Raw genomic sequence first — 55,033 nt, forward strand, 5'->3', positions numbered from 1 at the left:
GTGAGCTGAGTAAAAAGGGCGGTTAACAGGGCTGTAAACTATCTACCCTGGTTGGCAATACCCTGCCAACCGCCAAGACTACACACAGCATTCGTAAAACTTCGCCTGCTTTTAAGCACATCAGGCGAGATGCATCCTGCTATTCCCCAACAGCAAGGAATCGTAATGCCTATCTCACTACTTTTGGCCTAACAAGAGTGGATAGACTTGAATATACTTACAGGTAAATTCAAAGTAAATACTTACAAGTAAATAAAATAGTGTTTTCGCGTAACGATATGAATTGATGGGTTATTTAGGTATGAATTATGCAGTGGTATCAGGCGCTATATGAGGGCATTAAGAGAAACAGAGGGGAGAGTTTGGTTGTATAAAATTTACTTAACACCAAAAAATCTAATGATAATGAATGTAATTCCAACCGAAAGGGCCAAGACCGCCACCCTGTTCCATGCGATTTTAGTACCGTCACCATGGGTTTCAGCTTTTGATGGCAGGGGCACAACTTCGCTACCGCAATGTTTGCACTTAGAAGCCTGCAATTTGATTGGTTCGGCACAGTAAGGGCAGTCGCGTAGTTCATGGGATTTTGAGGTTGCCGTTCTTAAGGAAGGAACTAACAGAACATGAACAATGGCAACGATAAATAATAGAAAACCATACAGCCACCATGCTCCAAATGACCTGCCTTTGCTTTGAGCAATCAAGGCAGTAATCAGGCCCAAGAAAGCAGCCAGTATTAAAAGCGTCATTTGGGTTTTCTCCTTTATTTTATTATAATCAATGACTTATTAAGGTAGGTTGGCAATCTTTGCATCAACAACAACGCCAATTATTCGGCAATTTCCATTAATTTCGGTCATTGGCCATTGAGGATTTAAGGCTTTCAAGAACTTCCTGCCTGCATCCACAACATATTTTTTGAAAGTAGCTTCATTATCAGAATCAATCTTGGCTACAACCAATTTACCATTCGTCGCCTCAACTTCGGGGTCAACTAAAATCACCATTCCTTCAGGAATACTGAGACCAGCCGGGGCTGTCATTGAGTCCCCTTTTACGTCTAACCAAAAGGAATTCTCAGAGCACTCAACAGTGGTCTCTAACCAGCGATCTATGCTTTTTCGGTGGTATGGCTCGACAGCTTCAGACCATGCCCCTGCGCTAACCCAGCTGACAACAGGATAGCTGCCAGCAGGCTCGTTAAAACCAGCAAAAGCGATATTGCTCTTTTCATTGGATATGCCATCCATCCAGCCCCGACCGAGCTTGAGCGCATCTTCTATCTGCCTGGCTGATTGCTCACCGATGTTGCGCTTCCCTGCCTTACCTTCCGGATAGAGCATTCTGGACACCACTGTCACATCAATGCCAGTAGCCTCAGAGAAGGCTCTCTGAGTTTCATAGCGCTCAACCAACTCTTTTAGCTTAAGTCGGCGGCACTCAAATACTTGGGATTTATCGTCTGCTTTCATGCCTGCATCTTACTAAAAATTACTCACAGGTAAATGACCTGTGAGTATTGATTAAAGTTTACTTGCAAGTATACTCGGCTAACAAACACAGGAGGAAACATGGACACACTACGAATCTATCTAAATGCCTTAACGATCGGCGATCAAAGAGACTTTGCCGCCAAATGCAGTACCTCTGTTGAATACCTGCGGAAAGCTATTAGCAAAAAGCAAAAGTTGGGTCCTGCTTTATCCGTGCTAATTGAAACCAATTCCAATGGTTCTGTTAGCCGTAAGGATCTTCACCCAGATGACTGGGCAAAGATTTGGCCTGAGCTGAATTCTATGACGCCTGCTGCCTAAGCGTAACTACCTAAAGGAAATAGAAATGGTGGATATCAAAGCGACAGTAAAAGCGATGTGCAAGGAACTGGCTGGTGGCCGTTCTGCGATGGCAGCTGCTCTTGGCATGAACATCGATCAATTCAATAACAGTCTGTACGAGAAAAAAGGGTGCCGGTTCTTTTCCCATTCCGACCTTGAGCTGATGGAGGACCTTTCTGGTTCTGTCCTGCTTGCTGAATACCAGGCGGCACGTAAGGGGTTACTGGCTATCAAAATTCCCTCACCTGAAGAAATGGACAACGTCGAGCTGTTCAACATTCAGATGCGTGCGGATGCTGCCCGCGGGCTTGTCGCCCAGGCAAAACTTGATGCTGAAGAAGATGGGATTGTTGATCGTGCTGAGCTGAAGCACGTAGGCAAGCAGGTGCTTAATTACATGAAGTATACGGCTAAAGGACTTTTGGCGTGGGCTGCTCTGCATGGTGCTCAGGCTGATGCGATTGAGTTACTGACAGCCAGAAAAGTTGAGGGCTACCAGTTTGCAGCTAGTAGCCCTCGGTGCGAATGATCTTGGGAGAACATCACATGAACAGTTTACTCATAAACGCTGGCATTCCGCAATTACGTTGTGTCGTAGTGGCTGATGGCCCTTTCGTCTATGAAGAGAAGTTACCTTGTGCTTCAACGGCTGACAACTACCAGGCCGAGTGGAAACAGGTGGATGTAGAAAGTCACTGGAAGAATTTCAATGCGATAGGGGGGGGTACGCCGTGAACCCTGTCGACTTCATTCAAAAGCACATCATTGAGAAGCTGATTTCAGAGGGCTTTCCTGAAGATGTGGCCATAGCCAGCTCACGCGCTGGTGTCGATCACTATCACCGCTGCAGCCAGGCATCGAAGAAGGGCGCGATGTTTGACGACTGCCTGTATCACGCCCGGCAGGCAGCGACATACACCACACCGAAGAGTGAACGTCCTAAGCGTGGTCGCGGCTCAAAGAGCGCATCTGGTGGCCTGCTATGACAGAACTCAACCGAATCTATCGCGACCCACGCGGCGTTCTCGTACGCGTCGTGCGCTGGGATGCAGAAAAGCAGCAGGTTATTTATCTGCGGGAAGGCTATGAGCATGAGTGCATGCAGCCGCTGGAACTGTTCCGCAAGAAATTCACGAGGGTCTTATGAGTAAGATTTTCGAAGCTGTGCAGGCAATGTCAGGGCAGGGTAACTGCATAACCATTCCTGCCCCATATCTTGACTACTTTGCTGGTGATCCTCAGGTGCATCTCCTTGGGGCGATCCTGAACCAGCTGGTGTTCTGGTCAGGAAAGGAGTCTGCACAGGGTGGCGGATGGTTTTACAAGGAACACAAGGAAATGGCTGCAGAGATTCGCGGCGTGAATGGCGAGCAGGTCAGGAAAGCCGTGAAGAAGATGATCACAGTCTATCTGGATGGCGTGATTTTTACTGACACTCGTAAAGTGAATGGCACGCCGAAAATGCATTACCGCGTAGATGGCGATGCGTTAATTGCCCGGATTTTCCCGGATTCTCTGGAAACGTCAATATCGACGAATGGAAACGGCAGTATCGACGAATCCAAACGGCAATATCGCCGAATGGAAACGTCAATATCGCCGAATCTGAGCGGCAATATCGACGAATCTTATCTCTATACAGATCACTACACAGAAGATCACTTACAGATAAAAAACACTTCTGGCCAACCGCCTTCAGCGGCTGACCGGAGTGGTGATTTTTCTGAAGAAATTCACATCACCGATCAGGCCATTCTGGTCCTGAAGCACCTGAACCTGATGACCGGGGCAAAGTACACCACAGCAAAAACCACGCTGGAGAACATCCGTGCTCGTCTGGTTGACGGTAACACCCAGGAAGAGTTGGAAACCGTGGTCGAGTACATGGCGGACCGCTGGCTGGGAACTGAGTGGGCCAAATACCTGACGCCCGCAACGATTTTCCATCCTGGCAAATTCTCCGCGAATCTGCTCGGCGCTCAGGCATGGGCGAAAGCTGGGCGTAAATCCCACCAGGACAATCAGCCTGATGATTCCACGGAGCGCGACGCTGCTTACCGCCGGTTCATTGGGAGTGCTAAGCCGCTTCGAAACCCAAGCCAGTTGGAGCTGACCGTCAAGGCTGAGGCCAGCAAAGCCGGTGTTCGTGGGATGCGTGCAGATTTTGCGGTAAGCCGCTGGAACAGCATCTGGAAAGACTGCGCAGGGCGTGTGTCGGGAGGAAAAGCAGCATGAATATTCGTGATAAGGCCGTTGAGTTCGTACGCAGTCACCCTGACAGCTCCGCAAAACAGATCGCCGATGGTGCCGGGATACCTCGCCGGGTGATTCAGACGTTGCTGGCCGAACTGTTGGTGTGTGAAGTGCTTCAGCGCCACACGGTGAACAACAACCCGTATTCATACCGTCTGGTTCAGGAAGACGAATTTACTGAATCAAACCAGAAGTACCGCGCGCTGCGTGAAAAGGCGCTCTCTCGCGAGAAAGCAGGTTTGTGGCGTCGTGCTGCTCACTTCTGGTTGCTCGCGATGGACGCTGCTAAAGACGAGGAAACACGGGGCCGTGCAGCTGCCCGCCGTGAGCATTGCATTAGCTGCGGCGGCGCACTTCGGACACATCCTGAGGGCAGCAGCGTTAGCTCGGTATCAGTTCCACATCTGGACCTCTGGAGAGACTTTTGAAAAGCAAAATTAAGGCTCACTTCAGCCGCAACGAGATTTTTTATCACAGCATCCAGACGGCATGCGTTCTGATTCTCACCCTGATTTTGGCACTGGTTATGGAGATGGTAAGCAAATGAGTTCACTTTCAATCGTACATAAAAACCGCGAAGAATCAGAAACCGATATCGTGCCGCGCAAAACGTATTTTGTGGGCCTGAAAGAGCTTTACATCGAACCTGGCTACAACATTCGCCCGATCGACCCAGCTCACGTTGAATATCTCCGCGATCTGATGATGGATGGCGAAGAACTGCCGCCGCTGGCTGTAAAAGTGACAGACAAAGGCCTGAAGATTGTCGACGGCCACCACCGTTATCTGGCTGCGCTGGCTGCAAATGAGGCTGGTCATGAGATAGCTCGTTTGGAGTGTAAAGACGCAAAAGGTACAGAGGCAGACCTGACTGCACTACAAATTACAAGCACGCAAAACAAGGCGCTGTCCCCGATAGATAGGGCTAATGGTTATCTGCGTATGTACAACCAGGGGAAAACTGAAGCCGAAATTGCAAAAAAAGTTAAACGGTCCGTTGAGGATGTTCGGCATCACCTGCAGCTGTTGGAGTGTGGTGACGAGCTGATCGGGATGGTACAGGCCGGTGAAGTGGCGGCTACTACAGCGGTTTCAATGACTCGCGAATTCGGCACTAAAGCTGGCGCGGTTGCCACCGAGAAACTGGCCGAGGCCAGGGCATCAGGCAAAAAGAAACTGACCAAAGCAGCCGCCATCCCGCAATTCAACGCAGGTAAAGCCCGTCGGCTGGTGGAGTTGATGGCAGCTTTTGATTTCACTGATGACGGTTACACCGCACCGGATGATGTGTATCTCGAAGCGATGGGAATCCTGGCTGAGTACCGTGAAAAGCATGGGAAGTCAGAATTAGCCGGCAGCGGAGAATCAGCATGAAATACAGCCTGATTTACGCTGACCCACCGTGGCAGTACGGGAACACCATCAGCCGCGGTGCGGCTGATAACCATTACAGCACGATGTCACTCACTGAACTGAAGAGGCTCCCCGTGTGGGAGCTGTCAGCTGATAACGCTGTTCTGGCAATGTGGTACACCGGCACCCATGACGAAGAGGCTAAAGCGCTTGCAGCGGCGTGGGGCTTCGATGTTCGTCAGATGTTCCTGTTTACTTGGGTGAAGTTCAACGCGCTGGCAGAGCAGCGTTTCAACCGCGCACTTGAAGAGCAGACTATTCACGACTTCAACGACCTGCTGCTGATGCTTAATGCCGAAACCCGCATGAATCCCGGCAACTACACCCGTGGCAATCAGGAATCGGTGCTGGTGGCAGTTCGCGGAAAAGGCCTTGAGCGTGCCAGTGCTTCGGTGAAACAGGTTATCTACTCCTGCATGAGTGAGCACAGCACAAAGCCAGCGGAGGCCCGTTACCGGCTTGAGCTGCTCTACGGTGATGTTCCACGTATTGAGCTGTTTGCCCGCCGCCCCGCAGAGGGCTGGCATATCTGGGGTAACGAGTGCGAGAGCAGTGTGCAGCTGCTGCCGGGGAGAGTTGAATGACGCATATCTTGATCAAAGCTGGCGCCTCAAAGCACTCTCAGAGATGTGAGCAAGTCTGCTCGCATCAAAATCTGGTTATTAAGATCGATGTTTCAGCAGTTCAAGCTGACGAGATTGATGGTGGGGGTGTATCCAAATTTGGGCACACCCCAGAAAGTGATGGACGAAAGACAAACTCTGACCTTAAAGAAACGCTAACCATAGATGGGGTTCAGATTGAGAGATACGAAGAAAAGTTATTTCGTATAAATGATCTGCATAAAGCGTCTGGAGGACTGCAAAAAGACAGGCCTCCATACTTTCTGAGATTGAAGTCCACAGAAAAAATTATTGAGGCACTACCCGGTGAAAGGTGGGAAAAGGTGCATGTCATTCATGGTGGATTGGATCAGGGTTCATATTTCTGCAGGGCGCTGGCATATGCCTATGCAATGTGGGTCAGTCCAGTCTTCTTCGTCAAAGTCATTGAAGCGCTCTCTCGTGAAGGTAAACCGGGAGGCGATTTATGAAATTAACTCTGCCTTTCCCTCCCAGCGTAAATGGCTATTGGCGCTCAACTGGTAAGGGCGCACTTATCAGCGAACGTGGTCGAAAATATCGGGTCAGTGCGATTGCTGCAGTGTACGAACAGTTGCGCCGTCGCCCTCAGGCGATAAATCACGATATTGAGGTCCACGTTGTTCTGTACCCACCAACCAGGGCTAAACGCGATTTGGACAACTTCCAGAAAGCTCTATTCGACGGGCTTACACATGCTGGCGTTTGGGCTGATGACAGCCAGATAAAACGGATGGTAGTGGAGTGGGGAAGTGTGACATGTCACGGCAAAGCGGAGGTGATGATCAATGAATTTATTAAGGAAATATGAAAATGCAGTGTTGTGTTTTCAGGCGAAGCTTGTACATTTGATCAGTGCCGCCGGTTGTTTGCAGACGCTGGTGGCTTACAACTAACTTGGGAGATCACATGAATCAATTACTCGTAATTGATGGCGTTTCTGTACGCCAGGACAAAGACGGGCGTTACTGCCTGAATGATTTACACAGGACTGCTGGTGGAGAAGACCGGCACAGCCCAAACCGCTGGACCCGAACAGAGTCTTACACTGGGTTAATAAATGAGCTAACGCCATATTTGGCGTTTGCCCCTGCAGAAGTTCAGCGCGGTGGTTTACAGCCTGGCACTTACGTTTGCAAAGAGCTGGTCTATGCGTATGCCATGTGGATCAGCCCAGCATTTCATCTCAAAGTTATTCGCACGTTCGATGCTGTCGTGACCGGTCACACTAATCATTCAGCACACGACATGACACAGGCAGGCATCACGCTTATCGGGTTCATGCGGAAAGAGCTGAATCTCTCTAATTCTTCGGTGCTCGGCGCATGTCAGAAATTACAGAATGCTGTCGGCCTGCCAAATCTGGCACCGCAATACGCGATAGATGCGCCCTCTGATGCAGTTGATGGCTCCAGCCGCCCTACAACATCCCTGACAACACTCCTTCGCGATAACCAACTGTCCGTTACCACAGCAGAGGCATATAAGCGCCTGCAGCACCTGGGTATCGTTGAGCGCCTCTCACGCCCCAGCAATTCCGCAACTGCCAGAAATGGCCGCAAAGAGTTTTGGTCGGTAACGGCCAGGGGGATGCGATTCGGTAAGAACATGACCAGCCCCGGCAATCCAAGAGAGACACAGCCGCATTTCTATACGTCAACGAAAGCGGAGCTTATCCGGTTGATGCTCACCTCAAACAAGGGGGAGTGATGCGAGCGATCCTTATGCCGTTCCGTGTTGAACAGCTTGGCACCGTGCTGTTAAAGCCGGGTAGTGAGGCTATGCCCCTGTTCCAGTCTGGCCGCGTTCTGATAAGTACACTGCCGGAGTTTATGCAGAGCCTGCCCTCCGGTCGCCTCGTTGATGTTGCACAGCCGCTGATGGATGATCCTGATGTAGTGATGTTCCTGTCTTCCGACGAGGTCATCAGTGCAGCTGGTGGCCGTGACGCACTGGCCAACTGGTTAACCTCACCGCAGCAACGCCACATCGGCACCGGATGCCAGAATAACGGACTGGACCACAGCCACGGTCAAACCATTCTTAACATCGGCAAATCAGCAGTGCGGCTCTGCTATCAGTGCGACAACCGCCTGAGAGAGCAGGAGTCATCACCGGCACTGGAAACAATGGCGCGGAAGAATGCAGCCGAGTGGTTGTTGTACCGCGTACAGACAGGCTTTCAGATGCCGGAGGGGCATCACGTCACGCTGCCCGAAGTGGCGCTGTGGGCTGCAATGAAGAACGTCGCAGACAAGATGCCTGACTCTCTGGCGCGGCGTGTTCTCAAATTACCGGCATTACCTGCACCACATGGAACGATGAGAGAATCCGATATCCGGCATGAGCCAGCTGCCGCTGTTGAACTGGCAGAGAAAGTTGCTCAGGTGGTAGAGCTGGCAATCGATCCGGAAACGCCCGAATCCTTCATGAAGCGGCCAAAGCGCCGTCGCTGGACGAACGAGAAGTACACCCGATGGGTGAAACAGCAACCATGCCTGTGCTGTGGAAGGCAGGCAGACGACCCACACCATCTGATCGGCTACGGCCTGGGTGGCATGGCAACAAAGACGCATGACTTATTCGTGATACCGCTTTGCAGGGCGCATCACGATGAACTTCATGCTGATGTAGGCGCGTTCGAAGAGAAGTACGGCACACAGCCTGAACTGCTTCTGCGCGTTCTGGACAGAGTCCTGGCGATCGGTGTGATTGCCACGGGTAAAAAAATCTTGGGAGAAAAGAACTGATGACGCCTCGTCAACGCAGATTACATGCCGCAGGGTTAGCGACTATTGCTGCAGCGCCACGCAAAAGCTGGCTCGGAAGATTTACCCCACTAACAACCATCCAATCAGGCTGGATTAAATCGCTTATCTCAACATGGGGTGATTGTGTTGGCGGTAAAACGCGCGACCAGTACCGACTGGAGAACATAGGTAAATTCTGTGCCGGTGTTAAAGCAACTGACTGGAATGATGATCAGCTACTCCGAATCACAGAAGCGTTGAACCAGGCACGTAATGAAGGTTTCAAAGGCGCTGCCGCCTTTGGTCGGGCTAAGGCCATATTGTGGCCGGTGACGCTGCGAGAAATGATCGAAAGGTCGTCACTGGATGATGATGCTGATTTCATCGAACAAGTGGTACTGAATACGTTCAAATCAGATGACCCGGTTTACCTTGTCGGCATGAAGTTTTACACCAGCCGGGACAAGATTTCCGACATTACCCGCGAGGTGCAGGTACTGGCTCCGTGGTTGTCTGACAACGAAGCGAGAAAGCGTGTGCGCTGGTGTCTTGAGATATTCCGGGCAAAGGTTTACCTGGCGGTGAAGCGTAAAATTCAGGGAGAGAACCCTGATTGAAAATAAGTGTTGAAAACGGGCCAAAAATATGAATAATTAATTCATGCTTGGCAGAGCTGCGCCACGATGGCAGCGTCAAAAAGCAATCGAATAAAAAACTCAAAACCTCGCTTCGGCGGGGTTTTTTGTTTTCTGCGCCACGTCCTGTTGGCCGCACATCAATAAAATCATTTGAATCAGTTAGTGAGGCGAATAGCTCTGGCAATCGCTTCACCTTGCATCTGATTTGCCTATTCCCTTTCATCCAACACACAGCGCCACGGCAATGCCGGGGGTGAGAGTATGTATCGCATGGACAAACTAACAACAGGCATGGCCTACGGTTCATCAGCCGGTAGTGCCGGGTTCTGGGTGCTACAGCTACTCGATCAGGTATCCCCGTCGCAGTGGGCAGCAATTGGTGTGCTGGGTAGCCTGGCATTTGGCTTTTTGACTTATCTGACGAATCTTTATTTCAAAATTAAAGAAGACCGCCGCAAAGCAGCGCGGGGTCTTTAATGGCAAATCTGAAAACGAAACTCAGCGCCGCTGTGCTGGGCCTTGTTCTGGCTGGCGCTCCTGCATCAGTCATTCTGGATCAGTTCCTGAACGAGAAAGAAGGTAACCGGCAGGTGGCCTATCTGGACAGTTCGGGCATCTGGACAATTTGCCGTGGTGTGATCCACGTTGACGGCAAAGCGGTTGTGAAGGGTTTGCGATTAACCGCTGAGAAATGCGCCGAAGTGAACGCTATCGAGGAACGTAAGGCGCTGGCCTGGGTGGCGACAAATATCAAGGTGCCACTGACTGAGCCACAGAAAGCCGGAATCGCTTCGTTCTGCCCGTACAACATCGGCCCCGGGAACTGCCTGCCTTCAACGTTCTATAAGCGCCTGAATGCTGGCGATCGCAAAGGCGCTTGTGAGGCTATGCGCTGGTGGGTGCATGACAAAGGTCGTGACTGCCGCTTAACGAAGGGGCAGGCAACTGGCTGCTACGGTCAGGTTGAGCGGCGGGATCAGGAATCTGCTCTGGCATGCTGGGGGCTGGACCAATGAAAGACACTAAAATAACTCTGGTTCTGGTCGCAGTGTTCCTGCTCCTGCTGATATTGCTTGGCGGCGCTGCGGTCTATTACCACGGCCAGTACCAGGCTGCTGATAAGCGCGCGGATGAAGCCACCACGCTCGCCAAACAACGGCAGGAAACAATCAATGATATGCAGGTGCGCCAGCGCGATGTCGCTGCGCTGGACGCCAAATACACCGGAGAACTGGCCGATGCTAAAGCTACTATCGATCAGCTTGAGCGTGATGTTGCTACTGGCAAGCGTCGGCTGCAGCTCAACGCTAGGTGCCCCTCGAACGGAGCGACCACAACCAGCGGCTTGGGCGATGCTACCGCCCCCAGACTTACTGACTCCGCTGAACGGGATTATTTCACCCTCAGAGAAGGGATCATCACCATTACCGGACAAGTGAACTACCTGCAGCAGTACATCAGGGAGCAGTGTTTGAAATAAGGATTTTTTCGAGTACATTTTCCTTTTGAGGAGAGAAAATGTATACAGTTGAAGAGTTGCTACCTTTAATAGAAACCGCATTAGAAGGGCGTAAAGAGTATTATCTTGATATCGGCGCCATGACAGCTGATGACTATAAAGACATCGAGATTTCAGCGCGTAAAGCAAATTTAATTCAAGAGATTGGCAAGAAAATAGCGATATATTATCCATTTAAAGAATATTATACGGATGATGACGTAGAGCAAATTATTGCCAAGCTAATAATCCTATAACCGCCCCCGGGCGGTTTTTTTATTGCTATCACAATGCCTGGCGTGCCGGTCACTAACAGAGAGGGTGGTTATGGCTGGTTTAAAAGAACTTTCCACCCAACTAAAAGCAGTACGAAAGCAACTTCCGTTCGCAACAGCGCAAGCCCTGACGAGTGTTGCACGAAAAATTGAAGCAGCAGAAAAGACAGCATTCAATCGTCATTTGGATAGCCCAACACCATTCACAGTTAATTCAGTTCGATCGTCCGGTGCGAGAAAGGGTAGCCTGACCGCAAAGATATTCGTGATGGATACTGCTGCAAACTATTTGGAGCCATTCGAGTTTGGTGGCCAGCATAAACTGAACAGCCAGGCGTTGCTTAATCCCAAGAACATCAAGCTGAACAAGTACGGCAACCTTACCCGCAACAAGATGACTCAGTTAAAAGCAAAGCCTAACGTGTTCATCGGTGATGTAGGTGGGGCTAATGGCGTATGGCAGAGACGAAAGGCAAAAAAGGTTAAAAAGGGAAAAAAGAGGCGCAAACGCTCAGCTAATGGTGTACGACAGCCTCGTGTGAAAACTCGCGCGCCTAAACTGTTGATACAGTTCGGCGACGCGTTGCCAGTGAATCCAACGCTTGGCTACTTCAGTCGGGCCCAGGCAATGGCAAGCGCCTTGATGCCGACCGAGTTGAGCAGGGCGGTAGCAGAAGCCATGAAGACGGCCAAGTGAATGCGCACGTCACCCTATGAAAAAATGGGTCCCTCCTGGCGACTTTGTAAAGCACGGGCATTGCGCGCCGCGTTCTGCGTCTAGCTATGAGTTTTTGAAATTTGGGTAACAGGTAACAAGGTGGGTAACAAATGAACCAGTCAGATTTTGCCAAACTTCATGGTGTAAGCCGAAAGACGGTAACGACGTGGAAGGCCCGTGGTTGGCTGGTTCTGGATGGTGATGACATAGATGTTGAAGCATCGAATGCTAACATTGAGCGCTTCCGAAAAACTGTTACCCGGACAGAAAAAAATAAAGCAGGTAACACGCAAGGTAACAAACAGGGTAACAAATCAGGTAACAGATCGTCGGGTAACAAAACAGGTAACAAAAACGATCCTGACCGCCCTGAATCTGCCGCTAAAACCGTCGAGCGTATGATAGCTGAGCGTGGCGTTACTATGACGCTGGACGAAGCACGGCAGATGAAAGAAAACTTTCTGGCATTGCTTACTCAGCTCGAGTACGACATCAAGTCTGGCCAGGTTCTCCCTTACAAAGACATGATCGAGGCTGTCGGAAATGAATACGCGCGCATGCGTACCCGGCTGATATCGATTGCTCCTGAACACGGCCCCCGTTTAAGGGTGCTGGCTTCTACCACCAACGACGCGGAATTTGTTCAGGCACTGCAGGAGGTGGTTTACGAGGCTATGGAGGAATTAAGCCTTGATGCAGAAAACAACCGGGGAGAAAACTAACGCTTCAGCCTGGAATAACTTCACCGGGGAGCTGCGTCAGCGGCGGTCCGATATTAGACCACCCGAGCCTCTTTCATTAAGCGAGTGGGCCAATAAGTACGCCATCCTGTCAAAAGAAACCAGCGCCCAAACCGGGCGTTTCCGCTCTTTTGCCTATCAGGACGGCATCATGGATGCTATTACCGACCCGTCCGTAACTCAGATATCTGTTATGAAGTCGGCACGAGTCGGCTATACCAAAATTCTTGACCATGTCGTTGGGTATTATCTGGCGCATGATCCATCGCCGATCCTGATTGTTCAGCCGCGCGTTGAAGATGCTGAGGACTACAGCAAAACCGAAATTGCCCCAATGCTACGCGATACGCCTGTTCTGGCGGAAATCTGTGGTGATCCCAAGGCGAAGGACAGTAATCAGACAATCCTCAAGAAGACGTTTGCCAACGGAGCGAACTTAACGCTGGTGGGTGCTAACAGCCCAGGCGGTTTTCGTCGAATTACTTGCCGCATCATTCTGTTTGATGAAGTTGATGGTTATCCGGCAGGTGGGGCTGGCGTGGAGGGCGACCAGATAGCCTTGGGCATTAAGCGCTCAGAAACATTCTGGAATCGTAAAATAGCGCTGGGCTCAACGCCAACAGTTAAAGGCACGAGTCGTATCGAAAAAGCCTACGAAGAAAGCGACCAGCGGCGCTACTTTGTGCCGTGCCCTCATTGTGGAGAGCATCAGGTACTTGAGTGGGGAGGACCGGATACACCCTACGGTATCAAGTGGGATAAGGATGAAGCAGGGGAAGGTATTCCTGAATCCGCGTATTACGTTTGTCGCCACAATGGTTGTGTGATTCATCACAACGAGAAATCAGCGATGGTGAAGCATGGAGAGTGGCGCGCAAGTAAACCGTTTAAAGGGCATGCCGGATTTCATATCTGGGCGGGATACAGTCTTTTCCCAAATGCAGCGTGGAAGTACCTGGTTGCTGAATGGCTGCGTGTTAAAAACGACCCTCTGATGCGCCAGACGTTCATCAACCTTGTGCTGGGTGAACCCTATGAGGATCGTGGCGAAAAGGCACTTAGCGAAAAAAGGTTGCTGGAGCGTTGCGAAGTTTACGCTGCTGAAGTTCCTGATGGTGTGGCGGTGTTAAGTGCCGGGATTGATACGCAGGATGGGCGATTCGAGATTGAAGTCACCGGATGGGGACGCAATGAAGAAAGTTGGTCGGTTTCATACGATGTCATAGAAGGCGATCTGGAAACCAATGAGCCATGGCTGCGTCTTGATGCTTATCTTAAACAGATTTGGCGTCGTGCAGACGGCCGTGGATTTACGATTATGGCGGCCTGCATGGACTCCGGTGGTCATCATACTCAAAAAGTTTACGAGTTTGCTAAAGAGCGTCTTGGTCGCCGGATATGGGCAATTAAGGGTGAATCCGCTCGTGGGGGTAAGCGTTCTCCGGTATGGCCTACGAAGAAACCAACATCTCGTTCGAAGTCCAGTTTTAAGCCAATCATTATCGGCGTAAATGCGGCTAAAGATACCATTCGCGGTCGCCTGCACATTGAGGCTCCTGCGCCGGGTGAATCAGCAGCCAGTTATATGCACTTCCCTGTTGATCGTGATCTGAACTACTTCAGCCAGTTATTGGCTGAGCGCTCTGTTCTTAAGGTATCTGGCGGTCAGCGTTATCGTGTCTGGGAGCAAATCCCCGGAAGGGCGAATGAAGCGCTGGACTGCAGGGTGTACAGCTATGCAGCGTTGTGCGGGTTGTTTTATCTCGGACTGAAGTTGAACCAACTTGCGGACAATATTGTGGTTAATCCTGACCGCCTGTTGCCAGCGCCACAGGAGCAGGAAGAAAAGACGAATTTCCGTCTGCCAGGTGCAATTGTCACTGAACCGGAAAAACCGAAGCGTAAGCGCCTTTCACAACTCCTACCCTCGTAAGGAATTTTTATGTTTAACCGTAACTCCAGCCTGTTGACTGGTGCGATGACGTCTGAGCAGTTGCGGGAGGCGTTAACGAAAGCTCAGCAGGCTTACATTGATCTTGCTGCCGGAGCGCGCGGAGTGTCGTTTTCTTACACGCAGGGTGATGGCACTCGCTCGGTATCCTATCAACAGTCGACGCTTGCTGACCTTGCATCTCTAATTCAGTTGCTTCAGGCACAGCTGGGTATCGTTCCTCGTCCCCGCAGGCCAATGAGGTTCAGATTCTGATGAGCGACATCAAAATTTTAGGGTTGAATGGGCAGCCATTGTCATCGACCCAACCAAGAAAGTCGATGCTGGTGGGTGGGAGTCGTGCTCCTTACGACGCTGCCGATTCATTCAGCGATCAGCTGGCAAACTGGCAGCCCTCTCTCTGGTCACCTGACAATGAAATCAATATTTATCGCGATCGTATTGTCTCGCGGGTGCGGGACCTCGCGCGGAATGATGGCTGGGCCAGTGGGAGTATTACTCGTGTTCTGGATAATGCTGTTGGGGCGAATTTTCGCCCCATCCTGAAACCAGATTATCGAATGCTGGCACTGATGACCGGTAACAGCGCGTTCGACTCAACATGGGCTGATGAGTACGGGAAAGTCGTTGAGGCTCATTGGCGCTCATGGGCAAATGATCCGGGACGGTTCTGCGATGTGGAACGCAAGCAAACTATTTCACAGATGTTGCGCCTCGGGTTTCGACACAAGCTTCTGGATGGTGATGCGTTGGCCATTCTCCAGTATCGGCCGGACAGGCTTGGCCATGGTCGTGGGCGGTACGCAACTACTCTGCAGATCGTGGACCCTGACCGGTTAAGCAATCCGCAACAGAACTTCGATATGCCGAACGTTCGGGGTGGTGTCGAAATAGATGCTGACGGTGCGCCGGTGGCCTATCACATTCGTGAAGCGCACATAGGCGACTGGTGGAGCGGCGCAAAAACAATGACGTGGCAAAGGATTGAGCGTGAAACGTCATGGGGTAGGCCTCATGTTGTCCATGACTACGATCATGATCGAGCCTCTCAGCACCGGGGTAATGGAATTCTGACTCCGGTTGTACAGCGCTTAAAAATGCTGATTAAGTACGATCAGTCAGAGTTGGAGGCTGCAATCCTGAACGCTGTCTTTGGTGCTTACATAACATCACCATACGACCCGCAAATGGTTGAGTCTGCGATGGGTGAGAATTTCGACGATACCAGCATCGGCGCATACCAGGATGGTCGCGTGGATTTCCATAATGATCGCCGTATATCGCTACAAAATGGTTCGAGGCTGCCCATTCTGTATCCAGGGGAAAGTATTGAAGCAGTCAATGCTGCCCGACCACACAGTAACTTTGAAGTTTTTGAAAGTGCTGCTTTGCGGAACATCGCAGCAGCAACGGGGCTTTCCACACAGCAGGTCACGCAGGACTGGTCTGATGTGAATTACAGCTCTGCGCGTTCAGCGATGCTTGAAGCCTGGAAGACCCTCACCCGGCGAAGGGATGACTTCTCTGCCGGCTTCGCTCAGCCCATTCTGTCAGCATTTATTGAAGAAATTCATGACACAGAAGATTTGCCGCTTCCTGCAGGCGCTCCGCACTTTCTTGATGCACGCGCAGCATATTGCCGCGCACGCTGGATGGGGCCGGGTCGTGGCTGGGTAGACCCCGTTGCCGAGAAAAAGGGGGCCATTCTTGGTATGGATGCCGGTCTTTCAACGCTGGAAACTGAAGCCGCTGAAAATGCGGGTGAAGACTGGGAGGAGATGCTGGATCAGAGGGAGCGAGAAATTGCCGCGTTTAAAGAGCGTGGGCTTCCATTACCAAGTTGGGCACAGGCTGAAATCCTGGCCCCTGAAACTATTAAAGACCCGGAGGCTAAGTGAATTTACCGCATCTTGCGCAGCGACTTTTTAATACGCCACTGGCGCTGCACCCGCAAAAAGCAGAAGTGGTCATGGCTGCCATGATGGACCGCTTCGGTATAACCCGCATGAATACCCTGGCATCCGACTGGCTGGGAGATGATGACACATTTACACGTAAAGCCAGAAAGAAGGACTCCGGTTATGACGTGGTGGATGGTGTAGCGATTATTTCCATACAGGGCACTCTTGTTCAAAAACTGGGTTCTCTGCGTCCCTACAGCGGCATGACAGGGTATGACGGTATTCGGCAGTCGTTTCTGACCGCAATAAATGATCCCGAAGTGACCGGAATCTGTCTGGATATTGACTCATCTGGCGGCGAGGTGGCGGGATGCTTTGATCTGGTGGATGAAATTTATCTCGCCAGAGGAAAAAAGCCGATACACGCAATCCTGACAGAAAATGCTTATTCGGCGGCGTACGCCCTTGCCAGTGCAGCAGATCGTATTCATGTGCCACGCACCGGAGGTGTGGGGTCAGTTGGGGTGATTGTTATCCACTGTGACTGGTCACAGAGAATTAAAGAAGATGGGCTTGCGGTAAGCATTATTACCTATGGCGATCGCAAGGCTGAAAGCAATCCTTACGTGAAGCTGTCCGATCAGGCCCGAACTGCAATTCAGGATGATGTGGATACGATGGGTGCGCTTTTCGTCAGCACCGTAGCCCGCAACAGGGGGATTGCTGAGAAAACTGTCCGCAATACTCAGGCTGCCTGTTTTATGGCGGCTGAAGGCGTCAATCTTGGGCTGGCTGATGGGGTAATGACACCTGATGCTGCCTTTCGAAAATTACTCACTGAAGCAGGGGTTTAACGTATGTCCAATTTTAAGTTCGCTCACCTTCTGGGCCTGAAGAAAAAGTCCTCGGAAGACGAGAGTGACAATGAAGATAAAAGCAAAAATGCAAAATCTCGCCGCGCTGAAGAAGAGCGCGATGATGAAGATGCCGAAGACGATGATGATCGCGAAGATATGGAAGACGACGATGACACCGATCCGGATGCCGAGGGTGACGATGAAGATAATGGCAAAAATGCAAAATCCCGTCGCGCTGAAGAAGAAGATGATGATGAAAAAGACGATGAAAGTCGTGACGTAAAAAAAGGTCGGCGTGCTGAACGCAGGCGCTGCGCAGCGATTTTCGGTAGCAAGCATGCAGCAGGTCGTCCAGATATGGCTGCACACCTGGCGTTCAACACTCGCATGAGCGTAAGCGAAGCTGTGGGGACACTGGCGACTATGGGTGCTTCATCACCGCCAGTGTCTGGCCGTAAGTCACTGGATTCGCGTATGCAAAATGAACGCGTCAGGCTGGGTCCGGACGGCGATAAGCCCGCAACCGGTAAAAATGCACTGGTCAGTAAAATGACCAGCCTCTATGACAAATCACGGGGTGATAAATAATGGAACAATTTGGGCAAAACCAGTTTGGACCCGGCGCTAAAAGTGCGGTCTTTGTACCTGACCAGTTAGTTTCCGGACCGCTACAGCTTGTCACGGACTCGGTGACAATTGGTGTTTCAGGGGTTCTAAAACGTGGCACTGTGCTGGGCGCAATAACTGCAACAGGATTGTTTGTTCAATCTAAAAAGAGCGCAACTGACGGTAGCGAAAGCCCTGTAGCTATCTTAGTGGATGACGTTGATACTACGACAGTCGTACAAACAGGCGGCGTCTACCTGATGGGTGAGTTTAATCAAAATCGCCTTATTTTTGATGCCTCCTGGACTGCTGCTGAACTGAAAGCTGCACTACGACCGCTGGCTATTTTCCTGCGCGACAGCATCCAGGCTCCCGTATCCTGATTTAACTTCACGACCGAAATAGCATCTATGCCAGTCAACTCCCGGCAGGGTTGCTCACATCCTGAATTCTGGCCGGTGTTGGCATCGGCATAATTAAGAGACTGAAAATGGAAAATATTTTTGATACCAGCGTGCTGGTGCAGGTTGTCCCTAACCTGAAGACCAGTCAAAACTGGCTTCTGGATCGCTTCTTCCCTAACGTTGTAACTTACGAAACGGAAGAAGTGGCCATTGATGTGGATGTTGGTCTTCGCCGTATGGCCCCATTCGTGTCTCCTCTGGTAGAGGGTAAATTGGTAGAGAGTCGTAAATACCAGACTAATACCTTCAAACCAGCCTATATCAAAGACAAGCGCGCTCCTGATCTGCGCAAACCTATCCGCCGTCAGATTGGTGAGCGTATTGGTGGTGAATACACTGCAGCTGAACGCGAAATGTTAAACCTCCAGTTTGAGATGGCTGATCAGATTGACATGATCAACCGCCGCCTTGAGTGGATGGCGAGTAGCGCCATGGTTTCAGGTAAAGTCACGGTCGCCGGAGAAGGTTACGAAACGAAAGTAGTGGATTTTGGGCGTTCTTCGGATTTGACCATAACTCTGAGTGGTGCGGATAAATGGCCACTAACAGTCGCAGTGGGCGCGACTAACACTCAGCCATCGGATGATATTGAAGAGTGGCAAACGCTAATCCTCAAAAATTCCGGCGCTGTTCCGACTGACCTGGTGTTCACCAGCAAATCCTGGAAAGCGTTCCGGCTTGATACCACGATCAAGGATAACGCCATTACGTTCCCTGCACTTAGCCCTTTTGGTAATCAGATTAATGCTGGTCCGCAGGCCCAGAAAGGTGCTGTCTATAAGGGGCGTTGGGGTAACTTCGATCTATGGCTGTATAACGACTGGTTCATCGACCCACTGGATAATATCGAGAAGCCTATGATTCCAGACGGCGCAGTGATTATGTCTGGCGCAGATTTAATGGGAACGCGAGCTTTTGGAGTGATTCTTGATCCTGCGTTTAATTACGGCGCTTTGGCGTATGCGCCTAAAACTTGGGTGAAAGAAGACCCCGCGCAACGTCTGCTGATGATTCAGTCTGCGCCTCTGGTTATTCCAAGTCGTGTTAACGCTGCGCTCTGCGCTACGGTGGTTTGATATGGCCAGGAAAACCCAGGATAGCGATCTGGGCGGCTTACCGCCCGAGTTGTTGGTGGGAGGTCAGGAAATATTGGGTGCAGATATTCAAAACCCCGATAATCCTGACGACACCGACACCGACACCGACACCGACACCGACACCGACACCGACACCGACACTGACGATAGTGATAGTGATGTGCCGGATGATGGGACCGTATCTGTAGTTGTCACTAAGGGTAATACGGTGCGGCATGACGGCCAGAATTACCCTGAGAACCGAATGCTGATGCTTTCACCTGAAGATGCACGTCGGCTGATCGGTTTGGGTGTAGTTGCAGATGTTGAACACCTTCGCAGGCTTGCTTTAATTCCTGCGGCAGCAGCTGTCTCTGTGCAGCCGGGGGATTAATGGGTATCAACTGGGATCGACATTTGCTGTCACCACTTCATGGCGTCTTTGGCGATCCGGTTGATTACCGGCCAGTTGGAGGTAATCCCTACACCCTCAGCGGTATTTTCGATCGCGCGTACACACAGGACGTTGAGCCACTGGACGATGGCAGCACAATCAATACTACTTCTCCGGTATTGGGTGTGCGTGATATTGAGTTCAGGGCGCGGCCGAGACAGGGCGACCGCGTGTTTGTAGGGGTGGTGGGCGGAGTTCCAGTCAATACTCTGTTTTCCGTTGCTGACGTTCAGCCGGACAGCCATGGCGGGACGAAGCTTATTCTTAACAGGGTCAAAGTATGAATGCTAAAGAAGTCAGGCTTCTGGTTATTGATGCCCTGAAGAATAAAACAGATGCGGGTGACAGGATTTATTCACCCCGAGACTGGCCTACCACCTCGGAACAATACCCGGCAATTCTGGTGCAAACACCGATCGACGTGAAAAATTCACTGGGCCGTAATGTGCCTCAATTCACGACAGTGACAACAGTGCGCATTACCGGCCGCCTGCAGGAGTTTGATGACGAGCAGGAGGATAACGGAGCGGAAAAAGCTGAAGAAGCCCTTGAGCAGCTGCGTGAGCAGGTTGAGCGTGCGGTGATCAATGGTTACGAGCTCACTCGCAAAATTCAGCAGTTCCGGCAGGTTCGTTCGACCATCGATGTTGATGCGGGTGGAGAGGGGCATACTGCCCAGCTATTGATGGAGCTGGATATCGAATATTACCAGGGTCCGGAGGAATTCTTTGAGATTGAATCCGAACCGCTCGAAGGCTTTGATGCCCGCATTTCCATGCCTGATGGCACCCCGGAACCACTCGTAAAAATCAATCTGGAGTAATCCTATGTTTGTAAAACCCACGCCGGGTCGTGCAGTGCGCGATCCGGTTAAGGGCACCTTTTTGCCTGAATCCGGCGAACAGGTGCCTGATAACATTTTTTGGGGTCGTCGTCTGAAAGATGGCGACGTTGAAACGTTCGATCCGAACGCCACGGTGAAGGTGGCTGCAGGTAAGAAGGATCAGGAGAATAACCAATGACTGTTCCATTTGCTCGCATTCCCGCCAGTCAGCGCGCCCCGTTCTTCTATGCGGAGTTTGATAACTCCATGGCGAATACGGCTACTGCGGTGCAGCGCACGTTACTGATTGGGCAGATGCTGCCTACAGCAACCGCATCGCCTGACATACCTCAGAAAGTTTCTTCTGACTCAGCTGTTGCTGGTATCTGTGGTAGCGGGTCAATGCTGCACAATATGATGATTGCTTATCTCGCCAATGACATCTCAGCTGAAATATGGGTGCTTCCACTGGCTGATGGCGCCACCGGAACCGTGGCTGCAACAGGTAAGATTCAGGTGGTAGCGGCCGCCGCCTCAACCGGCGTACTTTCTCTTTATATTGCTGGCATGCGCATTCAACTAACTGTGGTGAGTACCGATAATAAGGCTGCGGTGGCTACGTCTCTGGCAGCGGTTATAAACGGTCAAAGCAAGTTACCGGTCTCTGCTGCAGTTGACGCTGTAGCAACAGATACAGTTAACCTGACAGCAAAAAATAAAGGGGCGCATGGTAACGGAATTGATCTCCGCCTTAACTATCAGGGTGCTGCCGGGGGGGAAGAAACCCCTTCTGGAATGAGCCTGACAATTACGCCGATGGCTGGTGGTGCTGGATCACCAGTATTGACTGATGCGCTGGGTAATCTTCAGGATCGTGCTTTTGATTTTATTGTGAACCCCTACACCGACACGACATCACTGGACGCCTTAAAAGAATTTCTGTCTGATGCCACGGGACGGTGGTCTTATTCCGAGCAACTTTACGGGCATGCTTTTGGCGCGCTGACGGGCACCTATGGATCGTTGTCGGCAGCTGGAGCTGCGCGTAATAATCAACATGAAACCCTACTGGGTATCAACGGTTCGCCCACGCCAGCTTATCTCTGGGGAGCGGCCTTAACCGGAGCGATCGCACCAAGCCTGCGCAACGATCCTGGTCGTCCAACACAAACCCTGACTATTAACGGTGTATTACCGCCGCCTCTGGAAAGTCGATTTAATCTGGCCGAGCGAAACAATCTGCTGTACAGCGGAGTATCCACGTTCACCGTCGCTGATGATGGCTCTGTCCAGGTTGAGAAAACGATCACCACTTACCAGAAAAATAAGTTTGGTGATGTTGACGACAGCTATCTGAATATTGAGACGCTGTTTCTTCTTATGTTCGTCACTCGCTTCCTTCGTACGCAGATCACTTCCAAGTTCAGCCGCATGAAACTGGCCAACGATGGAACACGATTTGCACCTGGGTCAGCGATCGTCACGCCAAATGTGATTCGCGCCGAACTAATCGCTCAGTATCGAACGCTGGAATACAACGGTTATGTGCAGGATGCAGCAGCATTCGCACAAACTCTGCTGGTTGAGCGAAATAATGGCAACACCCGTCGTGTTGATGTGCTGTGGACGGGTACGTTGATTGACCAGTTAGAAATTTTTGCATTACTCAATCAGTGGCGCCGCGCGCAGACCACGGCATAAGGGGGATTTATGGGAGATACAACTAATCGCCTGGCTGGCACAGCATACGTGACTATCGACGGGGTAACGGTCATGGTGGCGGGGCAGTTCAAGTACAGTCCGAGCAAGGTTGAACGTACTTCACTGGTCGGGATGGACACGGTGCATGGTTACAAAGAGAAACCTCGCGTACCGTTTATTTCGTATCAGGCTCGCGACAGTGGCGGCACCTCAATAGCCGGTATTAACGATTCGACTAATGTCTCAGTTGTTGTTGAGCTGGCTAACGGTAAAACCATCATCGGCGAGAACATGTGGTCTGTTAACGCGCAGGATGTTGATAGCGAAGATGCGGTATTTGATGTTCGCTGGGAAGGCGGTTCGGTTACGGAGTATTAATTATGGCAGTACTTGAACAAACTAAATCCATTCCCCTCAGTAAGCCGCTTGAGTTAGCCAATGTACGATATGAACAAATTGACCTTAAAGAGCCAGTACTCTCTGAGGTTGAACAGTTCTACGAACTACAGCGTTCAAAAAACGGAATGGCTGCAATGAAGCTGCTTATTGCCCTTAATTCTGGGCTTACCGAGAAAGTTCTGGGCGGCCTGGCTTATACCGATTACCGGAAGTGCGAGGACTACCTGATGGGTTTTTTGACCTTCAATCCCTCGGAGACTGGCAAAGACTAGCGGCAGAGGTCACGAAGTATTACGGGTGGGGGCCACATGATGCGTGGTCCCTGACCCGTACCCGGTTAGATTTTTGGGCGGATCAGGCCCGTCGCATTAACAAGGTGAAGGCGGGCAAATAATGGCTAATTCATTTGATTTTGAACTGACAGCCAGCGATCAGGCGTCAGCGGCGATAATGCGGATTGAGGATGTTGTAAAAAACCTCAATCCGCTACTGGACAAAACGCGCGACTCTCTGGAGTTGGGTGGGCAGGATTCCAGGGATAATCTGGACGATCTGAATAAGCGGTTTGATGTGCTGAGCCGGAATGCGCGCGAAGGTGTCCAGTTTATCAGTGACCTGGTTCCACCACTGAAAATGGTGGGCGGCTTAACGCTGGGTCTTGGTGGTGCTGCAGCGGCAGTGAACATTGTTAAAAATAACATGGTGGAGTTTGCTAATGCAGGTTATCGAATCGATACAATAGCAAAAAATATTAGCATGACCACTGACGCATTCCAGGAGCTCACTGGTGCGATGATTGAGAACGGTAGTGCAAGGGAGGACGCTGAAGGTTCTATTACTGACCTTTTTGATAAAGCTACTGCTGCTGCATATGGTGAGAATGCAGCATTCCTTGCTGTGCTCAATGCAAAGGGTATTGGTATCAGTAAAACTAAGGAAGGTCTGGCTGATGTGGGGAAATTAGTGAAGGATATCAATGAGGCCATGCAAAATATGTCCTCGGGAGAACAGGCCCTATTTATCAAAAAACTCAGCTTGTCACCAGATATGCTAAGCCTTCTTCGCAATACCACTACGGAAGTTCAACGCTTAAAAGATCAGGCTCGAAGGGATGGACTAATTTTTAATGACGCCGATATTCAGCATGCTCTATCGTTTAGGCAGCAGCTTAACCAGATTGAAGCGGCCTATGATGGGATATTGATGAAAGGGCAATCATGGCTTGGTCAGTCTGAAGCACTACGCTCTTCTGTAGATCAGATTAAACAAATTACGGCGCATGGTCTTGATAGCGCAACAGTTGGTTCAATACTTACGTTCAATCGTGGTGGGAAGCAAGCCGATCTTTTACGCAGGGCTGGATCAGATGATGAGTTTAAAAATACGCTATCTTGGAAAGAGGGGCTGGACCTTAAGCTTGGGTATGCATCAGGGGATTTAATAAAAAAACTCAACAGCTTTTATGGACCATCACTCCGCGCAGAGCAACTCTATAGCGATATGAACGCGATAACCGGACGTGGAACGGTCGGTTCAATTGTTCCATACAATCAGGCAGGAAATAACTCACTTGGTATAAGGAATAATAATCCTGGAAATCTACGTTCGGCTCCTAACTCTACAGGGAAAAATGGCGGATTTGTAACATTTAACACATCAATGGATGGTAACTCAGCTATGGCTAGGCAATTGATGCTTTATGGTGATAGGGGGAATAATACCCTGAACGGGATAATCCACACCTACGCCCCAGCAAAAGAAAATAATACGCAAGCTTATATTAATGATGTGGCTAATAAGACCGGATTTAGTCCAGATTCTAGACTTGATTTACATTCTCCAGATGTATTGGAAAAATTAATGGCGGCAATGATTCACCATGAAAATGGTTCGCAGCCATACAGTTTGGAAAATATTCGTGGGGCGATTAATAATGCGATATTTGATCCCAAATGGAGTTCTAAGCGCGATAATCGCTTTCTAAATGATCAACAGCGCAATTGGCCGGGAGTGCCACGCGATAAACAGGATTTAGATAATAACAATATACAAGAAAGTTCAGGGGGCTCTATCTATTCTCCGCTGAATGATAGGGATGGGGATGGTGTGAATCAAAAATTGGTCTCTGCCCTGAAGGACCTCAACCAGACCATGCAGGACAGCAAAATGAAAGTAGAGCTGACGCTGGTGGATCAGAAAACTGGCGAGCGTAAAACGTTTACCGGACAGAATGGTGGCAGGGTGTCAGAAACTTACGAATTACAATAATCAGGCCTATGAGGTTCAGATGGCAGATGATTTATTTTTGACTCTCGGAGGGCGCGTAATAAACGGGTGGGACGAGATTAGCGTTACGCGAAGCATAGAACGCCTGCCGTCTGAGTTCAGTCTCTCCCTGATGGATTACTACCCCGGCAATAATGAAAAACAGCTCGTAAACCCAGGCGAACTTTGCACTGTACGACTTGGTGATGATTTGGTGATGACGGGGAATATCGATCGCTGGAACCCGGTTATCTCTAAATCACGACATGAAATTCGTGTCAGTGGCCGGGGGAGATGCAGAGAACTGGTGGATTGTTCAGCTGAGTGGCCGAACAATGTCATTAGTCAGTCCACTGCGCTTCAGATAGCACAAAAGTTGGCTGCACCCTACGGCATTACTGTCGCGAGCGATATTGAGGATATGGAAATCGTTCCTCAGTTTACGCTTAACTGGGGGGAGTCTACTCAGGAGGTGCTAAGCCGTGTATGCCGCTGGGCTGCGATGCTGTTTTACGATCTCCCTGATGGCAGTCTCTACATGACTCGTGTAGGTGATCGCAACGCTGCAAGTGGGATAGCGCAGGGCGAAAATATTGAAGACGCATCCTTTACGTCTTCCATGGATGAACGTTATTCGGATTACATCGGCGTATCTATGTCAACAAACGCTCTGTATTCAGATGAGGGCGGATACTCATCTGTCACCCTCGCAACCGCTCACGATCAACAAGTGGCCGACCTGGGGTATCGTAATCGCGTAGTGGTGGTTGAGAGCACCATGAATATCAACCGCCTTGCTCAAAGCTGTATTGACTGGGAGATGAACCGCCGCTATGGAAGGTCAAAGCAACTACAGGTAACAATTGATAGCTGGAGAGATAAAGCAGGTAATCTTTGGGAGCCAAACACGCTTATTCCGATCCGCCTTCCTGCATTTGGAATCGATGAAGCACTTTGGTTGCTTTCAGAAGTCACTTTTATTCGAGACAGGGATGGAACGCGCGCGCGCATGATATTGATGCCACCTGAGGCGTTCTTCGTTCAGCCTTATTCATTCTATTCGCAGTTCCCTGTCCTCAGGCAATAAACTGATAATCTTATTTTTACCGTAAAACCCGCCAATGTGCGGGTTTCTTTTTGGAGTGAAAATGGCACTTATTAATGATGCAATTTCCTCTCTTCTGGGCACGAAGGATACCTGGAACTGGTTTGATAAAATTCGGCCAGCATCCTTTCGCGGTGTGCCGTTCGGTGTTCTGAGTGTCGAGGGTGTTTTTGGTCGGCGTCAGGCTGTCCACGAATATCCTTATCGCAACACCGCCTGGGTAGAAGACCTTGGCCGTGGCACACGAAAAATGACCATTCGTGGCTTTATTGTTCACAACAGCCTCGCCTACAACGCACCAGATGTGATCACCCAGCGTAATTCACTGGTTGCCGCCTGCGAGATGGAAGGCGCTGGAACCCTTATCCACCCAACACTGGGAGAGTTGACGGTCAGCATTCCTGATGGTGGGTTGCGGGTACTGGAAAGCGTTGATAGCGGCCGTTCCTTTGAATTTATGCTTACCGTTATTGAGTCAGGGTTAAAGGTGTTTGCCCTTACGGACAGCACCCAGGCTTCATCAACGGTACAGGAAAATGGATTTCGTACGGGTCTGATTGCTGCGACCAGGTTCGTTGCAACAGTTAAGGGAGAAATCAGGAGTGTAACCCAGACCATAAAGACGCTGCACAATACAGCAGTTTTCTGGGGGAATATGGTTAAGGGGACGGTGAATGAAGTGACAAACCTTAGCAATGTCCTTAAATCCACCTTCGGCAGCTCACGTTACGGTCGTTACAGCAAGGGTGACGTTGGTGGGAATGTATCCGGTGCTACCGGGTTAGTCGGTCGAACCGCAGACACCGGGGATTATACTTCACTGGTAAATCAGAAAATGGCCATGGCGGTGACTGGAAGGGCTGACTTAATCCGTCTCACAGAAGAATTTGAAGGAGTCAGTTCGGTTGAAGAATTTCCGTTGGGCGCGAGAAACATCATTAATGAAATTTTGGCATTTGATGGCAGTGTCGAAGAGAAGATTCGAATGCTTGAGCTGCTGGCTACTTATCAAAATTCTACTTTCTATGCCACCGATGCAGAAAATGCTGCCGCTCAAAGTGCCAGCATTTTGCTGAGTGTCTTATCGGCAACTGCGATGGCAATAGCATCGGCAGGTTATGAGCCGTCAAGTTATAACGATGCGATCTCGATGCTTAACCGTGTGTGTGACACCCTCGACAAAGCCTTGCTGATGGCAGCTGATGCGGGAGACGACGAAGATTATCTTAATTTACTGGAAACCCGTAAGTCTCTGGTGGCTGCATATGAACAGAAGGGCACAAAGCTCAGCTCACTGACTCAGGTCAGCCTTCCGTCATCCCTGCCAGCACTGACTCTCGCCAATCGACTGTATCAGGATTCCTTGCGGGGAGATGAGCTGGTGCAGACAGTGAATCCCCGGCATCCGGCCTTTATGCCTGCGAAATTCAGGGCGCTAAGAAAGTAATTGAAAGGAGACAGGTCGATGAGTAGCGATTTTCTGAGGCAGTTAAGTCGCCGCGTCTCAATGATGCTGGGCATTGGAAGGATCACAGCGCACAGCGATGCCGGGGGCATCCAAAAGCTTCAGTACCAGACGTCACTGGAAGTTCGCGGAGATACACCGCGAATGGCCGAGTTTGGTTTTTCTTCCGGGTTGCCAATCGGCACAGATGTTGTTCTGGCATATCTGGGAGGGGATCGTTCCAGCGCAGTGATCATTGCCAGTAATAACCAGCAGCACCGCCAGGGAGGGTTAAAGCCTGGTGAGGTGGTGATTTACAACCAGTGGGGAATGTTCATCAGACTCACTGAGAGTGGAATTGAGATAGAAGCAAACGATAAGCCGGTAAAGGTCAGTCATGCCACAACGGTGACCGTTGCGGCCTCAGTAGAAATCCTGCTCGATACGCCGGTTGTTAAAGCGACCGGAGATATTATTGATAACTGCGATACCAACACCACCACACTGAAAGACCTGCGTGATGCTTATAACCGACACAGTCACGTCGTTAAAAATGTTCAGGGTGGTGATGAAGATAAAACCAGTGAAAAACCCGGGGAGCCTGTTGAATGAGTGACATCAGTTCTTTCTGGGATATAGAGCGATTGGTAGCTGAATGGAGGGAGGGCCGGGGTGATCTTATTAGTGGTGACGACCTCCAGACGGCAATCATAATCAGCCTTTTTACCGACAGGGTTGCCCGGGCTGATGACAGTACGGACAGTGATGATCGCCGTGGTTGGTGGGGCGATTCGGGTGAAGAAATGAGCATTGGCTCCAGGTTGTGGTTGTTGAGACGGCAAAAACTTACGACTGCTGTGGCACAGAAGGCGGAAGATTACGCGCGAGAAGCCCTGCAATGGCTGATATCTGATGGCGTTGTATCGTCTGTTGAAGCAGCGACCCAGATAGTTTACCCCCGACGCCTGAATATGGTGCTCAGATATCGAAAGCCAGAGAGTGATGACAGCGCGAAGATGCAGTTTTTTTGGGTTTGGGAGCAATAACTATGCCATTTAAACGTCCGACTTTGACGGAGCTTAGAGAGCTTAACCGCACGCAAATGCAGTCAGAACTCAAAGATGCCGGGGCGCTTTTACGTTATTCCAATATGCGAATACTCGCAGACGCAGATGCAGGATTGGCGCATCTCCACTATGGCTATCTTGACTACATTGCACAGCAGGCAACACCTTTCAGCGCTACAGATGAATGGCTTGCGGGTTGGGCAGGGTTAAAGAATATCTACCGCAGTGCTGCCAGCGCTGCGTCAGTGGCGTCATACCAGTTCACCGGAACGAGTGGCTATAAGGTGAGCAAGGGGGCTGTGCTGCGGCGTGGTGACGGGTATCGCTACAGCCTCAATGAAAGCGTAATTATTAATTCAGACGGTAAAGGTACTGGGGTACTGACCGCTATCCTGCCAGATGTTGCTGACGATGTAACTGGAGGCGGCTCTGCTGGTAATTCAGATGCAGGTACTACTTTGACCCTGGATGTATCTGTTGCGGGAATCGACATCAGCGGTGTGATGATTTCCCCGGCGACTGGTGGTGCCGATATTGAATTACAGGAAAACTTCCGTGCCCGGGCATTGCTGGCCTACCAGAATCCACCACAGGGAGGGAGCGACACTGATTATAAGCAATGGGCACTATCGGTATCTGGTGTCACACGTTGCTGGATCAAGCGCAGACTAATGGGAGCCGGTTCAGTCGGGATATTCATCATGTGCGATGGCACTGATGAGACAAACCATGGATTTCCAGTCGGTGAGGATGGCATATCTCAACTGGATGACTGGGGGGCGCAGAAAGCCACTGGAGATCAAGGGCGAGTAGCCGACTATATCTACCCTTTACAGCCCGTTACTGCTCTGGTTTATGTCTGCTCCCCAGTTGAGAAAAAAGTGAATTTTATAATCAATGGCATCTCTCAGGCGGGTACTGAAACGACAAAGTTGATTGAGACCGCTATAGACAGCGTATTCTTTGAAGATGGCGATCCAACGGGCACTGGTCGCATATTTTTATCTGATTTGAACCGCGCAATTGGTGATGTCAGCGGCACAGCGGGGTTTATTCTTGTTTCACCATCTTCAAATATCGATCTTGGAACTGGTGAGTTGCCAGTACGTGGTGAGGTGACTTATACATGAGCCTGTACACCCAAGAAGATTACCGGCAGGCGCTACAATCTCTTATACCGGTTGGCCTTGCATGGCCCCGCGACTCTGACACTGTTCAGGGGGCGGTGGTTAGCGCTCTGGCAGGAGGGTTTCAACGCAGTGACAGCGATGCGATAGGTTTGCTTGAAGGAGCCTTTCCCGGCACAGCCACTGTCTTGTTGACGGAATGGGAAAAGACTCTGGGTTTGCCCGATGACTGTTCTATCGGGGAGGTGGATTCATTTGGCAAAAGACAGTCTTCCGTTGTTTCGAAATTAATCAGCACAGGAGGGCAGTCGCGAGCATATTTTATCGGAATAGCTAAAGCACTTGGCTATAACATAACCATTAGGGAATACCGGCAGGCCCGATCGGGATTCTCTGTTTGTGGTGATGGGCTAAATGGAGATGAGTGGCCATTCGTATGGCTTGTGGAGGCTGAAGAAACAACCATTACGTATGCACGGTCGGGCATGAGCTATTGTGGTGACCCTTTACGTTCGTGGGGTAATAAACAGCTTGAATGTCGAATGAATGCTCAGGCACCTTCACATACCATTGTTAAATTTGGATACATTAACTTCGGTTTCAATGACGAAAACGTTTATGAAGTTACGCCAGATTTCGCTGAAATATTTGATATAGCATCCGGGTATATCTCTCTATTCTGATTAAATTCTTAATTATTTAATTTACATAGGTAACGCCATGCAAAAAGTTGGTTCAGTTACAGACACCGCTGATAATAATGGTGAGTTCACTAATGGTAATGTTGCCCAGGGCGTTCCTCCTACAATATTATTGGCGGAAATATTTAATACCTGGCAGAGAGAGCTTGTAGCTCTGGTGGAGGGGGCGGGGATCACACTTGCCCCAACAAATTACCAGCAGGTGCTGCAGGCTGTAAAAAAGATCGTTAGCGATGCGATCAATAGTGGTTCTACAACAACACTGCCGATAAATAGTGGCGGTACTGGTGCAACCACCGCTACAGATGCCAGGACTAATCTCGGCCTCGGTTCCGTCGCAATTGAAGATACAGTTCCTGTCACCAAAGGGGGAACAGGCGCAACTACTGCCGCCGCCGCAAGAACTAATCTCGGCCTTGGGGCTCTGGCTGAAGTCGACACAGCTCCCATTACAAGAGGGGGGACTGGGGCAACAACCGCTTCAGGGGCACGCACTAATCTCAGCGTTTACTCAACGGGAGAGGTCTACAGCAGAACAGAATCTGACAGCCGCTATAACAAGCTAAATGCGGGTTTCTTTGCTCCGACCAATGGTCGTCATCAGGATGGCTCTACCGGTTTTATGATTCAGGTTGGGCGTGTTACACGCACAGCCGATCAGAGTAGTGTCACGTTTCCCCAGGCATTCCCCAACGCCTGCATTGGCGTTGTGATGACCAAAAATGAGAACGCAGTAGCCGGCGATTCCACGTCAAATTTAATCGCCACTAACCAAACTGTCAGTGGATTTACTGCTGTGATGTACGAAAATGAACGCGGCGCTACATGGCTGGCCGTTGGTTACTGAGGTGAAAAATGTCGGAAAAATATCTTTATAGCGCCAGTACTGGTGGGATTTACCCTGCCTCAAAGAAAGAAATTTATGAAAACAGCATCAATGGCCTGCCTGATGATATTGTCGAGATTAACGATGAAACTTTCGCAGGTTTAATTTCTGGTCAGGAAGCCGGGCAGAGGATTATTGCCGATAAAGACGGCTACCCAATCCTTTCAGCTCAGCCAGAGCCAACCGAAGAAGAAGTTATTGCCAGTAACACGCAGAAGAAAACCAGTTTAATGAAACTGGCTACAGATGAAATTTACCCCCTGCAGGATGCGATCGATTTGGGTGAAGCCACGGATGACGAAAAAGAAAAACTCATCTCTCTCAAAAAATACCGGGTTGCATTAAATCGCGTCGATGTATCTGTCGCCGGATTGGAATGGCCAGCCTACCCTGCGTTTTGAAATTTAAGTTTTTCTATAACTTCATTACTTAAAGTTAAAAGTGAAAATTTTAATCTTATTGATTCTCAATGCATTCGTTGTTGAGAGGAGCTTCCATGGCTGAAAGATACAACACCAGAAACTCAAGGCCTTCAAATAGCATGAAGGATGTGAATGACAACGCCCTGGCTTTTGATGACTTTATGGGGGTTGAGGCTGATTCATTTCTGGACAGGCTTGGTCATGAACGTGATAGCCTGGCTGGGGTCATAAAAAAAGTATTTTCAGAAAGCTCGTCAGCGGTAGGGCTGGCTACTCAAAACCTTATCCCCCTCAGTCGTCAGTACATGTCTGTTGTCGCTGCGCAGGCAGACATTGCCAACATCCCTGCAGGTTCGACTACGTATGTGCGCAGCCTGGACGGCAGTTCGCTGGCTGATGAGTACGTCAATAATGCCGGAACGCTGGTACCGACGGGCCGGAGAATGCCATCACAGGCAGAAATAGCCAACGTTAGGGATACCGCAGACAGCGTAAACAGAAGGACGGAAGGGCTCAGAACCGAATCTGAATCAGCTTACCCTCTCGAAATCACCGATAACAAAGGAAAAGGCCTTGCATATTCGGATCGCATGGGCCTTTTCAACTTCCCGGGAGGAGTGAAAACTCCTGCTATCAACGTTGACAAGGTGGCATCAGGGACTATCTCAGCCAATGAAATTTCAGCGACTTCTGAGGATGGTGATGCATACCTATTTCCGGAAGTAGACAGAGCGGGGCGGGTACTTTTTGGCACATACCCTGATACCGGAAAAAAAATCTACCTAGGAGAGCCCCTGCACAACCACCGGGGTCCACTGGAAGGGGATTTTTTTGCTATCGGTGATTCAATCACCGCCTACGGCGTCGCTTATTCCGGCACGAATAACAGCGGGACTTCATACGCACCGTGCGTGCGCGATCAGTCCTGGCATGCATGGGCGTCAATGATGACCGCTGGCCGTCTGCGACTGAAAGGGATATCAGCTACCGGAGGATATACGGTCACCCAGGTGCTTAACACGCACGTATCTAAAGCTGAGCAGGCAGCCACAACATTCTGCGTGGTCATGTGCGGCCGAAACGATGTGGTGCAGGGGATCGATGTTGAAACCGTGACAATCCCGGCGTTTCTTAAAATATTTCGCCGTTTACGTCAGAAGGGGATTATTCCTGTCGTCTGCACAATGTCTGCTCAGGGAAACAGTACAAGCAGCACGCAACGTATTGCAGAGCATAAAATCAATGCGTGGCTCAGGGCGTACGCCCGTAAATACCGGCTGCCCCTGGCTGACCTGCACCGCTACACGGTTAACCCACTGAACGGAGACTGGACACCCGGCTGGAACCAGGACGTTTCGCACCCGAACGGGTTCGGTGCGCGCGCCATGGGGCGCGCGCTGGCTGACGGCCTGAAAGAGTGGTCAGCACCGGTGTACGCTCCGCGTGCTGACGAACAGTTGTCACCGGCCATAAGCAACAACCTGCTGGAGAACTGTCTTTTCCTCGACAGTGACGGGACAAACCCTGCAGGCTGGACCGTAACAAAAACGGGCGTGTCAGCCGTTGCGGCGTCTGGTGAGATAAAGGGTAACGCATGGTCACTGACCGGGCATGAAGCTGAAAAGACAGTAACCCTTATCCCTTCTGACCGCCTGCAGCTTGGATTTTTCGCAAAAACAGGCGATGCGCTGTTTGAGCTGTATCTGATTTCCGGGGCAACCCACCTGGCAGGAATCCGTGACTGGAAAGTATCAACGGAAGGCTTCCTGTACTTCAGCTATGAGTTTACGGTACCCGCCGGAGTGACCAGTGCCACCCTGAAACTGAAAACAACAACAGCGCAGGCATCTGTCGGTCAGGTCAGCCTGCTGAAAATAACGGAGTTAGTATGAGAATCGTGCTTGATACCACCATCAACAACCCGGACCTCCCGCTTATCAACCCTTCTGCTGCGCTGATATCCGATACGATGGTCGCCGGGTACAACATGCTGAGCACGAAAGATTTCAGCGGACGCGGTAACGACTTCAGCTGGAACGGAACATTCGACGCATCAGGCGCTGTGTTACTGAACGACCCGGACCATGTCATGACCCTGCCGTTTGCAGATACGCCGGAGATGACAGTCATCTTTTGCTGGAATCTGGCCACGGCCACGGCCGGTGGTAACCGCTGGCTGTACGGAAACGGTAAGCCAGGCTCTACAGCCGCATCAATCAAGGACGGTATCTTCCACCGGGCAACGGGAGCCACCGTTTCTCTGGGCGTGGGAGCGACGGATATGGGGACAACACTTGTCGCGCAGTCAACAGGGGCGTGGACGCTGCAGGCGCACCGCTACAGCAGCACCCTGATAGAGCGCATAACCCGGTCAGGTGGGATTACTTCTCAGGCTGTAACAGCCCGTAATGCAGGGACAGCACCCTTCTACGTGAACGGGCAGCCTTCCAGCCTGAGCCCCGCATACGCGTCCGGTGGTGCCGGGACAATTGGCATGATGCTTTTCTACAACGAGCTGACTGATGATGCAACGCTGGCATCCCGCATGGGTACGGTGTGGGACATCATGACAGCTCGAGGGGTAACAGTTCCTTAATTTTTCTTGTTTCTCCACCAATCCCACTCAGCATGAGCCCATATAAAAATCATGATGATATTGGATATAAACATGATATCTGGCCACTTTGTGAATCCAGATAACAAAGAGACTGAGGAAAGAATTGCAGCAAACCTTACAAAAATCCTTGAATTCATTTAACTTCCATTTATAAATCGGATTGATCCTAATGATGATTGTATCTATGTGTTGAGTTGTAATCAATTGTGTCCGATTTCTTCCTTCACTCACTAACCATTACGGTTATTAAGTATACTGTATTCATATGCAGTTATTATTGACGGGAGGGCATCCTGCCTAGCTACTACGAAATCCCCGCTAACTCCCCGCACAAAATTCAGGCACAAAAAAACCAGCCGTAAGAGGCTGGTTTCCATAACGTCTGTTCGGCATGTGGATCTAAACGTACGGGGGCTAAGATCTGCTGGCTCCTCAGATATCGTTTACCATCCACATATCCGCCTCATCAAACATCTCTTCCAGCATCCGATTGAGTTTTTCCTTCTCGGACTTATTGGCATCAGTATTGATACTGCTGTTACCCATCATTGGCTTCACCTTTACCTCTGCGCCTGGAAATATCCGCTGAACGCGCCTTGTCAGCTCATTCAGGATGATTTCACGCGCACCAGGTAAACCTTCGACATTTCGCTTGTCATAAATCAGTTCCACGAACATTTCCTTGCCCTCTGTGCTGGATGTAATTACAGTATATACTGTTTAAATAAACAGTGAAAAGGTAAAGAGTAATGGAAATTTACATGCCGACTGAAAGCCCTGAAGCCATGTTGATACCACTATTCAGCGACCTGGTGCCGTGCGGCTTTCCCAGCCCGGCGCAGGACTACGTAGAGCAACGCATCGACCTCAATGAGTTGTTAATAAACCATCCGAGCGCGACGTATTTCGTGAAAGCCGCTGGTGACAGCATGATTGAAGGGGGGATCAGTGAGGGGGATCTTCTTGTCATCGACAGCTCCCGCAAAGCAGAGCATGGAGATATTGTTATCGCAGCTGTGGACGGTGAGTTTACCGTGAAAAAACTGCAGATCCGCCCGACTGTGCAGCTTAATCCGATGAACAGCGCTTATTCACCTATCGTCGTTGGCAGCGAAGACACGCTTGATGTGTTCGGTGTCGTGACTTACATCATCAAATCGGCCAGTTGAGATGTTCGCGCTCTGTGATGTGAACTCCTTCTACGCCAGTTGTGAGACGGTGTTTCGTCCTGACCTGAAAGGACGGCCGGTGGTCGTCCTGTCGAACAACGACGGTTGTGTGATTGCGCGCTCTGCTGAAGCAAAGCCCTTCGTGAAGATGGGGGAGCCTTACTTCAAACAAAAAGATGCGTTTCGCCAGCACGGCGTGATCTGCTTCAGCAGTAATTACGAGCTCTATGCCGATATGTCGAATCGGGTGATGACAACGCTGGAGGAGCTTTCACCACGCTGTGAAATTTACAGCATTGATGAGGCTTTTTGCGACCTGACAGGCGTTCGTAACTGCCGCGACCTTACCGACTTTGGCAGGGAAATACGTGAGACTGTCCTGAGCAGAACACACCTGACTGTCGGCGTGGGCATTGCCCAGACCAAAACGCTGGCGAAGCTGGCAAACCATGCAGCAAAAAAATGGCAGCGACAGACCGGTGGCGTGGTGGACCTCTCAAATATGGATAAACAGCGAAAGCTGATGGCTGTACTGCCGGTTGATGAAGTCTGGGGTGTCGGAAGGCGTATCAGTAAAAAACTGGAAGCGCTGGGCATTGATACTGTGCTCAAGCTGGCCGATACCGAGACCAGTTTCATCAGGAAGCACTTCAATGTCGTTCTTGAACGAACGGTGAGAGAGTTGCGCGGCGAGTCCTGCCTCGCACTGGAAGAGTTTGCCCCGGTGAAACAGGAAATCGTCTGCAGCAGGTCTTTTGGTGAGAGGGTAACGTCCTGTGATGAAATGCGGCAGGCGATATGCAGTTATGCATCCCGCGCTGCAGAGAAGCTGCGTGGTGAGCATCAGTACTGCCGTTTTATCTCGGCATTCGTCAAAACCAGCCCCTTTGCACCGAACGAGCCTTATTACGGTAAGAGCGCATCGGTAAAGCTTCTCACACCAACTCAGGACAGCAGGGACATCATTTCTGCGGCTACCCGGTGCCTGGATGCAATCTGGCGTGATGGCCATCGATACCAGAAAGCGGGTGTGATGCTTGGCGACTTCTACAGCCAGGGGGTTGCCCAGCTCAATCTTTTTGATGACAACGCACCCCGTCAGAACAGTGCAAAACTGATGGAGGTTCTGGACCACCTGAACGCGAAGAACGGAAGAGGAGCTCTGTATTTTGCGGGGCAGGGTATACAGACTAACTGGCAGATGAAACGGGAAATGTTATCTCCGCGCTACACTACGCGCTTCGACGATCTCCTGAAGGTAAGGTGAACAAACAAGGTGCAGAAGTCGTCAGGGCAACTGGTCGGGATTCTCCCCCATTTCTCCCCATTAACTCCCCGTACAAAATTCAGGCACAAAAAACCAGCCGTAAGAGGCTGGTTTTTCTAAGGTATTTGGTCGGCACGAGAGGATTTGAACCTCCGACCCCGGACACCCATGACCGTTTGCTGAGCTTTACTTTTATACATGAATCGTCTTGCTTAAGTGTTTTCATTGTTAATTTTATTTTTCATCATGTGTTTATTAAATACCAGAGGCACTTCGAGGTTATCTGTAACCTCGTAGAGACTGTAATCATCATAATAATCATGGTAGCCATTACTAATTAAGAAGCTCCCGAATGAATCGGACGACATATCGTTGAATTTGTTATATCCAAATGGTGTGTTTTCTGGTATGAACCCGAATTTATCAAAGATTGTGGATTTAACTGTGTTGTTAATTCTGTATTTGAAAATAAATCCCATTTTATCCGTCAAAACAATGTCATCAAAGGTACTTACTACCTTAGTTAATCGACCATCTGCATTATCTTTAGTAATTGGACTCTCTGTTTCGCAAACTATAACATCTCCTGACATGGTTATTACATTAAAAGATAATCGTTCAAAAATATCGATAAAAACATCGCCATTATCACCATGGATGAAGCTATATTTTGGGATGTCAAGTAACTTGGCCTCGTATCCTTTCAATACCAATGGTTCATCGAGTTTCATCAAGCTAACAGTGCCTTTTGTTCCAATTGTCATATCTATTGACTTTATGATAATTGAGTTGTCTCTTTTGTTGGAAATTACAAAATTTGTAACATGCGATTTGTATAACTTCCCTTGGCTAAGGCTATAAGAAACACATATCTTCCTAGTTACCTTTTGGTATCCAAAATAAATAGTAAAGATTGTTGCAATTATGGTTAGTAGCTTAATATCAAAGAAAGAATAAAGCCATGCAAGACCATCAATCACCTTTTGATTTATCATTTAACATCTAACTCATAGTGGGTTTTAATGTTTTTTATTATGAGGCAATTATCTATTAAGTTACAATATTTTTTATAAATGATCTGATACAATCAGATTTAATGTCTAGCAAGCGTTTTGGCGCAGGGATGGGGTAGGCAGGTTAGTGGAAGTCTTGGGGCTATATGAAATCTTCGCCATATCACTTAGTTAGAAAAATTAAATTACTGATAAATAAGGAATTGATAGGTTAAAGTATATGGCGAACAACCAATCTAACATAATGAAATATATGGCGTTTAACCCTGATTTAAAATCCCTTGCTCTCTGTATTGATGGAGGGGAAAGTCCTTCCCCAAAACTAAATTTTACTCTAAGTATTTCATAGGGTTGCAATGGGATTAAACCAACGATTACAACCATGTTTATCGCTTATTTGTCTATATATATCAATAATTTAATTTGAATTTTCTAAGGTAATGCTGCGCCATATGGAATGGTTCGAAGCCGCAGACCTGATCGTTAAAGGCATGGAAGGCGCCATTAACGCCAAAACCGTGACCTATGACTTCGAGCGTCTGATGGACGGCGCTAAACTGCTGAAATCTTCAGAGTTTGGCGATGCAATGATCAGCCACATGTAATATGTGCCGTTGATGATTGTGAAGACGGGGGGCCGATTTGGCCCCCGTTTTTGTTGTGCTTATGGACTGATTTTTATATATGTCGCCAACTAATAAATCCAAAGTTTCAGGAACGTCGATTCAGCCAGCCACATTGCATGAATATCTGTTCACTGATGATTTGTCATGTCCAGGCTGGACGTTGCCGCACCGTCATTAATATTGGACGGCGCATTCCAGTCTCTGCCTTTTAAGGCATCATTCGTATTCATACTTGCTGAATCGTTGGCTGAGTTGAGTGATGAACCATCAAGCTCAGCATCGGCTTCTTCATCGCCTGAATCCGTACTGGTAAAGCCCCCTTTGCTGGAAATCGTATCCGTACCATCCATCTCATTCGGCATGCTGTCGCTGGTTGAACCATCGTCATTTACACAAGAATAGCCACCCAGATCATTCGGTTCGCAGTCAGTAGCCTGCGCGAAGTGAGTGAATGACGCCAAAGCAGATACCAGCGACAAAACAATAATTTTTCTCATTTTTTCAGCTCGTTTTGAAAAGATTATCACAGCATAAGTTCTTATAAGTTTGTGATGCTGTATGTAACCTGTTGTGAAGCTGAAGGATTCTGGCTATAAAAACAGCAAGATAATTCGTTGAATCAATCGAAAACTCAGGAGACATTTTGCCGATAACTCCCGCTCGACTGCATCTTCGCCCCGTAATCAGCTCAGACGCAGATGACCTTTTCAGAATTTATGGCGACCCTGCCACAAATACGTTTAATCCTGCAGGACCGTATCCTGATATTGATTATGCCCGTGGTGTTTTGGCTCAATGGCTTAAGCATTGGGAGGATTACGCTTTCGGAAGTTGGGCTATCTCGCTGAAGGATAATCCCGAAAGAATTATCGGTTTTGGCGGGTTAAACATCCGCAGTTATGCTGATATTTCTATCAATAGCCTGGGATATCGCTTCTCCACGGAGTCGTGGGGAAAAGGCCTGGCGACAGAGTTTGCTCACTATGCGGTCAGCTATGGGTTTGGTGAAATCAAACTACCTGATATATCTGCCACAGTAAGAGCAAATCACCTGGCATCGCAGAAAGTCCTGACGAATGCCGGACTCAGATATGTACGGGACATTCATGATGTGAAAAATGCGCCCGCCAGCATGCTGTTTACACTGACCCACGCCGAATGGGATAAACAATAATGTTCGTTTTTGTTGGCTGGCATATAAAGAGTTATCAAAAAAAGTTATCAAAAATCTCAATTTCAGGCCGAAAAGTTATCTCATTCTGAGCCGGCCCTTCACGCTGAACGTGCAGTGTGATGCCAGTCGGCCACGCTTCAATACCCCGGTAACCGCCGCTTAACCGGCTGAGACTTCACAATCGCGCTGTTGGTTTCTGCCTTATCGGTGATGCGATCCAGAATAAAATCCAGATGCTCGATGGAACGCAGATGCAGGCGTGCGATAAAGCAGTCGTCGCCCGTCACTTTGTCGCATTCGGCCAGTTCAGGAATGGATTCCAGCAGCTTCTGCACCTCATGCAGTTTTCCCGGTAGCGGCTTGATGCGGACGATGGCCTGCAGCGAGTAGCCCAGCGCGTGCGCATCCACCTCGACGGTAAAAGCACAAATTACACCGCGATCTTCCAGACGTCGCAGCCGTTCGGCCGCGGCGGGAGCGGAAAGGCCGATCTGTTCAGCCAGCGCTTTAATCGGCGTCCGGGCATCGGTCTGTAACAGCGCGAGCAGGCGGCGATCGATATCATCCAGGGCCATCAGTTTTTCTCCGTTTTTACCTTTTTAACACAGGTATTTTTGCATAAGTGCCTTGTTTATCGCAGGTGAATTTGTCGAAGTTGCGGGTAAATTATTGACCACGCGATCCGACACATTTGGGAAATCTGATGAACAACACGACACGCGGCACGCTGGAGATGACGGCGGCGATGATCATTTCCGGCACCATCGGCTGGCTGGTGACGCTTTCCGGCAGGCCGGTAACCGAAGTGGTATTCTGGCGCTGTCTGTTTGGCGCACTGACCCTGCTGCCCGTCTGTGCAGCAATGGGGCTGCTGCGGCACGGGCGGATCTCCCGGCGTCAGCTCCTGCTGGCGGCACTCGGCGGGGTGGCTATCGTGGTTAACTGGTTACTACTGTTTGCCGCCTATTCACGCGCATCCATCTCTATAGCGACGGCCGTGTATAACACCCAGCCGTTTATGCTGGTGGGACTGGGCGCGCTGTTTTTGCACGAACGCCTGACGCGGGCGAAGCTGGGCTGGCTGCTGCTGTCATTTGCCGGGTTACTGCTGATTGTGCAGGCGCGGCCTGATGTCGCCGTCAGCGGCAGCGATTATCTGCTGGGGATTTTGCTGGCGTTGGGGGCGGCATTTTTCTATGCCCTGGCGGCGCTTATCACTAAAAAACTCAGTGGAATGCCGCCGCATTTAATTGCGCTGGTACAGGTGCTGGTAGGAACGGTGCTGTTGCTGCCGTTTGCGCTGCAAAGCCACGATGCCATTGCGCCCGCCAGCTGGTCGCTGCTGATGACACTGGGCGTCGTGCATACCGGATTAATGTATATCCTGCTGTACGGCGCGATCCAGCGCCTGCCAACTCACCTTACCGGCGCGCTTTCATTTATCTACCCGGTGGTGGCGTTTATCGTGGATGCCGTGGCTTTTGGGCATCGATTACATCCGTTGCAGGTGGCGGGGACCGCCGCTATTTTGCTGGCGGCAGCCGGGATGATGCGTGTTAAGCGGCTGCCAGCGCAGCCGTGTGCGGTTAATAATTAGGCAGGGGGGCTGGCTGGCCCCCGGTATCGCTTTCCGCGTTAGTCGTAGTCGTTCGAGTGCGGATGCCCGCGTGTGATGAAGCAGGTGCGTCAGCCCGACACCGAGGCAAAATAAATTCCCTTTTCCAGCAACCGCTTTACAAAAACCATCTGTTTCTGACCTTGATCAAAGCGGTAAAACAATATTACTGTATTTATATACAGTAATCGTTTGAGATCGTAACCATGAAGTTTTATCAGCCCGCAGAAATCCGCGCCATTCTGCACCTGCCGTTGTTTATCAGCCGGGTGCCCTGTGGTTTTCCATCGCCTGCGCAGGACTATATTGAGCAGCGCATCGACCTCAATGACCTGCTGGTGAGCCACCCCAGCTCAACCTACTTTATCAAGGTCAGCGGCGATTCGATGATTGAAGGTGGAATTGGCGAGGGCGACATGCTGGTGGTGGACAGTTCGCAGAAGGCGGAACACGGCGATATCGTGGTGGCGGCGCTGGACGGCGAATTCACCGTCAAGCAGCTGATGCTGCGGCCTTATCTGCACCTGCGGCCGATGAACTCCGCCTATTCGATTATGCCGATTCCCGATGCCGATCAGTTCGACATCTTCGGCGTGGTGAAACACGTGATTAAAACGCTGGGTAAGTGATGTTTGCCCTCGTGGATGTGAACTCATTCTACGCTTCGTGCGAAACGGTGTTCAGGCCGGACCTGAAGGGTAAACCCGTCTGCGTGTTAAGCAACAACGACGGCTGCGTGATTGCCCGCTCGGCGGAGGCAAAGGCGGTCGGCGTAAAAATGGGCGAACCCTATTTTAAAATCAAAGACCATCTGCGGCAGCACCGGGTGAACGTATTCAGCTCAAACTATGCGCTTTACGCCGATATGAGTCTCCGGGTGATGACCACGCTGGAGGCGATCGCTCCGGCGGTCGAGGAGTACTCGATCGATGAGGCGTTTATCGATCTGACCGGCGTACGCAACTGCCGGGTGCTGGAAGAATTCGGGCACGAGATCCGTGAAACGGTGAAGCGTGATACGCACCTGACCGTGGGCGTGGGGATTGCCCAGACCAAAACGCTGGCCAAGCTGGCCAACTACGCGGCTAAAACGTGGACCCAGACCGGCGGCGTGCTGGATCTGTCGAACGTGGATCGCCAGCGCAAGCTGATGGCGCTGGTGCCGGTGGAAGAGGTGTGGGGTGTGGGTCGGCGAATTAGCAAGAAGCTGAATGCCATGGGGATTATCACCGCCAAAGATCTGTCGGAACAGAGCACGTGGATTATCCGCAAGCACTTTAACGTGGTGCTGGAACGCACGGTGCGAGAACTGCGCGGTGAACCGTGCCTGGCGCTGGAGGAACAGGCACCGAACAAGCAGCAGATCCTCTGCTCGCGTTCGTTTTCCTCGCGGATCGTTGACTATGCCGATATGCGTGAAGCGGTGTGTAACTATGCGGTGCGCGCGGCGGAAAAGCTGCGGGCAGAAAAGCAGTACTGTCGGCAGATTGCGGTGTTTATTCGCACCAGTCCGCATACGGTGAATGAACCGTTTTACGGCAATCAGGCGATGAGTATGCTGCTGACGCCGTCCAATGATACCCGGGATATTATTCGTGCCGCGATGCATGCACTCGATCGCATCTGGCGCGACGGGCACCGATATATGAAGGCCGGGGTGATGCTCGGCGACTTTTTCAGCCACGGCGTTTCGCAGCTTAATCTGTTCGATGATTTCAAACCGCAGCAGAACAGCGAGGCACTGATGCAGGTGATCGACCGCGTGAACCAGAGTGGCAGGGGCACGCTGTGGTTTGCCGGGCAGGGGATTCAGAAACCCTGGGCGATGAAGCGCGAAATGCTGTCACCGGCTTATACCACCCGCTATCAGGACCTGCCGCTGGCGAAGTAATCCGCCGGGGGATATGTGCACTTTTTTCGATAGGCGTTGCTCCTGTGTAGTGCAATGGCCTGCCGTTTCATCCCATCCCGGTTCCGGCGATGGCCTGTTTATCCGGGCTCGCAGTTTGGCATACTCATTGCATATTGATATATCAGTATATCAAAACACACAGTGAGGTCGTCATGTCAGTTCTTAAAACAGTGGTTGCGGGCATCATCGTAGTGGCAGGTTTGTCTTCTCAGGCGGTTATGGCAAAGGAGTGGAAGGAGATCCGCATCGCGACCGAGGGAACGTACAAACCGTTTAGCTATATTGCCGACGGAAAACTGACGGGGTTTGACGTCGATATCGCCAATGCGCTGTGCGAAAAAATGCAGGCGAAATGCACAATAGTGTCGCAGGAGTGGGATGGGATGATCCCGGGCCTGATGTCGGGAAAATATGACGCCACCGTGGCCAGTATGTCGATTACGCCAGAGCGACAGAAGAAAATTGACTTCACCGATAAATACTATGCAACGCCGGCCCGCTTCATCGCGGTGAAAGAGAGTGAGATTAAAGAAACAACGCCGGAATCACTGAAAGGCATCACGGTTGGTGTGCAGGGTTCGACCTCGCAGGCCTCGTATCTGGAGGACAACTTCAAGGGTACGGAGGTCAAAATGTACAAGACGGTTGACGATGCCAATATGGACCTCGCAAACGGACGCATCGACCTGGTGTTCTCCGATGCGGCGATCCTCGCCGACTGGATGAAATCTGCCGACGGCGCATGCTGCAAATTTGTCGGCGGTGACGTGCGTGATGAAAAATACTTTGGCGTGGGGAAAGGGATTGGCGTGCGTAAATCCGACCCGGACCTGCGCGATCGGTTTAACGCCGCGATCAAGGCGATTATCGCCGACGGTACTTATGACCGTATCAATAAAAAGTATTTCGATTTCTCCATCCAGTAACGCCGCGTGTCGCCTGAAGGTAATGTATGAGTGAATACCTGACGTATCTGTCATTCGGTAATGGAGGATGGGCTAAGCCCATCCTTTCCGGCGCGCTGCTGACGATTGAACTGGCCGTGGCAACACTGCCGTTTGGTCTGGCGGCGGGGCTTCTTCTGGCGAGCGGTATGCTCAGCCAGAAAGCGTGGCTCCGGCGGTTTTGTGTGGCGTACGGCACGGTATTCCGTGCCCTGCCGGAGCTGCTGACCATTTTTATTATTTACTATGGCTCGCAGATGGCCATTAAAGCCGCCTGCGACTTCCTCGGCTGGCAAACGCCGCAGATCAACGGCTTTATGGCCGGGCTAATCGCGCTTGGCGTGGTCTTTGCGGCGTTTTCATGTGAGATCTTTTATACCGCACTGCGCACGATTCCGCAGGGGCAGTATGAAGCGTCTTACGCACTCGGGCTGTCGCCGAAAACCCGCTATTTCCGCGTAACGCTGCCGCAGGTATGGCGGATCGCGCTGCCGGGGCTGGGTAATGTCTGGCTGGTGCTGCTGAAAGATACCTCGCTGGTGTCGGTGATTGCGCTGTCCGATCTGATGCGGCAAACCTACGTAGCGGTCAATTCGACAAAAGAGCCGTTCTTTTTCTACGCGCTGGCCTGCGCCGTCTATCTGATCTTTTCATCCATCTCCGGGCTGATCCTCAGCTGGCTTGAGCGCCGGGCCAACCGGTACTACGCGAGGGGCTAAGCATGTTCACACTTTTACAGGAATATGGCCCACGCATGATGGCGGGCCTGGGCCTGACCTTCCAGATTGTGCTGACGTCGATTCTGGCCGGTGCGGCGATCTCGGTTGCGATCCTGATGCTGCGGATGTCCGGCTCGGCGGTGCTGAGAAGCTTTGCTTCCGTCTATATCACCTTTTTTCGCGGCACGCCGCTGCTGGCGCAGACGTTTCTGGTTTATTACGGTGCCGGCCAGTTCCGCCACGAACTCCAGGAGCTGGGAGTGTGGTGGTTTTTCCGAGAGGCCTACTGGTGCACCGTTTTCACCTTCACGCTGAACACCGCCGCCTATCAGGCGGAAATCTGGCGCGGCGCAATCCAGTCCGTGCCGGGCGGCCAGCGAGAAGCTATCCATGCGCTGGGTATGACGCGAACCGCTGGTTTTCTGAAGATTATTTTACCGCAGGCGGCCATCGTGGCACTACGCCCGCTGGGCAATGAAGCGGTGCTGATGATGAAGTCGTCGGCCATTGCCAGCACCATCACCGTGATGGAGGTGATGGGCACCACGGCGCTGGCGTTTTCGCGCTCGTTCGATTTTCAGGTCTATTTGTGGGCGGCGGTGATCTACCTGGTTATCGTTGAAATCATTCGTCGCCTGGTTCTGGTTATCAGCCACCGCCTGACCCGGCATAGCGTCGGGCCCTGACGGTTTGGAGAAGAACATGCTTAATAACGAACAACATAAACTGATCGTGCAGTTTCACGGCGTCAACAAGTGGTACGGCGACTATGCCGCGCTGCGCGATATTGAACTGACGGTGAGAAAAGGGGAGATCGTGGTCGTGTGCGGTCCGTCCGGCAGCGGAAAATCCACGCTGATCCGCTGCGTGAATGGTCTGGAAAAATATCAGCAGGGTAAGCTGGTGGTCAACGGCACCGATTTAGGAGTAACACGGGCGGGAGACGACAAGGTGCGCCGTGAAACCGGTATGGTGTTCCAGAACTTCAACCTCTTTCCGCATCTGACCGCGCTGGAAAACTGCATGCTGGCACCGCAGTCGGTGCTGCGGCTGGCAAAATCAGCATCGCGCGAACGCGCCGAGCAGTTTCTGACCAAAGTCGGGCTGTCGCACAAAATGAGCCACTATCCCAGCCAGCTTTCGGGCGGTCAGCAGCAGCGCGTAGCCATTGCCCGCGCCCTGTGTATGTCGCCGCAGGTACTGTTGCTGGATGAGCCCACGTCGGCGTTAGATCCGGAAATGGTGAAAGAAGTGCTGGACGTGATTTTATCGCTGGCGGAAAGCGGCATTACCATGATGTGCGTGACCCATGAAATGGATTTTGCCCGTAAGGCCGCAGACCGGGTGGTGTTTATGGATCAGGGGCAAATCGTCGAAATTAATACGCCGGATGCCTTTTTTACGCATCCCGCATCCGAACGTGCCCGTCAGTTTATTGGGCAGATTTCGCATTAATAATAAAGAGGCGCTGGCCTCTTTATTATCCCAGTAAATGTTGTAGCCCCTGTTTTGTTTCAAGCTGAGATAATAATGCATCGTCTTTTTCAAAATAATGGCGATGTTTATCCAGCAGAATCATTAAACTGTCGTAAACTTCGAGATTAATTGTCATTAATTCCGCAGCTGACTCTTCATCACCGCGACGAATCGCCTGGTACAGCGCTTCGTGCTCCTGAATAACCGCCTCATAATGCTGCTCAACGGAAAAGGCTAAGCGGCGAACCCGGTCAAGATGGCCGGTTCCGCCGTGCAGCGTCAGCCATATTTCGGGCATATTGGCACATTTCGCAATCAGCTTGTGGAACTCATCGTCCAGTGCGAAAAAATAGCTGGTGTTGGCATTCGCGGCGGCAAAACGCTGGCGATTAATGATTTCGTCAAACTCAATCGCATAATCCGGGCGGTAAAAACGGGCGGCAAGCCTGGCGATGCGCGGTTCCAGCGACTCCCGCAGGAACTGACCATCCAGCAGTAGTTTGATATCAATCGGGCTGACGATAGTGCCCTGATTGGGGCGAACGATAATCAAATTCTGTGCGGCGAGCGAAAGCAGCGCTTCACGCACCGGCGTGCGCGACAGCCCCAGCTGGGCCGCGATCTCTTTCTCCTGAATCACCTCACCGGGAGGTAAACGCATGGCGATGATCGCATCGCGCATCAGGGTGAAGATCTGCATGGTTTTCGGTAACCGGTGGTCAAGCATCTCTGCTGAGAACAGAAAACCCATTGATATACCTCGTAAACTTTCGGACGAATGAAGCGTAGATTTGTCAGGCAATATATCACGAAAGCCTTTGGGCGTAAGCCTCTTTGAAGCGATGGGTTGAGTTAACGCGTTGTTTAGAATCGCTTCTTCTTATGCCTTCCTTGTTCTGCCATGCTGTTTTCTTATATCAGATGAATTTATGCACTCTTTTACTCGCGATCTGTTTATTAAATATATCTGATATGCCAATATATCACGTAATTAATCACAAACGGTAAATGGCATGGCAGAGAATATTTCACCGGCCGCGGAAGCGACCAATGCACTGACCGCGCGGCAAAGCAATATTGACTGTCACTTTGCTGCCGCTGTACTTCAGGAGCACTACGGTATTCGCGGTGAGGTCACTAAACTGCGTAGCGAAAGAGATCAAAACTTTCTGGTTCAGTGCGCAGAAGGGGAGAAATTCACCCTGAAATTCGCCCATCCCGGAGAGGAACGGCAGGTCAGCCATTTCCAGACCGCGCTGATGTGCCATATCAACCAGCGCCAACCTGAGCTGCCCATTCAGCAGGTCAAAGCGAGTATTGACGGCCGGTTCGAGCTGTATATCGACTGCCTGGGGCAAATGCGCACCGTCAGAGTGGTCAGCTACCTGGAAGGGCAACTAATGGCCCATTCGCCGGCCACGGAAATGCAGAAAGTTAACCTGGGCCGCATGGCGGGGCGGGTAACCCGTGCGCTCAGCGATTTCAGCCATCCGGGGATGCTGCATGTCCTGCTGTGGGATGCGCAGAATGCCTCCTCACTGCGGGAATATATGCCGGAAAACGACGGCTCTGCGCGGCAGGCGATGCTGGCGCTGTGCCTTGAACGTTTCGAAACCCGCGTCAAACCACGGCTGCCTGCGCTGAGAAAAAGCGTGGTGCATAACGATATGAACGGCGACAACGTGCTGGTCGATGCGCAAAACAGCGATCGGATCGCGGCTATCCTGGATTTTGGTGATGCCGTCTACACCGCGATTGCTATCGATGCGGCCGTTGGCGCGTCCTACCAGATGGGCACCGGTGATGATTTGCTGACCGGCGCGCTGGCCTATCTGCGCGGCTACGTCAGTGAGGTACCGCTGAAGGATGAGGAAATCGATATCATGTTTGATTTGTTCCTCACCCGCATGTTTGTACGCATCGTGATCACCGAATGGCGCGCCCGCCAGTTTCCGGAAAACCGGGACTACATTCTCAGAAATACTGCGATGAGCTGGCTACAGCTGGAACAGCTGCTGGCTCTGCCGTCAGAAACAACCCGATCGCTTATTCAATCAGCCTGTAAGGAATAACTATGTCCTCGTCTTTTTCCGCTACGGCGGGTATGCAGAACGGCTTCGATATTGCCCGGTTAGATGAACTGAACGCCCGCGAACGCGGCATCGTTTCCCGTCGCGAATCACTGCTGGGGCCATCCTACAAGCTAATGTATGAACATCCTGTGGAGTTCGTGCGCGGTGAGGGGGTGTTCCTTTACGACGCGGAGGATAATGCCTACCTCGACTGCTACAACAATGTGCCTTCGGTAGGCCACTGCAACCCCGCCGTGGTGCAGGCGGTATCCAGCCAGATCGCCACGCTGAATACGCACACCCGCTATATGAGTGAAAATATCCTCAACTATTCCGAACAGCTGCTGGGTACGTTTGAGCCCGAGCTGGGCCATGTGATGTATACCTGCACGGGGAGCGAAGCGGTGGATCTCGCGCTGCGCATCGCCAAATTCTATACCGGCGGCAGCGGCATTATCGTCACCGACTATGCCTACCACGGTATCACCACCACGGTGGCGGCGATCTCAACCACCATGGGGCAGCACGTCCCCGTCGATCAGCACGTCAGAACCGTTCGCGCACCGGACAGCTATCGGGCCGGAGACGGCGTGGATGTGGGGCAGCGTCTGGCCGATGACATTGAAGCGGCGATTGCGGATATGCAGCGCCACGGGATTACCTTCGCCGGGTTTATTGCCGACAGTATTTTCTCCACCGATGGCCTGCTGACCACGCCCACCGGCTTTTTGCAAAAGGCGATCGAGGTCGTGCACCGGCACGGTGGCGTTTACATTGCGGACGAAGTGCAGCCGGGATTTGGCCGTACCGGTTCGCACATGTGGGGGTATCAGCGGCACGCGATTCATCCCGATCTGGTGGTGATGGGCAAACCGATGGGCAACGGCCTGCCGATCGCTGCCGTGGTGGCCAAACCCGCTCTGCTGGCCGACTTTGGCCGGAAAATCCGCTACTTCAATACGTTTGCCGGGAATCCGGTATGCATTGCCGCCGCACAGGCCGTACTGAATGAGATCCAGAATAAAAATCTGCTGGAGAACTCCCGTCATCTGGGCGATTTCCTGCTGAACGGGTTCCGTACTATCGCCGAAAAATACCCGCAGATAGGGGATGTGCGCGGTGCGGGCCTTTATCACGCCATTGAGTTTGTCAAAGATCCCGACGGCAAACAGCCGGACGGTGAACTGACCCGGAAGGTGGTGAGTGAGCTGCGCGAGCGGCGCATCCTGATCAGCACCACCGGCAAGGGGGAAAACAGCCTGAAGATTCGCCCGTTGCTGACCTTTACGCAGCAGAACGCCGAGCTGCTGCTCAATCAGTTTGAAGACACGCTCAAGTCGGTTATCGGTTAAGGAACCTATCGTGGCACTCCGTCATTTCTTGATTGTTATTGTGGTCGTTACGATCTGGGCGTTTAACGTGGTGGCGATCAAACTTGGCGTGACGGAGCTGCCGCCGCTGCTGATGACCCTGCTGCGCTTTGTGGTGGTGGCGGTAGTGGTCGTGCCCTTTGCCAGAATCACGCGGCAGCAGTTCAGGGTACTGGTCTTACTGGCTTTTACCTTTGGCTTTATGCATTTCTCACTGCTGTTTGTCGGCACGCGCTACGCCGATGCCGGAACGGCGGCGATTGTGGTCCAGCTGGGAACGCCGTTCGCCATGATCATGGCGGCGGTGGTGCTGAAGGAAAAGCTCAGCGTAATTGAGGTGCTGGGGATTGGGCTGTCGCTGTCGGGCGTGTTTTTCCTGGCGGGTAGCCCGTCATCGGCATCCATGCTGGCACTGGCTTTACTGCTGATCAGCGCGCTGGGCTGGGCGCTCACCAATATCATCGTAAAATGCTCGGTGCCGATCCATCCGCTAACCATGGCCGGCTGGCTGTCACTGCTTGCCATTCCTCTGGTTGCAGCGGCTTCAGCCGTGTTTGAAACCGGGCAGCTGGCCGCCGTTGAACATGCGTCATGGAAGGGCTGGCTCGGGGTGTTTTACAGCGCCATCGGCTCGTCCGTGATTGCCTATTCCCTGTGGTACTGGCTGCTGAAGCAATATCCGGTGAATAAGGTGATGCCGTATTCACTGCTCAGCCCGGTTTTTGCCATCTTTTTTGGTGCCGTCCTGCTCGGCGATAGCCTTAATCCGTGGAAGATAACAGGCGCATCGCTGATTGTGGGAGGGACGCTGCTGGCACTGGTTAACCCTCTGGCGTTATTTAAAAGGTATCAGACTGAATAACCCGTGATAGCACAATGTGATCTGTATCTTAACTAACGGATAAACTCTCTGATTTTATTGGTTTTAACTAAGTCTATGGACTGGCTGGAAATTTGTTTTACTGAATGTAGATAGCTACCGTAGTGGCGTAGAAGAGTTATATTTTTCAGCATGATGACAGATCCCTTCGGGTTGATTTGTCTTAATACGCCATGCACATTTATTTCCTGTTATGGGCTTTCCAATACCTCATCCAGGATAAATTCACTATGCAATTTATTTCCGCAAAAATCATTCATGACCTGCTGGAATGGGAGGGCGTCATCAACGCCATTCACTCGGCGCATCTGGGGGCTCGCCATACCGGGGAAGGCTTTTTCCTCGGTGATGCCGCTTATGGCCTGCTTAGCCGGGGCGTTATTCTGCCCGGTCGCGGTGCCGGATTAAAAATCGCCTCAATTTATCCGGCTAACGCACAGGCAAAACCGCCACGCGCGGCGGAGGATGCCGCTTTTGTGGTGATAGACGAAGAGACAAAAGCGATCTCTGCCGTGCTTGATGGCCCGGCGATTACCCGCTGGAAAACGGCGGCGGATTCGGTGGCGGCCGCCCGTATACTGAGCCGTGAAGATAGCGCCACACTGCTGGTGCTGGGGGCCGGACCGGTGGCAACGGCGCTGGTCGATGCCTATTTGCATATCCGACCGTCCATTCGCACCGTGCTGCTGTGGAACCGCACGGCTGAAAAGCTGGCTGCGACGCTGGCCGCGCTGAGAGAGAAGGGGATTGAAGCGGAAATTGTGCAGGATCTTAGCGCAGCGGTAGGCCGCGCGGACATTATCACCGCGGCCACCAGCTCGGCGTTACCGCTGATTTTGGGGAAAGATGTGCAGCCCGGTACGCATATCGATCTGCTGGGTGGCTATCGCCCGGATATGCAGGAAGCAGACGGCGAAGCGGTGGCAAAAGCGCGGGTATTTGTCGACGATCGAACCAACGCCGCGATGTCAGGCGATCTTCATATTCCACTGCGGTTGGGCATGATTACGGAACAGCATATCGAGGCCGATCTCTATGAAATTTGCCAGAACACGAGCTTCTGCCGGCAGCAGCAGGATATTACGCTGTATAAGAATGCGGGCGGCGCGCACCTGGACCTGATGGTCAGCCTGCTGGTGATCGATCGTTTAAACCGGTAATCCGTAGCGTAGAGACGTTATGATTCACCCGGTGGTTATTTTTACTGGCGCTTATCGGGTGGATGCCGGTTAGTGGCCCGCCGATCTAATGACGGCGGGGTCGATGCAGGATCTCTCCCAGCATCCCCGGCAGGCAGGCGCCAACGATCACCAAAAATCCCATCAATGGCCCCCCAATCAGCAACAGGGCACAAAATAGTACGGCGTTCATGTCTGTCCTTTCGTTGTTTTTTCTTCTTTCAGGAACGTAAATAGCGTGGCTATGCTGCACCTAAAGTGTCGATTATGCATTGATCGGAATCACAATTTCGCAGGGCTAAAATGTGGCAAGGCTGGCTACTGGCCGATTGCGTTTCAGGGAAAATATTTCGGGCTACGAGGCGTGATTAAAAAGGGAAGAAAGCATAAGAATTGTTTCAGGAGAAATTAGGCAGTGTATGTTATAACAGTTAATATTTACTTATATTTACGCAAAAAAAAAGCCCGCCAAGAGCTTTAATGCGGGCCAACACCAGGGAAATCGATTAATTTTAATGATAGGAGTATTCTCAGTTATTGCCAGGCAAAAACGCGTTATTTGCGAGCGAAATCAAAAAAAATGTTGGATCACCCTTTCCCACATTAATACTCTTCAGAAATCAGCCACTGGTCCGCTTCCTCAAACATTTCTTCGATGATACGCAGCAGCGTGGATTTATCGGCTTTACTGGCGTCGCTTTTTACGCCGTTGGCCTGCATCGGTTTCACTTTGACCTGCGCATCAGGGAAAACCCGCTGAACGCGTTTTTCCAGTTCTTCCAGTATCAGCTGCTCTGCGTTCGCCAGTCCCGCCACGTTGCGCTTGTCATAAATCAGTTCAACAAACATTCTACTTTCGCTCCCTTTAAATTTATCTGTATAAAAATACAGGTATATGAGAGCGGGTTCAAACACTATTTCGTCGGGTGAACGGGTGCTCGCCCCGCATGCTGGCTGGTCTCAGCCAAATCTGCCGCGCGGTGAGCACGTTTTCACCGAATCACTGACTCAGCGGTGCCGATCCGATCGTCGTATGGCCAGAAATCGCCAGTGCGGCATCGCTGCCGTTAACGTTAAGCTCGGCCCGTGCGCCCAGCGGGAGCGTAACGGTATCGTGACCGTGGCCGAAGTCCAGGCCGGTTACCAGCGGCAGTCCGCTGCGCTGCGCTATAAGCTCCCATACGCTGCTGAAATCGTAACCGTTATCGTAGTCAGAAAGCGTGTTGCCGGTAAAACTGCCGGTCACAATGGCTTTCTGCCGCGCCAGAATACCGCTTTCCAACAGCTGTAGCAGCATGCGTTCAACGCGGAATGGATGCTCATTAACATCCTCGATCACCAGAATTCCGTCGCGGATATCCGGCAGCCAGGGAGTGCCGATCAGCGAGGCGATCATCGCCAGATTCCCCCCCCAGAGCGTGCCCGACGTGCTGAGCTGCTGTGGCGTGGTCTGCCAGCGCAGGGTGAACTGCGTAGAGGTCAGCGCCAGCCAGAAGTTGTCGAGGGTGAAATCAGAGAGCGTTTCCGTACCAAAATTTCCTGTCAGCATGGGGCCGCTAAAGCTCTGCAATCCGGCCTGAGCCAGCAGGGCAAGCTGTATGGCGGTGAAATCACTGTGCCCACACAGCGCAACGGGCCTGCCACAAAGGCGGTCCGCCAGGCTTTTATAGTCAAGATTTGGCAGCAGGCGGCTGGCACCATAGCCGCCGCGTACGGCCAGCACAATGTCCGGCAGTGTTTCCAGCCGCGCAAGATCGTTAACGTCGGCCAGCCGCTGGCTGTCGCTACCGGCAAAACGCTGTTCGCGTCTGCTGATAATGTCGGTATGGGTCACCCGATGTCCGTCTGCACGCAGGCGGTCAATACCGCGCTGTGCGGCATCCGGATTGTGGCAAAAGCCAGAAGGGGCGATCAGATGAATATTTCGTGGAGACACGGTCATAATACGTACTTATCTCATCCGGATAGTGGTTTAACCGACGTTTATCAACAATTTTGACAGCATGTACGGCAATAAAAAGTGTGCTCTGCCGCAGGCTGGTGAAAATTTATACGCCGGTAAGTGAATTATTTTTGTACACTCGCTGTCGAATTCTTTCGATGATGACGAAAAGCCGTAGTGATGTCATCAGCCGCAGCCAGCAAATTAAGAATTACGGCAATTTTCTGCTAACCGGCAAGTCGTATGATAGGCGCGACGCCAGGCCCAGAGGATAAACAAGCGTGCATAAATGCGTGAAATTAGCAGCCATGATGGCTGCACTACTGCTGGCAGGTTGCGCCAGCGAACCCGCAAAGAAGATCGTTCATCAGCCGGATACCCCGCTGACGTCAGCACCGCCACAGAAAGTGGCACAGGCCTGGTCACTCTTTACTGAAAACGCCGCCCGTAGCTACGGGGTCGATCAGAAACTGGTGGATGCCATTATTGCCGTGGAGTCCGGCGGCAATCCAACGGTGGTCAGCAAGTCTAATGCCGTTGGCCTGATGCAGATTAAAGCCTCCACTGCCGGGCGCGAAGTGTATCGTGCACAGGGCCGCCACGGGCAGCCGAGCAAAAGTGAACTGCGCGATCCGGTCAAAAATATCGATATCGGCACGGCCTATCTGCGTATCTTACAGCAACAGCAGTTGGCCGGTATCCGCAATCCTGAGACCCTGCGCTACGCAACTATCGTTTCCTATGCTAACGGTGCCGGTGCGCTACTGCGGACTTTCTCGCGGGATCGCAATCGGGCGATTGCGATGATTAATGCCATGAGCCCGGATGAGTTTTATCAGCACGTGCAGAACAATCACCCGGCGGCGCAGGCTCCGCGCTATTTATGGAAGGTGACAACCGCCTATCGTACGATTTAAGCCGTCAACCGATGTTGATAAGTACCAAAAAAAATTGCTGAAAAAGTTTGTCCTTAAATCACAGACTTAGAATCCTCTCCTATACTTAGTGCAGTTTTAATCGTGCCAGTTTGATAACGGTAATCATTA

68 protein-coding genes and 1 pseudogene are annotated in these 55,033 nt (G+C 51.1%); 60 read left to right on the plus strand and 9 right to left on the minus strand.

What is annotated here, in order from left to right; all coding sequences use genetic code 11:
* Window positions 1-377 precede the first annotated feature (377 nt).
* Window positions 378-752 carry a zinc ribbon domain-containing protein gene (locus IBT46_RS24285; RefSeq protein WP_200547743.1) on the minus strand — a complete coding sequence of 125 codons (375 nt, stop codon included), beginning with the start codon at window positions 750-752 and terminating at the stop codon, window positions 378-380.
* A 39-nt stretch (window positions 753-791) separates the two neighbouring features.
* Window positions 792-1,475 carry a LexA family transcriptional regulator gene (locus IBT46_RS24290; protein WP_200547744.1) on the minus strand — a complete coding sequence of 228 codons (684 nt, stop codon included), beginning with the start codon at window positions 1,473-1,475 and terminating at the stop codon, window positions 792-794.
* Between the two features lie 99 nt (window positions 1,476-1,574).
* Here IBT46_RS24290 and IBT46_RS24295 point away from each other — a divergent pair, with 99 nt between their 5' ends.
* The 44 genes from IBT46_RS24295 to IBT46_RS24510 all read left to right on the plus strand — a co-directional run bounded on the left by IBT46_RS24295 (window position 1,575) and on the right by IBT46_RS24510 (window position 34,609).
* The gene (locus tag IBT46_RS24295) at window positions 1,575-1,817 is read left to right on the plus strand and encodes a YdaS family helix-turn-helix protein (protein ID WP_200547745.1); all 243 of its coding nucleotides are present in this window, start codon (window positions 1,575-1,577) and stop codon (window positions 1,815-1,817) included.
* A gap of 25 nt (window positions 1,818-1,842) precedes the next feature.
* The gene (locus IBT46_RS24300; RefSeq protein WP_200547746.1) at window positions 1,843-2,367 is read left to right on the plus strand and encodes a YmfL family putative regulatory protein; all 525 of its coding nucleotides are present in this window, start codon (window positions 1,843-1,845) and stop codon (window positions 2,365-2,367) included.
* Between the two features lie 202 nt (window positions 2,368-2,569).
* A complete protein-coding gene (locus tag IBT46_RS24305) occupies window positions 2,570-2,824 on the plus strand; it encodes a hypothetical protein (RefSeq protein ID WP_200547747.1) in 255 nt (84 codons plus the stop codon).
* Window positions 2,821-2,985 (plus strand): DUF4222 domain-containing protein, encoded by a 165-nt coding sequence (locus tag IBT46_RS24310; protein WP_105595576.1) that lies wholly within the window; start codon window positions 2,821-2,823, stop codon window positions 2,983-2,985. Before IBT46_RS24305 ends, IBT46_RS24310 begins: the two co-directional genes overlap by 4 nt.
* Window positions 2,982-4,073 (plus strand): conserved phage C-terminal domain-containing protein, encoded by a 1,092-nt coding sequence (locus tag IBT46_RS24315; RefSeq protein ID WP_200547748.1) that lies wholly within the window; start codon window positions 2,982-2,984, stop codon window positions 4,071-4,073. The genes IBT46_RS24310 and IBT46_RS24315 overlap by 4 nt, the downstream gene beginning before the upstream one ends.
* Complete coding sequence (locus tag IBT46_RS24320) at window positions 4,070-4,519, plus strand: PerC family transcriptional regulator (RefSeq protein WP_200547749.1); 450 nt, start codon at window positions 4,070-4,072, stop codon at window positions 4,517-4,519. The genes IBT46_RS24315 and IBT46_RS24320 overlap by 4 nt, the downstream gene beginning before the upstream one ends.
* Before the next feature lie 61 nt (window positions 4,520-4,580).
* Complete coding sequence (locus tag IBT46_RS24325) at window positions 4,581-5,465, plus strand: DNA-binding protein (protein WP_234480279.1); 885 nt, start codon at window positions 4,581-4,583, stop codon at window positions 5,463-5,465.
* A complete protein-coding gene (locus IBT46_RS24330; RefSeq protein WP_200547750.1) occupies window positions 5,462-6,088 on the plus strand; it encodes an MT-A70 family methyltransferase in 627 nt (208 codons plus the stop codon). The genes IBT46_RS24325 and IBT46_RS24330 overlap by 4 nt, the downstream gene beginning before the upstream one ends.
* A complete protein-coding gene (locus IBT46_RS24335; RefSeq protein ID WP_200547751.1) occupies window positions 6,085-6,597 on the plus strand; it encodes a KilA-N domain-containing protein in 513 nt (170 codons plus the stop codon). Before IBT46_RS24330 ends, IBT46_RS24335 begins: the two co-directional genes overlap by 4 nt.
* Window positions 6,594-6,956, plus strand: coding sequence for a RusA family crossover junction endodeoxyribonuclease (locus IBT46_RS24340; RefSeq protein ID WP_200547752.1), 363 nt, complete (start codon window positions 6,594-6,596; stop codon window positions 6,954-6,956). The genes IBT46_RS24335 and IBT46_RS24340 overlap by 4 nt, the downstream gene beginning before the upstream one ends.
* Before the next feature lie 98 nt (window positions 6,957-7,054).
* Window positions 7,055-7,855, plus strand: coding sequence for a KilA-N domain-containing protein (locus IBT46_RS24345; protein WP_200547753.1), 801 nt, complete (start codon window positions 7,055-7,057; stop codon window positions 7,853-7,855).
* Window positions 7,855-8,895, plus strand: coding sequence for a DUF968 domain-containing protein (locus tag IBT46_RS24350; RefSeq protein ID WP_200547754.1), 1,041 nt, complete (start codon window positions 7,855-7,857; stop codon window positions 8,893-8,895). The genes IBT46_RS24345 and IBT46_RS24350 overlap by 1 nt, the downstream gene beginning before the upstream one ends.
* Window positions 8,895-9,512: a hypothetical protein gene (locus IBT46_RS24355; protein WP_200547755.1), complete on the plus strand. Its 618-nt coding sequence runs from the start codon at window positions 8,895-8,897 to the stop codon at window positions 9,510-9,512. The genes IBT46_RS24350 and IBT46_RS24355 overlap by 1 nt, the downstream gene beginning before the upstream one ends.
* A gap of 282 nt (window positions 9,513-9,794) precedes the next feature.
* Window positions 9,795-10,010, plus strand: a complete 216-nt coding sequence (locus tag IBT46_RS24360) for a class II holin family protein (protein ID WP_200547756.1) — start codon at window positions 9,795-9,797, stop codon at window positions 10,008-10,010.
* Window positions 10,010-10,549 (plus strand): lysozyme, encoded by a 540-nt coding sequence (locus IBT46_RS24365; protein ID WP_200547757.1) that lies wholly within the window; start codon window positions 10,010-10,012, stop codon window positions 10,547-10,549. The genes IBT46_RS24360 and IBT46_RS24365 overlap by 1 nt, the downstream gene beginning before the upstream one ends.
* Window positions 10,546-11,013 (plus strand): lysis protein, encoded by a 468-nt coding sequence (locus IBT46_RS27615; protein WP_200547758.1) that lies wholly within the window; start codon window positions 10,546-10,548, stop codon window positions 11,011-11,013. The genes IBT46_RS24365 and IBT46_RS27615 overlap by 4 nt, the downstream gene beginning before the upstream one ends.
* A 38-nt stretch (window positions 11,014-11,051) precedes the next feature.
* Window positions 11,052-11,288 (plus strand): hypothetical protein, encoded by a 237-nt coding sequence (locus IBT46_RS24375; RefSeq protein ID WP_200547759.1) that lies wholly within the window; start codon window positions 11,052-11,054, stop codon window positions 11,286-11,288.
* A 70-nt stretch (window positions 11,289-11,358) separates the two neighbouring features.
* Complete coding sequence (locus tag IBT46_RS24380; protein ID WP_200547760.1) at window positions 11,359-12,003, plus strand: hypothetical protein; 645 nt, start codon at window positions 11,359-11,361, stop codon at window positions 12,001-12,003.
* A 131-nt stretch (window positions 12,004-12,134) separates the two neighbouring features.
* Window positions 12,135-12,746 (plus strand): RNA polymerase subunit sigma-70, encoded by a 612-nt coding sequence (locus IBT46_RS24385; protein WP_200547761.1) that lies wholly within the window; start codon window positions 12,135-12,137, stop codon window positions 12,744-12,746.
* Complete coding sequence (locus tag IBT46_RS24390) at window positions 12,718-14,697, plus strand: phage terminase large subunit family protein (RefSeq protein ID WP_200547762.1); 1,980 nt, start codon at window positions 12,718-12,720, stop codon at window positions 14,695-14,697. The genes IBT46_RS24385 and IBT46_RS24390 overlap by 29 nt, the downstream gene beginning before the upstream one ends.
* Before the next feature lie 9 nt (window positions 14,698-14,706).
* Window positions 14,707-14,970 carry a gpW family head-tail joining protein gene (gpW, locus tag IBT46_RS24395; RefSeq protein WP_200547763.1) on the plus strand — a complete coding sequence of 88 codons (264 nt, stop codon included), beginning with the start codon at window positions 14,707-14,709 and terminating at the stop codon, window positions 14,968-14,970.
* Window positions 14,970-16,613 carry a phage portal protein gene (locus IBT46_RS24400; RefSeq protein WP_200547764.1) on the plus strand — a complete coding sequence of 548 codons (1,644 nt, stop codon included), beginning with the start codon at window positions 14,970-14,972 and terminating at the stop codon, window positions 16,611-16,613. The genes gpW and IBT46_RS24400 overlap by 1 nt, the downstream gene beginning before the upstream one ends.
* Window positions 16,610-17,470, plus strand: coding sequence for a S49 family peptidase (locus IBT46_RS24405; RefSeq protein ID WP_200547765.1), 861 nt, complete (start codon window positions 16,610-16,612; stop codon window positions 17,468-17,470). Before IBT46_RS24400 ends, IBT46_RS24405 begins: the two co-directional genes overlap by 4 nt.
* Before the next feature lie 3 nt (window positions 17,471-17,473).
* Complete coding sequence (locus tag IBT46_RS24410) at window positions 17,474-18,061, plus strand: hypothetical protein (protein ID WP_200547766.1); 588 nt, start codon at window positions 17,474-17,476, stop codon at window positions 18,059-18,061.
* Window positions 18,061-18,462 (plus strand): head decoration protein, encoded by a 402-nt coding sequence (locus IBT46_RS24415; protein ID WP_200547767.1) that lies wholly within the window; start codon window positions 18,061-18,063, stop codon window positions 18,460-18,462. Before IBT46_RS24410 ends, IBT46_RS24415 begins: the two co-directional genes overlap by 1 nt.
* 107 nt (window positions 18,463-18,569) lie before the next feature.
* A complete protein-coding gene (locus IBT46_RS24420; RefSeq protein WP_200547768.1) occupies window positions 18,570-19,619 on the plus strand; it encodes a major capsid protein in 1,050 nt (349 codons plus the stop codon).
* A gap of 1 nt (window position 19,620) precedes the next feature.
* Window positions 19,621-20,013: a hypothetical protein gene (locus IBT46_RS24425; protein ID WP_200547769.1), complete on the plus strand. Its 393-nt coding sequence runs from the start codon at window positions 19,621-19,623 to the stop codon at window positions 20,011-20,013.
* Window positions 20,013-20,357 (plus strand): hypothetical protein, encoded by a 345-nt coding sequence (locus tag IBT46_RS24430; protein WP_200547770.1) that lies wholly within the window; start codon window positions 20,013-20,015, stop codon window positions 20,355-20,357. Before IBT46_RS24425 ends, IBT46_RS24430 begins: the two co-directional genes overlap by 1 nt.
* Window positions 20,354-20,896: an ATP-binding protein gene (locus IBT46_RS24435; RefSeq protein WP_200547771.1), complete on the plus strand. Its 543-nt coding sequence runs from the start codon at window positions 20,354-20,356 to the stop codon at window positions 20,894-20,896. Before IBT46_RS24430 ends, IBT46_RS24435 begins: the two co-directional genes overlap by 4 nt.
* A 4-nt stretch (window positions 20,897-20,900) precedes the next feature.
* A complete protein-coding gene (locus tag IBT46_RS24440; protein ID WP_200547772.1) occupies window positions 20,901-21,095 on the plus strand; it encodes a DUF2635 domain-containing protein in 195 nt (64 codons plus the stop codon).
* Entirely contained in the window at window positions 21,092-22,597 is a 1,506-nt protein-coding gene (locus tag IBT46_RS24445; protein ID WP_200547773.1) for a phage tail sheath subtilisin-like domain-containing protein, read from the plus strand. Before IBT46_RS24440 ends, IBT46_RS24445 begins: the two co-directional genes overlap by 4 nt.
* Window positions 22,598-22,606: 9 nt before the next feature.
* Entirely contained in the window at window positions 22,607-22,975 is a 369-nt protein-coding gene (locus IBT46_RS24450) for a phage tail tube protein (protein WP_200547774.1), read from the plus strand.
* Window positions 22,976-22,977: 2 nt separating this feature from the next.
* On the plus strand, window positions 22,978-23,268 hold the full coding sequence (locus IBT46_RS24455) for a phage tail assembly protein (protein WP_200547775.1): 291 nt from the start codon (window positions 22,978-22,980) through the stop codon (window positions 23,266-23,268).
* A gap of 121 nt (window positions 23,269-23,389) precedes the next feature.
* Entirely contained in the window at window positions 23,390-25,264 is a 1,875-nt protein-coding gene (locus IBT46_RS24460) for a hypothetical protein (RefSeq protein ID WP_200547776.1), read from the plus strand.
* A gap of 19 nt (window positions 25,265-25,283) precedes the next feature.
* Window positions 25,284-26,348, plus strand: a complete 1,065-nt coding sequence (locus tag IBT46_RS24465) for a phage baseplate assembly protein (RefSeq protein ID WP_200547777.1) — start codon at window positions 25,284-25,286, stop codon at window positions 26,346-26,348.
* 61 nt (window positions 26,349-26,409) lie between these two features.
* Entirely contained in the window at window positions 26,410-27,813 is a 1,404-nt protein-coding gene (locus IBT46_RS24470) for a DNA circularization protein (RefSeq protein ID WP_200547778.1), read from the plus strand.
* 18 nt (window positions 27,814-27,831) lie between these two features.
* A complete protein-coding gene (locus tag IBT46_RS24475; protein WP_234480280.1) occupies window positions 27,832-28,422 on the plus strand; it encodes a phage baseplate assembly protein in 591 nt (196 codons plus the stop codon).
* Window positions 28,419-28,856, plus strand: a complete 438-nt coding sequence (locus tag IBT46_RS24480) for a phage GP46 family protein (RefSeq protein ID WP_200547779.1) — start codon at window positions 28,419-28,421, stop codon at window positions 28,854-28,856. The genes IBT46_RS24475 and IBT46_RS24480 overlap by 4 nt, the downstream gene beginning before the upstream one ends.
* 2 nt (window positions 28,857-28,858) lie before the next feature.
* Window positions 28,859-30,007 carry a baseplate J/gp47 family protein gene (locus tag IBT46_RS24485; RefSeq protein WP_200547780.1) on the plus strand — a complete coding sequence of 383 codons (1,149 nt, stop codon included), beginning with the start codon at window positions 28,859-28,861 and terminating at the stop codon, window positions 30,005-30,007.
* Window positions 30,004-30,687 (plus strand): YmfQ family protein, encoded by a 684-nt coding sequence (locus tag IBT46_RS24490; protein ID WP_200547781.1) that lies wholly within the window; start codon window positions 30,004-30,006, stop codon window positions 30,685-30,687. The genes IBT46_RS24485 and IBT46_RS24490 overlap by 4 nt, the downstream gene beginning before the upstream one ends.
* A gap of 37 nt (window positions 30,688-30,724) precedes the next feature.
* On the plus strand, window positions 30,725-31,552 hold the full coding sequence (locus IBT46_RS24495) for a hypothetical protein (protein ID WP_200547782.1): 828 nt from the start codon (window positions 30,725-30,727) through the stop codon (window positions 31,550-31,552).
* An 8-nt stretch (window positions 31,553-31,560) separates the two neighbouring features.
* The gene (locus IBT46_RS24500) at window positions 31,561-31,992 is read left to right on the plus strand and encodes a tail fiber assembly protein (RefSeq protein ID WP_200547783.1); all 432 of its coding nucleotides are present in this window, start codon (window positions 31,561-31,563) and stop codon (window positions 31,990-31,992) included.
* Window positions 31,993-32,087: 95 nt separating this feature from the next.
* Window positions 32,088-33,905, plus strand: a complete 1,818-nt coding sequence (locus IBT46_RS24505) for an SGNH/GDSL hydrolase family protein (RefSeq protein WP_200547784.1) — start codon at window positions 32,088-32,090, stop codon at window positions 33,903-33,905.
* Window positions 33,902-34,609 (plus strand): hypothetical protein, encoded by a 708-nt coding sequence (locus IBT46_RS24510; RefSeq protein ID WP_200547785.1) that lies wholly within the window; start codon window positions 33,902-33,904, stop codon window positions 34,607-34,609. Before IBT46_RS24505 ends, IBT46_RS24510 begins: the two co-directional genes overlap by 4 nt.
* 453 nt (window positions 34,610-35,062) lie before the next feature.
* On the opposite strand, the gene IBT46_RS24515 is transcribed toward IBT46_RS24510, so the two are convergent.
* Window positions 35,063-35,308 (minus strand): DinI family protein, encoded by a 246-nt coding sequence (locus tag IBT46_RS24515; RefSeq protein ID WP_200547786.1) that lies wholly within the window; start codon window positions 35,306-35,308, stop codon window positions 35,063-35,065.
* Between the two features lie 71 nt (window positions 35,309-35,379).
* Here IBT46_RS24515 and IBT46_RS24520 point away from each other — a divergent pair, with 71 nt between their 5' ends.
* Window positions 35,380-35,799 (plus strand): translesion error-prone DNA polymerase V autoproteolytic subunit, encoded by a 420-nt coding sequence (locus tag IBT46_RS24520; protein WP_200547787.1) that lies wholly within the window; start codon window positions 35,380-35,382, stop codon window positions 35,797-35,799.
* A 1-nt stretch (window position 35,800) separates the two neighbouring features.
* On the plus strand, window positions 35,801-37,066 hold the full coding sequence (locus IBT46_RS24525; RefSeq protein WP_200547788.1) for a Y-family DNA polymerase: 1,266 nt from the start codon (window positions 35,801-35,803) through the stop codon (window positions 37,064-37,066).
* Window positions 37,067-37,278: 212 nt separating this feature from the next.
* Here the strand turns inward: IBT46_RS24525 and IBT46_RS24530 are convergent, their stop codons facing one another.
* Window positions 37,279-38,046, minus strand: coding sequence for a hypothetical protein (locus IBT46_RS24530; protein WP_200547789.1), 768 nt, complete (start codon window positions 38,044-38,046; stop codon window positions 37,279-37,281).
* 464 nt (window positions 38,047-38,510) lie between these two features.
* Here IBT46_RS24530 and IBT46_RS24535 point away from each other — a divergent pair.
* Window positions 38,511-38,684, plus strand: a pseudogene (locus IBT46_RS24535) (NADP-dependent isocitrate dehydrogenase); the annotation flags it as partial.
* A gap of 149 nt (window positions 38,685-38,833) precedes the next feature.
* On the opposite strand, the gene IBT46_RS24540 reads toward IBT46_RS24535, so the two are convergent.
* Window positions 38,834-39,202, minus strand: coding sequence for an RND transporter (locus IBT46_RS24540; protein WP_105592769.1), 369 nt, complete (start codon window positions 39,200-39,202; stop codon window positions 38,834-38,836).
* Between the two features lie 146 nt (window positions 39,203-39,348).
* On the opposite strand from IBT46_RS24540, the gene IBT46_RS24545 reads away from it, so the two are divergent.
* Complete coding sequence (locus IBT46_RS24545) at window positions 39,349-39,879, plus strand: GNAT family N-acetyltransferase (RefSeq protein ID WP_200547791.1); 531 nt, start codon at window positions 39,349-39,351, stop codon at window positions 39,877-39,879.
* Between the two features lie 137 nt (window positions 39,880-40,016).
* On the opposite strand, the gene IBT46_RS24550 is transcribed toward IBT46_RS24545, so the two are convergent.
* Entirely contained in the window at window positions 40,017-40,454 is a 438-nt protein-coding gene (locus tag IBT46_RS24550) for an Lrp/AsnC family transcriptional regulator (RefSeq protein WP_305038808.1), read from the minus strand.
* Window positions 40,455-40,582: 128 nt separating this feature from the next.
* On the opposite strand from IBT46_RS24550, the gene IBT46_RS24555 reads away from it, so the two are divergent.
* The 7 genes from IBT46_RS24555 (at window position 40,583) to IBT46_RS24585 (ending at window position 46,524) form a co-directional block, all read left to right on the plus strand.
* On the plus strand, window positions 40,583-41,476 hold the full coding sequence (locus IBT46_RS24555) for a DMT family transporter (RefSeq protein WP_200547792.1): 894 nt from the start codon (window positions 40,583-40,585) through the stop codon (window positions 41,474-41,476).
* Between the two features lie 224 nt (window positions 41,477-41,700).
* Entirely contained in the window at window positions 41,701-42,123 is a 423-nt protein-coding gene (gene umuD / locus IBT46_RS24560) for a translesion error-prone DNA polymerase V autoproteolytic subunit (RefSeq protein WP_200547793.1), read from the plus strand.
* Entirely contained in the window at window positions 42,123-43,385 is a 1,263-nt protein-coding gene (umuC, locus tag IBT46_RS24565; protein WP_200547794.1) for a translesion error-prone DNA polymerase V subunit UmuC, read from the plus strand. Before umuD ends, umuC begins: the two co-directional genes overlap by 1 nt.
* A gap of 173 nt (window positions 43,386-43,558) precedes the next feature.
* Complete coding sequence (locus tag IBT46_RS24570; protein WP_200547795.1) at window positions 43,559-44,332, plus strand: lysine/arginine/ornithine ABC transporter substrate-binding protein; 774 nt, start codon at window positions 43,559-43,561, stop codon at window positions 44,330-44,332.
* A gap of 26 nt (window positions 44,333-44,358) precedes the next feature.
* Complete coding sequence (locus IBT46_RS24575) at window positions 44,359-45,069, plus strand: ABC transporter permease (protein WP_200547796.1); 711 nt, start codon at window positions 44,359-44,361, stop codon at window positions 45,067-45,069.
* 2 nt (window positions 45,070-45,071) lie between these two features.
* Window positions 45,072-45,755 (plus strand): ABC transporter permease, encoded by a 684-nt coding sequence (locus IBT46_RS24580; RefSeq protein ID WP_200547797.1) that lies wholly within the window; start codon window positions 45,072-45,074, stop codon window positions 45,753-45,755.
* 16 nt (window positions 45,756-45,771) lie between these two features.
* Window positions 45,772-46,524, plus strand: a complete 753-nt coding sequence (locus IBT46_RS24585; protein ID WP_234480281.1) for an amino acid ABC transporter ATP-binding protein — start codon at window positions 45,772-45,774, stop codon at window positions 46,522-46,524.
* A 25-nt stretch (window positions 46,525-46,549) separates the two neighbouring features.
* On the opposite strand, the gene IBT46_RS24590 is transcribed toward IBT46_RS24585, so the two are convergent.
* Window positions 46,550-47,296, minus strand: coding sequence for a GntR family transcriptional regulator (locus tag IBT46_RS24590; RefSeq protein WP_200547798.1), 747 nt, complete (start codon window positions 47,294-47,296; stop codon window positions 46,550-46,552).
* A 262-nt stretch (window positions 47,297-47,558) separates the two neighbouring features.
* Here IBT46_RS24590 and IBT46_RS24595 point away from each other — a divergent pair, with 262 nt between their 5' ends.
* The 4 genes from IBT46_RS24595 to IBT46_RS24610 all read left to right on the plus strand — a co-directional run bounded on the left by IBT46_RS24595 (window position 47,559) and on the right by IBT46_RS24610 (window position 52,027).
* Entirely contained in the window at window positions 47,559-48,617 is a 1,059-nt protein-coding gene (locus IBT46_RS24595; protein WP_200547799.1) for a phosphotransferase, read from the plus strand.
* Between the two features lie 2 nt (window positions 48,618-48,619).
* Window positions 48,620-49,969, plus strand: a complete 1,350-nt coding sequence (locus IBT46_RS24600; RefSeq protein WP_234480282.1) for an aspartate aminotransferase family protein — start codon at window positions 48,620-48,622, stop codon at window positions 49,967-49,969.
* Between the two features lie 10 nt (window positions 49,970-49,979).
* On the plus strand, window positions 49,980-50,849 hold the full coding sequence (locus IBT46_RS24605) for an EamA family transporter (RefSeq protein ID WP_200547800.1): 870 nt from the start codon (window positions 49,980-49,982) through the stop codon (window positions 50,847-50,849).
* Window positions 50,850-51,097: 248 nt separating this feature from the next.
* On the plus strand, window positions 51,098-52,027 hold the full coding sequence (locus tag IBT46_RS24610) for an ornithine cyclodeaminase family protein (RefSeq protein WP_200547801.1): 930 nt from the start codon (window positions 51,098-51,100) through the stop codon (window positions 52,025-52,027).
* A gap of 621 nt (window positions 52,028-52,648) precedes the next feature.
* Here the strand turns inward: IBT46_RS24610 and IBT46_RS24615 are convergent.
* Both IBT46_RS24615 and ldcA read right to left on the minus strand, forming a co-directional pair.
* Window positions 52,649-52,894 (minus strand): DinI-like family protein, encoded by a 246-nt coding sequence (locus IBT46_RS24615; RefSeq protein WP_105592762.1) that lies wholly within the window; start codon window positions 52,892-52,894, stop codon window positions 52,649-52,651.
* 151 nt (window positions 52,895-53,045) lie between these two features.
* Window positions 53,046-53,987 (minus strand): muramoyltetrapeptide carboxypeptidase, encoded by a 942-nt coding sequence (gene ldcA, locus IBT46_RS24620; protein WP_200547802.1) that lies wholly within the window; start codon window positions 53,985-53,987, stop codon window positions 53,046-53,048.
* A gap of 308 nt (window positions 53,988-54,295) precedes the next feature.
* Here ldcA and emtA point away from each other — a divergent pair, with 308 nt between their 5' ends.
* A complete protein-coding gene (gene emtA / locus IBT46_RS24625) occupies window positions 54,296-54,904 on the plus strand; it encodes a membrane-bound lytic murein transglycosylase EmtA (RefSeq protein WP_172606584.1) in 609 nt (202 codons plus the stop codon).
* Window positions 54,905-55,033: the final 129 nt, after the last annotated feature.

This window comes from Erwinia sp. S38, from assembly GCF_016624545.1.
GTDB classification, from domain to species: domain Bacteria; phylum Pseudomonadota; class Gammaproteobacteria; order Enterobacterales; family Enterobacteriaceae; genus Erwinia; species Erwinia coffeiphila.

Coding starts and splice junctions, on each gene's coding strand:
- IBT46_RS24480 (WP_200547779.1), top strand. CDS start 28,419: ATGAGTGACATCAGTTCTTTCTGGGATATAGAGCGATTGGTAGCTGAA.
- IBT46_RS24460 (WP_200547776.1), top strand. CDS start 23,390: ATGGCTAATTCATTTGATTTTGAACTGACAGCCAGCGATCAGGCGTCA.
- IBT46_RS24505 (WP_200547784.1), top strand. CDS start 32,088: ATGGCTGAAAGATACAACACCAGAAACTCAAGGCCTTCAAATAGCATG.
- IBT46_RS24440 (WP_200547772.1), top strand. CDS start 20,901: ATGTTTGTAAAACCCACGCCGGGTCGTGCAGTGCGCGATCCGGTTAAG.
- IBT46_RS24515 (WP_200547786.1), bottom strand. CDS start 35,308: ATGTTCGTGGAACTGATTTATGACAAGCGAAATGTCGAAGGTTTACCT.
- umuD (WP_200547793.1), top strand. CDS start 41,701: ATGAAGTTTTATCAGCCCGCAGAAATCCGCGCCATTCTGCACCTGCCG.
- IBT46_RS24325 (WP_234480279.1), top strand. CDS start 4,581: ATGCGTTCTGATTCTCACCCTGATTTTGGCACTGGTTATGGAGATGGT.
- IBT46_RS24310 (WP_105595576.1), top strand. CDS start 2,821: ATGACAGAACTCAACCGAATCTATCGCGACCCACGCGGCGTTCTCGTA.
- IBT46_RS24575 (WP_200547796.1), top strand. CDS start 44,359: ATGAGTGAATACCTGACGTATCTGTCATTCGGTAATGGAGGATGGGCT.
- umuC (WP_200547794.1), top strand. CDS start 42,123: ATGTTTGCCCTCGTGGATGTGAACTCATTCTACGCTTCGTGCGAAACG.
- IBT46_RS24350 (WP_200547754.1), top strand. CDS start 7,855: ATGCGAGCGATCCTTATGCCGTTCCGTGTTGAACAGCTTGGCACCGTG.
- IBT46_RS24525 (WP_200547788.1), top strand. CDS start 35,801: ATGTTCGCGCTCTGTGATGTGAACTCCTTCTACGCCAGTTGTGAGACG.
- IBT46_RS24550 (WP_305038808.1), bottom strand. CDS start 40,454: ATGGCCCTGGATGATATCGATCGCCGCCTGCTCGCGCTGTTACAGACC.
- IBT46_RS24410 (WP_200547766.1), top strand. CDS start 17,474: ATGTCCAATTTTAAGTTCGCTCACCTTCTGGGCCTGAAGAAAAAGTCC.
- IBT46_RS24390 (WP_200547762.1), top strand. CDS start 12,718: ATGCAGAAAACAACCGGGGAGAAAACTAACGCTTCAGCCTGGAATAAC.
- emtA (WP_172606584.1), top strand. CDS start 54,296: ATGATGGCTGCACTACTGCTGGCAGGTTGCGCCAGCGAACCCGCAAAG.
- IBT46_RS24430 (WP_200547770.1), top strand. CDS start 20,013: ATGGGTATCAACTGGGATCGACATTTGCTGTCACCACTTCATGGCGTC.
- IBT46_RS24465 (WP_200547777.1), top strand. CDS start 25,284: ATGGCAGATGATTTATTTTTGACTCTCGGAGGGCGCGTAATAAACGGG.
- IBT46_RS24510 (WP_200547785.1), top strand. CDS start 33,902: ATGAGAATCGTGCTTGATACCACCATCAACAACCCGGACCTCCCGCTT.
- gpW (WP_200547763.1), top strand. CDS start 14,707: ATGTTTAACCGTAACTCCAGCCTGTTGACTGGTGCGATGACGTCTGAG.
- IBT46_RS24400 (WP_200547764.1), top strand. CDS start 14,970: ATGAGCGACATCAAAATTTTAGGGTTGAATGGGCAGCCATTGTCATCG.
- IBT46_RS24360 (WP_200547756.1), top strand. CDS start 9,795: ATGTATCGCATGGACAAACTAACAACAGGCATGGCCTACGGTTCATCA.
- IBT46_RS24330 (WP_200547750.1), top strand. CDS start 5,462: ATGAAATACAGCCTGATTTACGCTGACCCACCGTGGCAGTACGGGAAC.
- IBT46_RS27615 (WP_200547758.1), top strand. CDS start 10,546: ATGAAAGACACTAAAATAACTCTGGTTCTGGTCGCAGTGTTCCTGCTC.
- IBT46_RS24380 (WP_200547760.1), top strand. CDS start 11,359: ATGGCTGGTTTAAAAGAACTTTCCACCCAACTAAAAGCAGTACGAAAG.
- IBT46_RS24540 (WP_105592769.1), bottom strand. CDS start 39,202: ATGAGAAAAATTATTGTTTTGTCGCTGGTATCTGCTTTGGCGTCATTC.
- IBT46_RS24580 (WP_200547797.1), top strand. CDS start 45,072: ATGTTCACACTTTTACAGGAATATGGCCCACGCATGATGGCGGGCCTG.
- IBT46_RS24585 (WP_234480281.1), top strand. CDS start 45,772: ATGCTTAATAACGAACAACATAAACTGATCGTGCAGTTTCACGGCGTC.
- IBT46_RS24610 (WP_200547801.1), top strand. CDS start 51,098: ATGCAATTTATTTCCGCAAAAATCATTCATGACCTGCTGGAATGGGAG.
- IBT46_RS24420 (WP_200547768.1), top strand. CDS start 18,570: ATGGAAAATATTTTTGATACCAGCGTGCTGGTGCAGGTTGTCCCTAAC.
- IBT46_RS24375 (WP_200547759.1), top strand. CDS start 11,052: ATGTATACAGTTGAAGAGTTGCTACCTTTAATAGAAACCGCATTAGAA.
- IBT46_RS24455 (WP_200547775.1), top strand. CDS start 22,978: ATGGCAGTACTTGAACAAACTAAATCCATTCCCCTCAGTAAGCCGCTT.
- IBT46_RS24385 (WP_200547761.1), top strand. CDS start 12,135: ATGAACCAGTCAGATTTTGCCAAACTTCATGGTGTAAGCCGAAAGACG.
- IBT46_RS24290 (WP_200547744.1), bottom strand. CDS start 1,475: ATGAAAGCAGACGATAAATCCCAAGTATTTGAGTGCCGCCGACTTAAG.
- IBT46_RS24470 (WP_200547778.1), top strand. CDS start 26,410: ATGGCACTTATTAATGATGCAATTTCCTCTCTTCTGGGCACGAAGGAT.
- IBT46_RS24415 (WP_200547767.1), top strand. CDS start 18,061: ATGGAACAATTTGGGCAAAACCAGTTTGGACCCGGCGCTAAAAGTGCG.
- IBT46_RS24475 (WP_234480280.1), top strand. CDS start 27,832: ATGAGTAGCGATTTTCTGAGGCAGTTAAGTCGCCGCGTCTCAATGATG.
- IBT46_RS24295 (WP_200547745.1), top strand. CDS start 1,575: ATGGACACACTACGAATCTATCTAAATGCCTTAACGATCGGCGATCAA.
- IBT46_RS24495 (WP_200547782.1), top strand. CDS start 30,725: ATGCAAAAAGTTGGTTCAGTTACAGACACCGCTGATAATAATGGTGAG.
- IBT46_RS24520 (WP_200547787.1), top strand. CDS start 35,380: ATGGAAATTTACATGCCGACTGAAAGCCCTGAAGCCATGTTGATACCA.
- IBT46_RS24450 (WP_200547774.1), top strand. CDS start 22,607: ATGGGAGATACAACTAATCGCCTGGCTGGCACAGCATACGTGACTATC.
- IBT46_RS24365 (WP_200547757.1), top strand. CDS start 10,010: ATGGCAAATCTGAAAACGAAACTCAGCGCCGCTGTGCTGGGCCTTGTT.
- IBT46_RS24555 (WP_200547792.1), top strand. CDS start 40,583: ATGAACAACACGACACGCGGCACGCTGGAGATGACGGCGGCGATGATC.
- IBT46_RS24315 (WP_200547748.1), top strand. CDS start 2,982: ATGAGTAAGATTTTCGAAGCTGTGCAGGCAATGTCAGGGCAGGGTAAC.
- IBT46_RS24445 (WP_200547773.1), top strand. CDS start 21,092: ATGACTGTTCCATTTGCTCGCATTCCCGCCAGTCAGCGCGCCCCGTTC.
- IBT46_RS24355 (WP_200547755.1), top strand. CDS start 8,895: ATGACGCCTCGTCAACGCAGATTACATGCCGCAGGGTTAGCGACTATT.
- IBT46_RS24345 (WP_200547753.1), top strand. CDS start 7,055: ATGAATCAATTACTCGTAATTGATGGCGTTTCTGTACGCCAGGACAAA.
- IBT46_RS24570 (WP_200547795.1), top strand. CDS start 43,559: ATGTCAGTTCTTAAAACAGTGGTTGCGGGCATCATCGTAGTGGCAGGT.
- IBT46_RS24600 (WP_234480282.1), top strand. CDS start 48,620: ATGTCCTCGTCTTTTTCCGCTACGGCGGGTATGCAGAACGGCTTCGAT.
- IBT46_RS24595 (WP_200547799.1), top strand. CDS start 47,559: ATGGCAGAGAATATTTCACCGGCCGCGGAAGCGACCAATGCACTGACC.
- IBT46_RS24320 (WP_200547749.1), top strand. CDS start 4,070: ATGAATATTCGTGATAAGGCCGTTGAGTTCGTACGCAGTCACCCTGAC.
- IBT46_RS24425 (WP_200547769.1), top strand. CDS start 19,621: ATGGCCAGGAAAACCCAGGATAGCGATCTGGGCGGCTTACCGCCCGAG.
- IBT46_RS24335 (WP_200547751.1), top strand. CDS start 6,085: ATGACGCATATCTTGATCAAAGCTGGCGCCTCAAAGCACTCTCAGAGA.
- IBT46_RS24590 (WP_200547798.1), bottom strand. CDS start 47,296: ATGGGTTTTCTGTTCTCAGCAGAGATGCTTGACCACCGGTTACCGAAA.
- IBT46_RS24285 (WP_200547743.1), bottom strand. CDS start 752: ATGACGCTTTTAATACTGGCTGCTTTCTTGGGCCTGATTACTGCCTTG.
- IBT46_RS24500 (WP_200547783.1), top strand. CDS start 31,561: ATGTCGGAAAAATATCTTTATAGCGCCAGTACTGGTGGGATTTACCCT.
- IBT46_RS24340 (WP_200547752.1), top strand. CDS start 6,594: ATGAAATTAACTCTGCCTTTCCCTCCCAGCGTAAATGGCTATTGGCGC.
- IBT46_RS24435 (WP_200547771.1), top strand. CDS start 20,354: ATGAATGCTAAAGAAGTCAGGCTTCTGGTTATTGATGCCCTGAAGAAT.
- IBT46_RS24615 (WP_105592762.1), bottom strand. CDS start 52,894: ATGTTTGTTGAACTGATTTATGACAAGCGCAACGTGGCGGGACTGGCG.
- IBT46_RS24300 (WP_200547746.1), top strand. CDS start 1,843: ATGGTGGATATCAAAGCGACAGTAAAAGCGATGTGCAAGGAACTGGCT.
- IBT46_RS24485 (WP_200547780.1), top strand. CDS start 28,859: ATGCCATTTAAACGTCCGACTTTGACGGAGCTTAGAGAGCTTAACCGC.
- ldcA (WP_200547802.1), bottom strand. CDS start 53,987: ATGACCGTGTCTCCACGAAATATTCATCTGATCGCCCCTTCTGGCTTT.
- IBT46_RS24490 (WP_200547781.1), top strand. CDS start 30,004: ATGAGCCTGTACACCCAAGAAGATTACCGGCAGGCGCTACAATCTCTT.